Genomic DNA, 57671 nt, shown 5'->3' with positions numbered 1-57671 from the left:
TAATTTCAAATTGAGTATTTTATAGTTATCATTGGTATAAATCAAATGATAAGATTATTTTAATCCCATGTAATTAAATAGAAAATCCCATGCCTCGCCTTTAGGAATATTGACTATAATAAATTTATTATCTTTTGAAATAGTTCCAATTTTAACATAATCTGGAAGTGGATGATATTTGGAATTTACATAATATGAATAAATTAAACCACCAATGGGAAATATATAAAATATATGGCCCGCTTTCGTTCTTTTCCGCGTCGGTGTAAGAATAATATCTCTTGGCATTTTTTTGTCATTAAGATAGGTCATAGTGAAAATTGGGTATTCATGTTCAGTTCCCGGATCACCATCTAAAATCATTTTTCTTAATATATCTTCATGTGGACCTAAATTAATATATCCAAATGTTGCTCTTTTAGATATGCTTGCACGCCATAGAATTGACAATAAGAATAACTTGAATTTTCTATAGTCTACGTTGTTGAATATAGAAAATTGAGTGTTATCTCCTTTATCCGCATTGTTTTTTAATATAGGAGATTCTTCTGTATTTAGTTTTTCTCCAAATAATGCTTTAGCAGCATAGGTTTCATAAGAACCTATAATATTATTATCACAATTCTTGCAAAGTATTCCACCTTCGTATTCACCAGATGATGGGTTCTTTATTCTTTTTTCTCCGTTTACGTAATTTTGGGGATTGAATGAAATTAATTTATGATTTTCATCATATAATTCCTGGTACATAAAATCGGGAATTATATGAGATTTTTTTAAAAGGGGTTTATTTTGCAAGCATAGTTTACAAACTGTCATTTGTGAGTTGTTTAATAATTACTCAACGCCTGCTCCATATCTGTGATCAGATCATCTATATGCTCCAATCCAACTGATACCCGTAATAAATTAAACGGTGTTTTGGTATCCGGCCCTTCAACAGATGCACGGTGTTCTATCAAACTTTCAACACCACCAAGGCTGGTGGCTTGAGTAAATAATTCCAGGCTATTTATTACTCGCCTGGCTTCAACTTCGCCGCCTTTTATACAAACAGATAACATCCCACCAAAGCCCAGCATTTGCTCTTTAGCAATATCATGTTGCGGATGTTCAGGCAATCCCGGATACATTACCGCTTCAACTTTTGGGTGTTTTTGCAGGTATTCAGCTAATAACTGCGCGTTTTTTGCATGACCTGCCATACGGTAAGGCAAGGTTTTTATACTGCGTGCAAGGTAGTAGCAATCCATGGGAGAGGGTATGGCGCCGCCCATTTCCTGTACCTGTTTTATTTTTACCCACCAATCGTCTTTTACTGGGGTTATTAAAACGCCACCCATCAAATCACTATGGCCACCGAAATATTTGGTACTGCTGTGCATCACAAGGTCAGCACCCAATACAAGCGGCTGCTGGAATACAGGCGTAGCAAAAGTATTGTCACAAGCTACTTTAATGCCATTTTTATGCGCAATTCTGATCACCTTCTTTATATCAGTAAGTTTTAACAGAGGGTTCGATGGTGTTTCGATCCATATTAAACCTGTGTTTGGCTTAATATGTTGTTTTAAAACTTCAGTATTATTTATATCGATAAAATCAAACTCCAAAATACCAACGAAAAGCGCTTTCAACTGGTTGCGCAAACCGTGGTACATATCATCAGGCAATATGATATGAGTGCCCGGTTTTAATGATTGAAAAACAGCCATCCCAGCGGCATTGCCTGATGAAAAAGCGGCGGCATCAACACCATGTTCCAGTTTTGCCAACACATTTTCAAGCAGGGTACGGTTCGGGTTTGCCGACCTGCTATATATATAGCCGCTGGTATACGAACCATCCGCAGCACGTTCAAATGTAGTTGACATAACAATAGGCTGAATTACAGCGCCCGAAGTTTCATCTTTTTGATTGCCTGCATGTATGGCGATGGTCTCGATTTTCATGAAATAAAGTTTTGGCAAACATAAAAATTTTTGCAGTTTACCTGTGTATGATAATATTGACTTTAATGAACTATTAATTATATTTGTTTATAATATAGATATTATGAAAGTAGGAAAATTACCAGTTGCTTCAATTATTTTAGTGGTTATTATGCTGACAAGCCTATTGCTTAAGTTTTTTTATCCGGCGCAGGCCATGGTAAATTCCGCTTTTATTAATGGTGCTTTTGTAGGATCGTTATTTGTGCTGGGCTTATACTATGTAAATATTTACTATACAGCCTGGACTAACAACAGGAGAGAAGCAAAAGCTCACCAGGAGTAATTTCCCGTTTTGGTGCTTTATAAAATGCGCCTGAATCACTAATTTGCTGTTAAGTCAATTAACGGTAATTTTTAGGTAAAAAGCTTTTCAGGATACTTCAGCATTGATATTATGCCCTCATTTATGGTAACAATTGTTACTTTTGCACAAAGTTTTTTTAATGGAAGCTGAACGTAATTTAACTTTATTATTACAGGATACGGGTTTACCGACTGATTTAAAACACATTGCGGAAAAAGTGCTTCACGGCGAACGCATCACCTTTGATGAGGGTGTTTTACTGTTTGAAAAAGGCGAATTAGGATATCTGGGCATCCTTGCCAACTACATCCGCGAAAAACGCCACGGCAACAAAACTTATTTCAACCGTAATTTTCATATCGAGCCAACTAATCTTTGTGTTTATGATTGCAAATTTTGCTCATACTCAAGGTTGATAAAAGAACGCTCGCAAGGGTGGGAATATACCATGGAAGAAATGCTCGACATTGTAAAAAAATACGATGATGAGCCGGTTACCGAGGTGCATATAGTTGGTGGTGTATTGCCGCAATATGATGTCGCCTTTTACTCCGAACTATTCACCAAAATAAAACAACACCGCCCTGAGCTGCATGTTAAGGCATTAACCCCGGTTGAATACCATTACATTTTCAAGAAAGCCAAGATCGATTATGCTACAGGCATGCGCATGATGATGGATGCCGGTTTGGAATCAATACCTGGTGGTGGTGCAGAGATATTTCACCCCGAAGTTAGGGACCTGATATCAAAAGATAAATGTACCGGCGACCAGTGGCTGGCTATACATGAAGAATGGCATAAAATAGGTGGCAGGTCAAATGCTACTATGTTATACGGCCATATTGAGAAATTCTGGCACAGGATTGATCATATGGATCGCCTACGTACCTTGCAGGATAAAACAGGTGGGTTCCAGACTTTCATCCCATTGAAATTCCGTAATAAGGATAACCAAATGTCGAATGTGCCTGAATCAACTGTGGTTGAGGATTTGAGGAATTACGCTATCGCACGTATCTACTTGGATAATTTCGATCACATAAAGGCCTATTGGGCAATGATCAGTCGCACAACAGCGCAGTTATCATTAAACTTTGGGGTTGATGATATTGACGGTACGCTGGATGATACCACTAAAATTTACTCAATGGCAGGCTCAGAGGAGCAGCACCCGGGTATGAGCACCAAACAATTGGTTGAACTAATAAAACATGTAGGCAGGTACCCAATTGAGCGTGATACCTTGTATAATGTAGTGACTGATTATAACGATTACCAGTTCCCGGAAGAAGCGAAACCTTCTTTTTATAAACTGCCGGTTATTAATTAGTTCAATAGTTCATTGGTGCAGTGGCGGACTAACACACTTGAAGAGGTAATAGAATAGTTATATATACGATTGAAGGTTCATCGCTTTTTACTAATGAACGAGTGAACCAATGAACAAATGAACACCATAAAAAAGACACTATACATCGTTCGGCACGGGCAAACAGAGCTTAACAAACTGGGGATTGTACAAGGCCGGGGAATGAATACCGACCTTAACGACGAAGGCCGCAAACAAGCCGCTCAGTTTTTTGATTCCTATAAAGATGTTGCTTTCGATAAGATCTATATATCCGAACTAAAGCGCACGCAGCAAAGTATCCAAAAATTTATCGACCTGGGGATTCCTTATGAAAAGCTGGAAGGACTTGATGAAATGGCCTGGGGTGTTTTGGAAGGCACAGAAAGCACACCTGAAAACAGGGCATCTTTCTTACAGGTAATTCGCGAATGGGTTGCTGGTAACCTTGATGTTAGTCTGGATGGTGGCGAAAGTCCAAACCAGGTAAAAGCAAGACAGGAAAAAGCCATAGCAACCATCCTGAGCCATCCCGAAGAGGAAACAGTGCTGATCTGTATGCACGGGCGTGCAATGCGATTGCTGCTTTGCTGGATAACGGGCCAGCCACTTACCGAAATGGAAACATTCCCACATCAAAACCTGATACTTTACAAATTAACTTATGATGGTGATAAATTTGAGATCATAGATTTCAATAACGCCGAACACCTAAAGTAGTATCAAGTAGCAAGTATCAAGTATTTAGACAGGAGGATGTCCAGGTGCTTAGTACTTGCTACCTGATACTAGCTACTTGATACTAACAAAATGAAACTGAAAATATCCGCAGTTAGCTATACTAACACCAAGCCCTTTATATACGGTATACAACATGCTGATCTGTTAAATAAAATTGAACTTAGTTTAGATACACCAACAGATTGCGCTCAAAAGCTGATTGATGATAAAGTTGATATTGGCTTAATCCCCGTAGCGGCAACATTAAATATGCCTTATTGGGAAATTGTATCAGATTATTGTATTGGCGCAGTAGGCCCGGTGAACTCGGTTTTTATTTTTAGCAATTGCGATATTAAGGATGTAAAGCGGATTCAGCTCGATCCGGAATCACGCTCATCAAATAACCTGGCGAAAGTACTACTGAAAAACTTCTGGAAAATTCAACCGGAACTGATAGTTGATGCTGAGGACTATACTACATCCACCGACCCTAAAACGGCCTGTGTACTTATAGGCGACCGTACATTCGGCAAAAAAGATAAATATCCGTTTGTATATGATCTTGCCGAAGAATGGCAAAAATTTACCGGCTTACCTTTTTGTTTTGCCGCATGGATCGCTAATAAACCTATCCCACAGGAGTTTATCGATGAGTTTAACGTGGCCCTTAAATCAGGGCTCGACCATAGGTCAGAAGTATTAAAGGAACTAACCCCAAGAACCGATTTCGACCTGGAAGACTACCTGATGCACAAGCTTGATTTTGATCTGACAGAGAAAAAGAAAGAAGCTTTGCATTTGTTTTTGAAGTATATAAAGGATTTGTAATCCGGGATTAAACTAAATACCGCTGATTCAATCAAATAAATGTTAACGCATTCTATTTGTTGCAATTGGCATGAGAGATTTCTATTATACACTGGGTGCAGATACTACTGCTACAAAAGCTGAGATAAAAGAAGCTTACAGAAAACTATCAAAAAAATTCCATCCAGACCTTAACCCTGATGATGAATATTTCGAAAGCCGTTTCATGGAAATCCAGGAGGCTTACGAAGTATTAAGCGATCCAATCAAACGCAACCGTTACGATAAGGCTTTAAACCAATTCAAAGCCAGTTATCAGGAATATAAGCCTCTGTATCAAAATTATAAAGCTTCGCCACTCACCGGCAAGTCCAAAACCAGGGGATTGGATATCGTATTTACATTTGTATTATTTTTACTCATACTTATTTTTGGTACTTACATTATAAAAATACTTAATGGGTCAAAAACAACTGTGGCTAATAAAACAGCCCCGGTAATTGTAGTGCCTTTAGATAAAGCTAAACACCATAAAAAGAAGCATAATTCAATTACCAAAATCACAGCTACTGTCATACCATCGCCAATAAAACCGGATACTATAAATCAAGCTTCTTCTGTTCAATCTACATCAATAATAAATCAGCCAGCTGAGGCATCTACAGATATTTTATACACTACTTATTTAAGATCAAACTTAACAGGGGTAGTAAATATGCATGAATCTGATAACTTAAGTTCAAAAATTATCAGGGCAATTCCCACAAATTCAATCGTCTCTGTAATTGAAAAAGAGGGTAGTTATTATAAGGTTAGTTATAATGGAGATATCGGCTATGTGCCCAAATGGACGGTTAAAACAAAGTAACAATTGCTGATATCTTTTTCTTTTTCTAAAACTATATCCTCCCAAATACATTGCTTATCTTAACACGTAAAACAAGCAATCTATGAATCAGGTACAAACATTAAAGGGACAGGCCGCATTAGTCACGGGTGCTGATAGCGGTATAGGTAAAGGTGTAGCTTTGGCGTTGGCAATGGCTGGAGCTAAAGTAATTATAAACCATATTGATGCGCATGAGATTGCCCAGCAAACAGTTGACGAAATTACTGCTGCTGGCGGCGAGGCTTATGCAATACATGCCGATGTAAGTAACGAGGCTGATGTACAGGCTATGTTTGCCGAAATGTATAAGCAATATGGTACTGTTGATATATTAGTAAACAATGCAGGGCTGCAACGAGATTCTAAATTTGTGGATATGACCATCGAGCAGTGGAATACGGTTATCGGCATAAACCTTACCGGCCAGTTTTTATGCTCGCGCGAGGCTGCACGCGAGTTTATGCGCAGGGGAGTAGTTGAAGGCCGCAGCAAGGCTGCCGGTAAAATTATATGTATGAGTAGTGTACATGAAGTTATCCCATGGGGAGGCCATGTAAACTACGCCAGCAGCAAGGGCGGTGTTATGATGTTGATGAAAAGCATGGCACAGGAATTAGCCCCACATAAAATAAGAGTAGTATCAATTGGCCCTGGCGCTATACAAACACATATTAACCAGGCGGCATGGTCAACCCCCGAGGCATTGAATAGTCTTTTGACATTAATACCTTATAACAGGATAGGCGAACCAGATGATATTGGCAAACTAGCAGCCTGGCTGGCATCGGATGAAGCCGATTATATCACAGGTACTACCATTTTTATGGATGGTGGTATGACTTTATACCCTGGTTTTGCCGATAATGGTTAATTATTGGTTAAAACACCTGCTTAGATCGATTTAGCAAGTCTTTTTTATTTTCACTTATTGTAAAAAATACACTAAGTAAATTATAAATCTTTAAATTTTACATCCCAAAAGTATATACATTATTAAATATTTATAAAAATTCAAATTTATTGATGATTTTGATAATTATACCTTACTTTTGTTATGGATTTAAAATTTAACACAACATGAAAAAGATATTCATAACAACAGCAATGATCGCCCTTTTAGGTACAAGTGTATTTGCTAAGGACGGCGGAAAAAAGGTAGAAAAAGCGGTTACAGTTTCTTATACTGTTCAAAACCAATTTGATGCAGATTTTAGCGATGCTACCGATGTTAACTGGACTGTGACTTCAAACTGCCAAAAAGCAACTTTTACATTAAATAATGTAAAAATGACTGCATTTTACAATTTGCAAGGCGAGTACTTAGGTACTACACAAGATGTTGCTTATAGCACAATAGCATCAAAAGCTAAAAAACAAATTACTGATAAATACAAGGATTACACTGTAGCTGACGTAATTAAATACGAAACCAGTGATAATGTAACTGCAGATCAAACTGTATATTTTGTTGATCTTAAAAACACAACCAGCGAAATTTTGGTAAGGGTAACTCCAAACGCTGACGTTTACTTCTTCAAACAAGTAAAATAAACTACCTAACAATACAAATGTTCAAAAAGCCATCTGCATATGCGGATGGCTTTTTTGTTTTTGTAGCATGTTTTTAAAGGAAAAAATAGCCACCCGGCTAGTCGATAAGTGCCTTAATTTAATCCAATTGCCCTTTTTTAAAACAAATTGAGCTTACAGGCCTTTATTAATAAACTATATAAATAATGCCAAAGACAATCATTGTATCGAACAGGTTGCCTGTGAAAATATCCAACACAGATAATGAATACCAGTTATCACCAAGTGAAGGCGGTTTAGCTACGGGCTTAGGCTCTATATATAAACAAGATAACAACGTATGGATAGGGTGGCCCGGCCAGGAAGTTATTGAAGAGACCGATAGAGATACTATCACTAGTAAATTACAGGATCTGAGCTTATTGCCGGTGTTTTTATCACAGGAAGAGATAAGTCAATATTATGAAGGGTTTTCGAATACGGTGCTTTGGCCCGTATTTCACTATTATGCTTCAACCTATGCCACTTACGCGCAATCCAACTGGGATTATTATAAAATAGTAAACGAAAAATTTAAAGATGCTATTCTAAAAGTTGCCGAGCCGGGCGATACCATCTGGATACATGATTACCAGTTGTTACTGTTGCCGGCTTTGGTGAGAAACGAAATGCCGGATGTATCTATTGGTTTCTTCCTGCATATCCCGTTCCCATCGCATGAAATGTTCAGGCTGATACCGTGGCGATACGAATTGCTGGAAGGTATGCTGGGTGCCGATCTGATCGGCTTTCATACATTTGATGATGTAAGACACTTTATAAGTACTACAACACGAATTTTACCTGTAAATTCATCGTCAAATGTTATAACTGTTAATGACAGGCTTGTTGTGGCAGAAGCCTTTCCTATGGGGATAGATGAAAATAAATACTCGTCATTACCAAAAAGTAAAGAGGTTATTGAACAAGCTAAACAAATAAAAGAAACATTTAAAGGCAATAAGCTGATCCTTTCTATCGACAGGCTTGATTATAGCAAAGGCATACTGCAGCGTTTAGAAGCTTTTGAATTATTACTCCAGCTCCATCCAGAATATATCGGCAAAATAGCACTTTACATGATCGTAGTGCCATCAAGGGATACGGTGCCCCAGTATAAATACCTGCGCGATCTGATAGATAAAAAAGCCGGGAGTTTAAATTCGTTGTACCGCACAATGGATTGGAGCCCGATACATTATTACTACCGTTCATTCCCGATTGAAACACTTTCAGCTTTGTATTCATCAGCCGATGTGTGTTTGGTTACCCCAATGCGTGATGGCATGAACCTGGTTAGTAAGGAGTATGTGGCAAGCCGTATACATGATGATGGTGTGCTGATATTAAGTGAAATGGCTGGTGCATCTAAAGAATTAATTGATGCTATAATCGTAAATCCAAACAATATTGGAGAAGTATGCCGGGCTATTATACAAGCGTTGGAAATGCCGCTTGATGAACAAAAAGCCCGTATGCAGCAAATGCGGCAACTGATATCAAAATTCAATATTTCGCATTGGGTTAAGATATTTACAGATCGCCTAAGGGAGGTTAAACAGCAGCAGCGTTCAATGCAAACCAGGCATGTGAGCAATACTACAGAGCAGTCTATCGTCAATCGTTATGCAAAAACCAGGAACCGGATCATTTTCCTGGATTACGACGGTACACTGGTTAATTTCAGATCAAATATTGCTGATGCCAGTCCCGATAAGGAATTGTATGATCTTCTTCATCAATTAACCGAAGATCCGGCAAACCAGGTAGTACTCATCAGCGGCCGTAAACACGAAAATTTAAGTGAATGGTTTAATGATGAAAATATTTACCTGATTGCTGAACACGGTGCATGGTTTAAAGAGCAAAACACACGCTGGCATAAAATATCAGGATTATCTGATAGTTGGAAACAGGACATCTATCCTATATTGGAAACCTATGTAGACCGCACTCCGGGCTCATTTATTGAAGAAAAAACATATTCACTGGTTTGGCATTACCGCAAGGCGCAAAAAGGCCTGGGCGAGCTAAGGGCCAATGAATTGATGAATAACCTTAAATATATGACCACAGATAAGGGTTTACAGTTTTTGCCGGGTGATAAAGTGCTGGAAATAAAGAACGTAGAGATAAACAAAGGTAAAGCTGCTCTATCATTAGTGGAAAATAAGAATTATGATTTCATTATCGCCTTTGGTGATGATTACACAGATGAGGATATATTTAAAGCATTACCAGAGAGTGCGCTTACCGTGAAGGTTGGCAACAACATGTCGGCGGCAAAGTTTTATTTAAGAAATCCACTTGAAGTACGTAACCTGCTTACTAAGTTTACTGAAAGCACATTAGCAGCTCAGAAATAAGCTAGTTTATAGCAAATGGTTCATAGTTCATAGCAAAACACTATGAACTATGAACCATATCCCATGAACTACAAAAATATTGGCCGGTCTAATTTCATGGCTATACGGTAAGCCGCGTTCATTAAGCCCACATGACTGTATGCCTGTGGGAAGTTGCCCCATTGGCTGCCATCTTTTTCATCAACATCCTCACTGAAAAGCAGCAGGTGATTTGAAAACTGAAGCAAGTTCTCAAACTCTTTTATGGCATCATCAATACGGCCGACAGTAGCCAGGGCTTCTACATACCAGAATGCGCATATCAGGAAAGTGGTTTTGGGTTTACCAAAATCATCTTTATATAAATACCTGTAAAATAACCCATTAGACGCCTTTAACTCTTTCTCTAATGCAATTAGGTGATCCTTAGCACGGTCAGATGCCGGGTCAAGGTAGTTCATCATAATCAGTTGCAATGTACTGGCATCAAGGTTAGTACCTTTAGCTGCATTGGTATAAACTTTTCTAACCGGGTCATAACAGCTTTCAATATGTTTGGCAGCTCGTTTCTTTAAGGATATTGCCCGATGTACTAATTCTTTATTATCAATAGTCCGCGCCATTTTTTCAGCAGCCGAAGCACCTGCCCATTGAAACAGGTTGCTGTAGCAATGTATGTCGGCCATATTTCTGAATTCCCATATACCGGCGTCCTTTTCATCTATTGTAGCTTCTATCTTTCCCAGCAAAAACTCAATCCAGCGTACGGAGTCCTTTCTTTCCGAGAAAACAAAACGGTGGTCGGTATATAATGGGAGCAGGGAGATCAACACCTGCCCATAGATATCATTTTGGATATGCTCATAAGCCTGGTTACCAATACGAACAGGCTGATTGCCCTCATAGCCTTTAAGGTCGGTTAAAATTTCTTCTGTAAGTGTTTTTTTAGCGGTGATGCCATAAAGCGGCTGGTAGCGTTTGTCCTCTGCAAATGAAATATCGGTTACATAACTAAAGTACTTTTCCATTTCTTCAAAATGGCCAATGTGGTTCAGGGCTGTGATCACATAGTAAGTATCGCGCAGCCAGCAATAGCGGTAGTCCCAGTTACGCCCGCTGCCCGGCGACTCCGGCAAACTGGTGGTACTGGCGGCTATAATGGCGCCCGTATCCTCATATTGGTGTATTTTTAAGGCCAGTGCCGATCGTATTACGAATGGCTGGTAAAATGTGGCGATTGAGGAATGTTTTATCCATGTGCGCCAGTATTGTATAGTTTCACGTAAAAAACGTTCAGCTGTACTCTCTAACGGAGCCTCCAGTGGTTCACCATAAGTGAGTACCAGGTATTTAGGTTCATTTAAAACAAATAGCTGCTCATCAAACACATAACTAATGGCTATGTTGGTAGTTAAACGGATATTTTCATCACCACCCAGGTACTGTATGTGGTTGCTGCCGCGGTTTACATGCAGTCTAACTTTCCCGTATTCAGATACCGGCTCACATTTAACCCTGATACGCGGCGAGCCTTCAATAGCTTCAACTTTCCGTATTAGCATTAAGGGCTTATAATAGCGCTGACTTTGATGAAATCGCGGGGCAAAATCGCTTACACGGTAGCTGTTGCCGTTTTCTAAAGTAATTTCGGTAACTAGTACATTGGTGTTTTCCATATAATACTGGTGCGATGTAAATTTACCTTCGGGCAAAATGGAAAACTCTCCACCTTTTTCATTGTCGAGCAGGCCGCCAAAAATAAAGGTGCTATCAAACCTCGGCCAGCAAAGCCACTCAATATTCGTGTTTGTATTTACATGGGCCAGGAATGCGCAATTACCAATTATACCGGTACTATAAGTGTGTTTTTTCATTTTTAAACGAAGAAAAAGAGTGCTTTAAGCATTATTTAACAACGTTTACTGCATAATGTTGGGCAAAAAATTAGAGGAATTGTGATTTACCTATTGATTATTAGGAACATCAGGCGTAAATTAGTATCATAATTTGATGGTTTTGTTGGTGTTTCTAGCATTTTAACAAAATATTTCAAAGGTTACATAGGGTTAAAACCTTATTTACAATTAATACTCATACTAAATAAATAATTTTATTTGGTTATTAATTATTTTATATATTTGAAAAAGAGAGGTTTCAATTTTGCTTCTGATTATTAATACCATTTTATATTCAGTTTGGCTTTTTTATTAATCTTCTTTTAACACAACTTAATACTATTATATTATTATGAAAACTGGAAAAGTAAAATGGTTTAACACACAAAAAGGTTACGGCTTTATTGTTACAGATGACGGTAAAGATCTTTTTGTACACTTTAAAGATGTACAGGGTGGCGTAAACGCTATTAAAGATAATGATAGCGTGACCTATGATGTGGAAGAAGGCAGAAAAGGATTACAAGCAGTAAATGTGAAAAAAGTATAATCTACAATTCTGAATTATGAGAGGAACCCCTGCAACCAACAGGGGTTTTTTTTTGTGAAATTTTCAATCAGATTTATTTACTTTAGCCTCACCAATAATTGATTTATGACTACTGCAACCAATGCAAAAACCTCACGCAATATAATCTTCCTGGTAATAGTTGCCGCCCTGGGCTATTTTGTTGATATATATGATCTCCTGGTTTTTGCAATTGTAAGGATACCCAGCCTTAAAGCACTTGGCATTACCGACAAAGACGCAATTACTAATGATGGCCATTTTATAATGAACATGCAAATGTTTGGGCTGTTATTAGGTGGCATACTTTGGGGGGTAATGGGTGACAAGATCGGACGGATTAAAGTGCTGTTTGGGTCTATACTGCTATACTCAATTGCCAATTTTGCTAATGGTTTTATTGGTAGTATAAATTTATCTTTTTTAAATATTGATATAGTTCATACTTATGGCATAATAAGGTTTATAGCCGGTATTGGCCTTGCAGGTGAATTAGGCGCAGGCATTACACTGGTTACTGAAACTTTAAGTAAGGAAAAAAGGGGCTATGGTACCATGATAGTAGCTTTTATAGGGCTTTTTGGAGCCGCAGCTGCATATTTTGTTTCACAGTATGGCTGGCAGAAAGCATATATTATCGGTGGTATTTTGGGTGTTCTTTTGCTTTTGTTACGCTTGGGCACATTTGAATCAGGCATGTATAAAAACGTAGAAAAGACTAATGTATCAAAGGGTAACTTTTTTATGCTTTTTACTGATTTTGGCAGATTTAAAAAGTATTTATATTGTATTTTAATAGGTGCCCCTTTATGGTATGTAGTGGGTATATTGGTTACTAATTCACCTGAATTTGGGGTTGCTTTAGGCTCTAAGACTACTTTAAGCGCAGGTGAAGGCATATATTATACCTATCTTGGAATAGCAATAGGTGACATATTTGCCGGTGTGTTATCGCAGGTCATTAAATCAAGAAAGATAACAATGGTCATTTTTCTTTTGTTATCGCTTATAAGTGTTGCATGTTATTTAAACGCAAAGGGACTTGATAGTAAGCAATTTATATGGCTCTGTTTCTTTATGGGATGCTCTGTAGGTTACTGGGCAACATTTGTTACAATTGCCGCCGAACAATTTGGTACAAATATCAGGGCAACTGTGGCAACAACCGCTCCCAACTTTGTGCGGGGATCATTAATACCAATAACATTTGCATTTGATGCGTTTAAAGCACATTACGGCATGATTAACAGCGGTTACATCATGATGGCTATACTCACGGTTATAGCGCTATTCTCATTAAGCCAGTTAAAGGAAACCTTTGGCAAGGACCTGGATTATCTGGAAATTAGTTAGTGAATGGGTGATTGTGTTAATTAGTGAATTGTTGGTTTAGTTAATAAATCAATAGTTTGTTTAGTTTTGCGCTATAATAATTAATCACTCAATCGCTAATTCAGTCCGTCACTCCATGATCAACAAAGAACAAATAAGCGCCGATTACCAACAGATACAGGATGAAATATGTGCCGCGCTTGAACAGGTTGATGGCCAGGCAAAGTTTGAAGAAGAAAAGTGGGAGCGGGAAGGTGGCGGTGGTGGCCGTACACGCATTATACAAAACGGTAATATATTAGAAAAGGGTGGCGTAAACTTTTCAGCTGTGCATGGTAATTTGCCTGCATCAATAAAAAAATCATTGCAAATTGAGCAGGATGATTTTTTTGCTACTGGGATATCTATCGTTATCCACCCAAATCATCCGTTGGTTCCTATTATCCACATGAATATCCGCTATTTTGAGATGCCTTCATCATTTGTGGAGGGGCGACAGCCGGTAAGGTGGTTTGGTGGGGGGATTGATCTTACACCGCATTATGTGATTGATGACGATGCGCGTTTTTTTCATCAATACTTAAAATCGGTATGCGATGCTTATTATCATGATTTTTATCATCGCTTTAAACTTTGGGCCGATGATTATTTCTACATAAAACACCGCAATGAAACCCGTGGGATAGGGGGCATATTCTATGACCGCTTAACTGCTAATGATGAATTATCATGGGATAATATATTTGAGTTTTCAAAAGCTTTAGGCAGATCCTTTATTCCAATCTATACCGAACTGGTTAACCGCAACCGTACTAAAGAATTTACTGACGATCAGCAGCAATGGCAATACCAGCGCCGCAGCCGCTATACCGAGTTTAACCTGGTTTATGATGCAGGTACTAAATTCGGGCTGGAAACAAACGGGCGGATCGAGTCTATTTTAATGAGCTTGCCGCCAACCGCCAAATGGATATACAATTACCAGCCACAACCGGGCAGCGAAGAAGAAAAAACCTTATCGTTATTAAAAAAAGGGATTAACTGGGCTTAGTATGAATCTGATATTTAAGAAGAACCTTATTGTCCTTTTATCATACACAGTTATAATTGTTGGTTTTTCTTTTTTGTTTAATAGGAGTAGTAGATCAATAATCTTATTTGTATACGAGTTGATCGCAGGTTTTCATTTTATGGCGACCCTTATTCTTGCAGCAGTAAATCATTTTCAATTTAACAGAACAAAACGTAACGCTTACATGGCGTCATCAGGAGTAATATGGGCATTGATATTTTTAGTACATTTTTTTAATATATACTGGGGGGTATGAAAATAAATTCTGCAAGTAAGGCTATTATTCTAAGTTCATTATTACTGATACTTACATCATTTCAAACCGCAGATACACTAAAAGGTACCTGGGAATATGCCGGTGATATTTTTAATGATAAAAAAGAACCCGCCCCAACTGCTTACATATTACAAAGAAAATACACTGAGGCTCATTTTGAAGCTTATGTAATAGAAAAAGGATATGTGCCTGAAATGTATGAAACAGGAGATTACACACTAAATGCTGATAGCTGTATTGAAATTCAAACTTTCAGTACACAGGATTCAAAACTGCTGAATATCCCTGTTCACTACCATTATAAAATAAGTAATGATACGCTCATTTTAAAAGGGATCTTACCAAATGGCGAAAGGGTGGAAGAGTACTGGAAAAAGGTAAAATAAAATCTTAACAACAACCCGCCCCAATTAATAGTTAATTATACTTTTTAAAAGCATTTTTGCGCTTATAGCAGCTATAATGTTAGTAAAAATATAATGTAAAATGATATAATTTCTTAACTTCGCAGGTCGTTTAAAAATCATTTTTTTACGACCGATTATAGAGAAGATTTCCACAAATAAATTAAAATGGCTGAAGGAACAGAAAACGATAATCCACAAAAAGAAGACAGAATAATTTCGATAAATATTGACGAGCAAATGCGATCAGCTTACATTGATTATTCAATGTCGGTGATTGTTTCCAGGGCATTGCCTGATGTCCGCGATGGCCTAAAGCCGGTACACAGACGTGTACTTTTCGGTATGCTCGATCTGGGTTTAAATAATAACAAGCCTTATAAAAAATCAGCACGTATAGTAGGGGAAGTAATGGGTAAGTATCACCCGCATGGTGACTCATCTGTTTATGATACCATGGTACGTATGGCCCAGGATTGGAGCTTGCGCTATCCACTGGTTGAAGGCCAGGGTAACTACGGCTCAATTGATGGTGATAACCCTGCGGCAATGCGTTATACGGAGGCAAGATTGGAAAAGATTGCTGAAGAAATGTTGGCCGATATCAATAAAGATACCATTGATTACCAGTTAAACTTTGACGATTCGTTACAAGAGCCAACTGTTTTACCTGCAAAATTCCCTAATCTTTTAGTTAATGGTGCATCGGGTATTGCGGTGGGTATGGCTACTAACATGGCCCCACATAATTTATCGGAGGTGGTTGATGCTACTATAGCATTGATAGATAACCGCCAGATAGAGGTTAGTGAGCTGATGAAATATGTTAAAGGCCCCGATTTCCCGACAGGTGGTATCATCTATGGCTTTGAAGGCCCGCGTGAGGCATTGGAAACAGGCAGGGGCAGGGTAGTATTGCGTGCAAGGGCCGAAATTGAAACTTATAACAACGACCGCGAACGTATCATAGTTACCGAAATACCTTACCAGGTAAACAAGGGCTTAATGATTGAGCGTACTGCTGAGCTTGTTAATGAGAAAAAAATTGAAGGTATCAATGCCATCAGGGATGAATCAAACAGGGAAGGTATCCGTATAGTTTATGAAATAAAACGCGACGCCAATGCAGCCATTGTATTGAACAACCTGTTTAAATATACATCACTGCAAACATCGTTCAGTGTAAATAACATTGCACTGGTACACGGCCGCCCAATGATGCTTAATCTGAAAGATCTGATCCATCATTTTGTTGAGCACAGGCATGAAGTAGTAATACGTCGTACCAAATTTGAATTAGCTGAAGCGCAAAAACGTGCACATATATTAGAAGGTTTATTAATAGCACTTGATCACCTTGATGAAGTTATCAGGCTGATACGTAGTTCAAATACACCTGACGATGCGAGAGAGGGTTTAATAACCCAGTTTAATTTAAGTGACATACAAGCGCGCGCCATACTGGACATGACCCTAAGAAGGTTAACCGGACTGGAACGCGATAAAATAAAGGATGAGTATGATGCCTTAATGAAAACTATCGACTACTTAAACTCTATTTTGGCTGATGAAGGTTTGCGTATGCAGATTATTAAAGACGAACTTTTAGAGATCAAGGAAAAATATGGCGATGAGCGCAAAACCGAAATGGTTCACTCATCAGCAGAGATGAATACTGAAGACTTTATTGAGGATGAAGATGTTGTTATCACTATTTCTCATGAAGGTTATATTAAACGTACACCTTTAACAGAGTACCGCAGGCAGGGCAGAGGAGGCAAAGGTTCAATAGGTAGCAACAGCCGTGATGCCGATTTTATTGAGCATTTACTGGTGGCGTCAAACCACAACTACATGTTGTTCTTTACCGAATCCGGACAATGTTTCTGGCTCAGGGTATTTGAAATTCCGGAAGGAACACGTACCTCAAAAGGCCGTGCAATCCAGAATATCATTAATATTCCGAAAGAAGAGAATATCAAAGCTTATATCAAGATCATCAACCTTAAGGATAAAGAGTATCTTGAAAACAACTATATCATTATGTGTACCCGTAAAGGTACCATCAAGAAAACCTCGCTTGAGGCTTACTCACGTCCGCGTGCAAATGGTATAAACGCTATCAATATTAATGAAGGTGATTCATTGCTTGAGGCTAATTTAACCAGTGGCAGCAGCGAAATTGTTATGGCGCTTAAATCAGGTCGTGCTATACGCTTTAATGAGGCAACTGTTAGGCCAATGGGACGTACTGCTACCGGTGTGCGTGGTATATCACTTGATAATGATAATGATGAGGTTGTTGGTATGATCAGTATCGATAACCCTGAAACTACAGTGCTTGTGGTATCAGAAAAAGGTTACGGCAAACGTACTGATATTGATGACTACAGGGTAACCAACCGTGGTGGTAAAGGTGTTAAAACACTTAATATAACTGAAAAAACCGGAAACCTTGTGGCCATAAAAGGTGTTACTGATAAGGAAGATCTAATGATCATTAACAGATCAGGTGTGATAATACGTATTGCAGTAAGTGAGTTGAGGACAATGGGCAGGGCTACTCAAGGTGTTAGATTAATTACCTTAAAAGGAAATGATGAAATTGCGTCAGTTGCAAAAATTGAGCATGATGAGGATGAAGAAACTGAACTTGATGCTAATGCCGAAGGTGATGAAACTAATACCGAGTCATCAACAGATGATGTAACCGAATAAATTCATATATGCAGAGCCGTAAAATAATAATACCGGTTTTATTTTTGTTGTTTATTACACCTTATGCCTTCTGCCAGTCGGAAGTGTTTAAGCCTGTAATAAACAACTTAGCGCTTTATAAGAAAAAGAAAGATCTTAAATACTTAGGAGCTGCCAAAAAATCAATTGATAGTTTGTTTACCACCAAGGCTGATTCATCAGACCTGAAAAAAATTGTTTATAGGATAGTAGTAAACTCAAGTATATTGTATATCGATTCATTAAATACCCTTAAACAGCCTGATATTCTTCTTGATCAGACAGTAAAATGGATGGATAAAATATCTTTGAGCAAAAAGATAAACAGATTCCGCGATGAAATGGATTTTTCAAACGATTGCATCGCCAACGTTTATATCCGCAAGGGCTTTGCCTATATGTATACCTCCGATTTCTCTAATGCCGAAAAAGCATTTATAAAAGCTCAGGAATATGCGCCTTCATTTAAACAATTGAATTTTTACATTGCATATTCAAATAATAAACTGGGTAATTTAAAAGATGCGGCCAAATACTATGATAACCTGATAAGTACGGATAGTACTAAAGCGGAGTACATAGAAACAGTATCAAATATCTATAAATCAATAGGTGATACTGCTAAAGCACTTGAAGCACTTCAAAAGGGCAGAAGGCGTTTACCAGATGATAAATTGTTGCTGCTTGATCAGGCTAACATCTATAATAACCAAAAAAATTATGATGCACTGGCGCCGCTATTAGGCACATTGCTTGCTAATTATCCTAATAACGCTGATATTGCATTTGTTGCTGCTAATTGTTATGACCATTTAGGCCTGTATGATAAAGCAGAACCCCTTTATTTACGTGCCATAGATCTGAATAGTGCTGCATATGATCCGGTACTGAATTTGGGCGTACTTTATTTTAAGGAAAGCCTTATAAAAAAAGGAAATGATCAGCAAAAATATATTTCACAGGCTACTCAATTATTAGAAACAGCTAATGAAATATCACCAAATGATGCAAGAAGTTTAGAGGTATTACAACTGGTTTATGAAAAAACTCAAAACAAAAACCAGTTGTTGAATGTAACTAACAAATTAAAAGAATTAAATAACCAATAATTATATTATGAAAATCAAATTTTTGATAACTGGTCTCTTAGGCTTACTTTCAGTTGCAGCATTTGCACAAAAAGGCGAATTAAATAACGCAAAGGAGCAATACGAGAAATATGATGCATTAAGAGGCGGATCTTTAAAACTGGCTCTTACAAGTCTCACCGATGCTAAAACATCAATAGATAAAGCATCATTAAATGATAAAACATCAGCTCTTCCTTTAACGTTTGCATTAAAAGGAGCCATTTATGCAGCTTTAACTGTTCAGGATACTGTTCCTGCTACATCATTACCGAACTTTAAAATTGCTGATGATGCATTAGGGAAAGCCAAAACATTAGATTCAGCAAAACAGGAGAACAAAAAAATAATTGATAATGCTTATCTTAATCTAGCGCAATATCAATTTAATAAGGGTAGGGCTGAATTTCAGGATAAGAAATTTGAGATGGCTTACCATTCATTCGACTATTTCCGCCAGGTTTTGCCAAATGATACTACAGCTTTATATGCAACAGGGCTGGCAGCAGCAAATGTAGGTGCAACAAACCCTAAATATTATGCTATTGCTATAACTGATTATAATAAATTGCTAACTACAAATTATTCGCAGAACGCCACAATTTATTACGATCTATCCTCTATTTATTTATCAAATAAGGATACTGCAAGTGCTTTTAAAATATCAGGAGATGGTGTTGCAAAATATCCTGCAGATAATAACCTTCGTAGGAGAGAAATTGAAATAGGCTTGCAATCAGGTAAGCAAGATCAATTAATAGGTAAGATCCAAAGCGCTATAACCAGCGATCCTAAAAATAAAACCTTATATTATTACTTAGGGATAACTTATGCGCAGATAGCTGAATCTATTGGCGATAAGCAATCAAAAACAAAAGATGCTGCAGCTAAAGCCGCATTAGAGCAATCAAAAGTTGATAACTATAACAAAGCCGCCGAGGCCTATAAAAAAGCATTGGGTGTTGATCCAAGTTATGCTGATGCCAGCTTAAGCTTAGGATATGTTGCAGTTGAGCCAGCGCTTGATCTGTACAATGCCGCTAACCAGTTGCCAACAAACCAACAAAAGAAATATGATGCAGATATGGCCCAGGTTCAGGTATTAATTGAAGCTGCAAAACCATATTTACAAAAAGCTGTTGATTTGAATCCTAAATCGCCGGAGGCTTTACAAAACTTAAAATCATATTACCTGGTGAAAAGGGATATGACTAATGCTAATCTTATTCAAAAGAAGATAGAAGCATTAGGAGGTAAGTAATTTATTAGAGAGGGCTTTTTAAAACAGCCCTCTCTTTATTTTAATATTACTTAACATAATGTTAATTATGTGAATAATATTCAATAGGTAAATAGGAAGCTTAAGTCGATGATAAAACAGAAACCATTACATATAAAAAGCCCTGATATATCGCATACATATCAGGGCTTTTTATATGGAGTAAACTAAGAATCTACATTTTCTTTGTAGTATCTTTTTTAGTTGTGTCAACTTTTGTAGTATCCATTTTCTTAGTGGTATCTGTGGCCGGTGCGCTCATTGCAGAATCTTTGGCTGTGCTGTCAGAGCCACTTGCTTTTTTTTCAGAGCTACAGCCGGTTGCAATTGAACCTATCATTGTCGCTACAAGAGCGAAACCTAAAATGTGCTTTTTCATAGATAATCGTTTTAATATGTTTTATTAGTTGAATTAACGTTACAACCGTGATAATTTGATATTGTTTGTAAATAGCCTTGTTCAAATTGTAACAATTGTATGAAATGGTTAAACATCGTTATTGTACGTTAACGTATGTTAATATAATCACTAATAAGATGATGCTGTGCTACATTTGATAATCATCGATCGATATCGCCATGAAAAAGAAACTGAATATTTTATTTGTATTAATAAGCCTGTCGTTATTAGGCATAATTGTTTTCCAGATCTACTGGACGTTTAATGCCTATAAAGTAAACAAGGAGAAGTTTGACAATAATATCGACCTGGCCATGCAAAAGGCTATGGACGATTGTAAAAAGGATTATTTCGATTCAATCCGTTTAGTTTTAGTTAAGCGATTAAGTGATCCGGTTATAAAAATAAGGATAGATACCTTACATGAGGCAGACATTGTTCATAAACAATTATCAATTTACATAACAAGCAAGCACTCAGGTTTAGGCGAGCCTTTTCATATTACATCTCCCCAACTGGATTATTATCGGAATATGATCAAACATAAGGCAACATTGCCTGAGGTGCTTACAGAAGCTTCATTCTATATGCCAGACTTGATGAATGACTGGTCATTATTGCTCGGAATGGATGATATTACAGATCATCAGGATGAAATGCTTACTTATTTAAAAGCACACAGTGATATACCAAGTGATAGTATTATGGCGCACAAAAATTTAACGCCATACGGTATTTATGCATTACCTGAAAATTACAGGCAAAGCGATAGCATTAAATTGCGAAATTATTTTGAACAGGAACTGGAGAAAATGCACATCCATTCAAATTTCGACCTTCAATTTGCGATGCATCCCACATCCCCACAAAAACTCACTACCAATTATAGCGAAACAAATGAATATAGTTATAAGTATCATGGTTTTGTATTTCTGCATATTCGGGGTGATGAATTTTTTGTACGTGCAGCATTCGGTAAGGTTCAATATGTAGTATTAAAAAGCATGCTTACCCCTCTCCTGCTGTCTTTGTTGTTAATTCTATTTACCGTTTATTGTTTTAATTATATCATCCAGCTGGTTATTCATCAAAATAAACTTGCTGAGCTGAAAGATGATTTCATTAATAACATGACGCATGAATTAAAAACCCCGATTGCTACAATAACTGTTGCTATTGAAGGGCTCCAAAAGTTTAATGCTTTAAATGATGCTGAGAAAACGCAACGTTATTTGCAGATCTCAAAAGGCGAATTGTCTAAATTAAATAACCTGGTTTCAAAAGTTCTTAATATAGCAGCCTTTGAAAATAAGGATATTGATCTGGTTAAAGAGCCAATAAATGTGGACGAGCTTGTAAACAGCATCATAGCCTCAGAACAGCTGAAAGCTGATAAAAAAGTAAATTTCACGTATAGCAACATAGATAAAATAATTACGATTTATGCCGATAAGTTGCACCTTGGAAACGTGTTGAATAATATAATTGATAACGCGATTAAATACAGTAATGAGCCTGTAGAGATACTTATTGCCTGCTTTAAACAAAACAAGAACCTGATTTTTTCTGTAAAAGATAACGGTATAGGCATACCTGCAGATCATATCAATCAGATATTTGATAAATTCCATCGTGTACCTACAGGTAATGTTCATAATGTAAAAGGTACAGGTTTAGGGTTAAGCTATTCAAAATATATAATTGAAGCGCATGGAGGAACGATTGGTGTAAAAAGCGAAATTAATACAGGCAGTGAATTTATTGTTTCCATACCTTTAAGCAATGGATAATATAACGGTTTTATTAGCAGAAGATGAGATGGCATTGGCCCACATTGTACGTGAGAGCCTGGAAGAGCGCAATTTTAAGGTGATTTTATGTGCAAATGGCGAACAGGCTATTGAGCAATACAGGAAGCTTAAACCAGATGTATTAGCGCTTGATATTATGATGCCCAAAATTGATGGTTTTGAGGTGGCCCGGCAGATACGTGAAATTGATGTAAACACCCCAATAATATTTATAACCGCGCGTTCGCAGATTAAGGATGTAGTTAACGGCTTTGAAATTGGTGCCAATGATTACTTGAAAAAGCCATTCAGTGTTGAAGAATTGATAGTCAGGATAAAGGCTCTGCTAAGAACCAAGCGAACGCATGATAATATAACAAAGGCAATTAAAATAGATAATGAACCGCTTAAAATAGGCGATATTTTATTTAATCCTATAAAAAACACCATCCAGCATAATAATAGTGGAATCGTACATTTAACCGCCCGTGAAAGTGCTGTGCTATATCAGCTATGTCAGCCTAATATGGAATCCGTTCCCCGTAAAGTGCTGCTTCAAAAAATATGGGGTAATGACAATGTTTTTAATGCCCGCAGCCTTGATGTTTTTATTACCAAATTGCGCCGCCATCTTGAAGCCGACCCCAATATACAGCTCATTAACATACGCGGAATTGGGTATAAATTAGTCTGGTAGCTACTTTGTTTAAAACTATTTTAAGGAAATTCTAATCCTATACGCATCATTTTAATTCAAATTTCTGATATTTAAGCCATATGCCGGTCTCAGAGAATTCATTAAAATGGGTGATGCGTTTTTATCCCCCCTTATTTTTTCAGCGCATTTGGGTGGTTCAATTTGATGATGGGTTCCGGGGGGTTGAGGTAAAGATCACTAAAAGCATGTGGAACCGGAATTATAATGATTCCATTTTTGGCGGAACAATTTTTGCCGCTGCCGATCCGTTTTATCCTGTACTTTTTCACCAGATACTTAGTCATAAAGGTTATAATATTAAGGCCTGGGCAAAATCATCCGAAATAAAATTTTTAAAGCCCGGCCACAACAATCTATCTTTTAAAATACAACTGGATGAAGCGGAAATTATTGAAGCAGAAGAAATATTAAACGCTATAGGCAAATATACCAAGGTTTACCCTATCAATATTTACGATAAAAATGGCGTACTTGTAGCCTCTGTGCTGAATGAAATATACATGCGTAATTTGAATTTTACAGAAAATGCACACAGTGATAAATGATGAAGCTTTCCTGAAAAAAGGATTTAAGATCTCAACAGATAAAAGCCTGCTTGATTTTGATATGATCTATAATTATTTGAGCAAGGAATCATATTGGTCAAAAGGCATACCTGTTGAAAAGGTTAAAGAATCAATTGAAAGCTCTATGTGTTTTGGAATTTATAAAGATGATAAGCAAATAGGCTTCGCGCGCGTAATTACCGATAAAGCCATCTTTGCATACCTTTGTGATGTTTTTATACTGGAGGATTTCAGGCGTTTGGGATTATCAAAATGGCTAATGCAAACCATTTTATCACATCCGGATCTACAAGGGTTACGACGCTGGTTGCTCGCAACTGCCGATGCACATGGATTATATAACCAATTTGGCTTTACAACCATAAACAATCCTGAAAGATGGTTGGGGATTTATACACCTTTTAAAACCGACGGAGAGCATAAGTGAACATGAACATCAAAAAACTGATTTTTGAAGGAGAAGGTGTATCGCTCGACTTTAAAAAAACCATATCCAGTTGTGAAAAAATAGCCCGTACCATGGTATCATTCGCCAATAATAAAGGTGGCCGATTACTTATAGGCGTGGCCGATGACGGCGCTATTAAAGGTGTAAAATCTGAAGATGAAGAGCGTTATATGATTACACGCGCTTGCCATTTTTTTAGCCGCCCGGCATTGGAACCTGAGTTTGAAGAGGTTTATGTTGATGATAAATTAGTGCTGGTTGTTAATATACCCGAAAGCACCTTAAAGCCACACTACGCACTGGCCGAAGATGGCAAATGGTGGGTATATGTGCGGGTAAAGGATAAAAGCGTACTGGCCAGCAAAATTGTGGTTGATGTGTTGAAGCATTCGTCGAGTGATAAAGGAGTATTGATAGAGTATTCGGATAATGAAAGGAGCTTGTTAGCTTATCTTGAAAAAAGCAACCGTATAACTGTTAAGGAATTTTGCCAGCTGCTTAATTTAACCCGTAAGCGGGCTCAGCGCATTTTAGTCGACCTCGTATTATCAGGCATTATACGGATCCATACAACTGAAAAAGAGGAATATTATACAGCGATTTAAATTTATGAGTTGTGAACGATAAGTAGTGAATGGTTTCCAAATAGTGTATCTCATCACTCACTACTCACCCATTCAGCACTCCCTACCCAATTATGAAAAACCTCTATCTTAAATATAAGCCTCACTACCGTGATAACCTTAAACTGGCTATTCCGGTAGTGATATCGCAATTGGGGCACACATTGGTTCAAACATCTGATAGTATAATAGTCGGGCATTTTTCTGGTACTATTAGCTTAGCAGCCGTATCATTAGTAAACAGCATTTTTATTTTACCAATGGTAATTGGCCTGGGTATTTCATACGGCTTAACCCCGCTTATTGCCCAACGTAACGGGCGAAAAGAATTTGTGGCCTGCGGTAAATTACTTGCTAATAGTTTATTTATAAATATTATCAGCAGTATAATCCTTTTTTCAGGATTGTATTTTGGTTCGGTATATGTGTTGAATCATTTAGACCAAACACCGGCGGTTGTTATACAGGCTAAGCCCTATTTATTTTTGTTGGGATTGTCAATTATCCCTATGCTCATCTATAACACTTTTAAACAATTTACTGAAGGACTTGGGTTTACAAAACAGGCCATGGTAATATCAATAAGCGGTAATATACTTAACGTTATACTGGGTATTATTTTTGTAAAAGGTATGTTCGGCATTGCACCAATGGGTATAAAGGGTGTTGGTTATAGCACGCTGATCGATCGTTGTTTGATGGCTATTGTAATGGGCTTTTATGTATTCCGTGCTCAGAAATTCAAAATGTATTTAAAGGGATTTACTATTAACAGTATAAATTATATCCGGGGTTTAAAGATAATGCAGATAGGAACACCCGTTGCCCTGCAATATACTTTTGAACTGAGCGCCTTTAGCGGAGCAGCACTTTTAATAGGAACAATTGGCCCTGTACAGCAAGCGGCACACCAGGTGGCTATTAACCTGGCGGCTATTACTTATATGATATCAAGCGGTGTTGGCGCAGCGGCTACTATACGGGCAGGCAATTATTATGGAGTAAAGGATCATGACAAATTAAGATCATCAGCCATATCCAGTTACCATATTGTTATAGTTATTATGTGTAGTACGGCTTTGTTATTTAGCCTTGGGAATAACTTATTACCATATATTTATACTACAGATAAAAATGTAATAGCCTTTGCAGCACAGTTACTTATAATTGCTGCAGTATTTCAATTATTTGATGGCGCGCAGGTTGTTGGCCTTGGTATTTTGCGTGGTATGGGCGATGTTAATATTCCAACCTTTATTACATTTTTAGCTTATTGGGTTGTAGGCTTGCCCGTTGGTTATTACCTGGGCATGCACTTAAACTGGGGCGCACAAGGCATTTGGTGTGGGTTGGTATTGGGATTGCTGGTATCTGCAGTTTTGTTGTTTTTCCGTTTTCAGTTTATGAGCAAGCGGTATCGTTATCAAACAGTATGAGGTATCAGACTTAAAAGTAAAGCTGATTTGCAACCCGAAAGGTATTACAATGTGCTTCAACTATATCCCTGATTTGCGGTGAATAGCCCCCTCCCATGCTCACCTGTACAGGAATTTTATGCTTGATACATTGTTCAAACACAAATTGGTCGCGCTGTTTACATCCTTCACGACTTAAAGCCAGTTTACCCAACTTGTCTGATTGCAACACATCAACCCCGGATAAATAAAATATAAAATCAGGCTTTTGCTGGTTGATGATTTTAGGTAAGGCATCATATAATAATTCCAGATATTCGTTATCTGTAATACCATCAGTCAAAGAGATATCCAGATCAGACCGCTCCTTTCGGAATGGGAAATTATTAGCACCATGCATTGAAAAGGTAAATACTCGCGGCTCATTTTCAAATATCTGGGCTGTTCCATTGCCCTGATGCACATCTAAATCAATTATTAATATAGATGAGGCTAATTTGTTATTTAACAAATAATTAGCAGCCATAGCCTGGTCGTTCAGCAAACAAAATCCTTCGCCCCAATTAGTGCCTGCATGGTGTGTTCCACCGGCAACATTAAAAGCTACACCGTGGTCAAAAGTATAATAACAACCATCAATTGTGCCTTTGCCAATCCTTATTTCACGTTCAATTAGTTGTGCGGACAAAGGAAAACCAATGCGCCTTTGCTCCCTTGGCGGCAAGGTAAGATCGCGCAATTGCTGCCAGTAAGCGGTATCATGCGTCCACAAGATCACTTCTTCATCCAGTAATCCGGGCGAAAATAGATTCTCTTCTTTTATCAAACCTTCGTGTAGCAATTGCGCGGGTATCAGCTCATATTTAAGCATCGGAAAACGATGCCCCTCGGGTAAGGGATGAGCATATATGGGATCATAAGCTATTTTTAGCATGATTGGAGCGCTATAAGCCAATTTCCTTCACGGCGGATGTCAGAATACTTCCCGCAACAAAAACGTCTTTAAATGAATTATATAGCGGCACAGGGCTCAATCTGATAACGTTTGGTTCCCGCCAGTCGCCAATTACGCCGTTTACAGTCAGATAATCGAATATTTCACGGGCTTTTTCACTGCAAACTATTGAAAGCTGGCATCCGCGATCTTGTTTATTCTTCGGTGTGATGATCCTGAATATCGCCTTGCCAAAATTGTTATTTATTTCATTTAGCACAAACTCAAAATAGCCTGTCAGGAGCTCGCTTTTTACCCGCAGGACTTCTATCCCACCAGCTTGTTCAAAAATGTCAAGAGAGGCCTTATGCAGGGCCATCAGCATAATTGGCGGTGTGCTCACCTGCCATCCATCAGCGCCTTTTGCGGCCTGGAAGCCGGGAGCCATTAAAAAGCGCTTATCCTGCCTGTACCCCCACCAGCCTGCAAATCGGTTAAGGGTTTTATCATCAAAGTGCTTTTCATGTACAAAAATGCCGCTTATCCCACCGGGCCCTGAGTTCATATACTTGTATGAACACCAGCAGGCAAAATCTACATTCCAGTTGTGCAGTTTTACCGGAACATTCCCTGCAGCATGTGCCAAATCAAACCCTGCAATTGCTCCTGCCTGATGCGCTGCTTTGGTTATTGCCGCTATATCAAAAAACTGACCGGTATAATAATTTATACCGCTGAAGAGCACCAGCGCCAGTTCATCAGCATTGCTATTTATAATCTCCAGGATGTCTTCAGTTCTTAAAGTATCTTCGCTATTGCGTGGAAAGATCTCAATAATTGCATCTTTGGGATCATGACCATGGAACTTCACCTGGCTCTCCAATGCATATTGATCTGAGGGGAAAGCACCCCCTTCCATTATGATTTTATATCTTTTATCTTTTGATTTATAGAAACTTACCATCAGCAAATGAAGGTTTACTGTAAGTGAGTTCATTGCCGTTACTTCATCTTCCTTAGCACCAACAATAGCTGAAAGGGTACCGGAAAGTTGCTTGTGATAAGCTATCCATGGATCATCACCATTAAACCAGCCTTCAACGCCCAACTGCTGCCAGGCATTAAGCTGTGCTGTGATATATTGTTGTGCCGATGCGGGCTGCAGGCCTAGTGAGTTGCCACATAAATAAATTGCATCGTGACCATTATGCTGTGGAATTAAAAATTTATCACGAAAACCCTTTAGTGAATCCTGTTCATCGAGCTGGGTGGCAAAGGCCAAAGTATTTTGATAATCCATCGGTCAATATTACAAAAAAGAGCAATGAGATTTGCTATTTGTTAGGCTTGCTCACGTAAGGATTTCCTTTTACATAGAAGCGATAGGGTAGCAATGCATCATCTCCTGCATAATCAACACCAACACGTGGAACGGCCGCTATCTCATCATCTGTAAAGCTTAAACCCCTATCTTCGATCCACAAAACATCACTTTGAAGGCTGACAGCGTTGATATTACGTGAAATACCTAATGCTTTTGCTACTGAACCGGGTCCCGATGTAATGTTTGGTTTTAATTTGATCATATTGCGCCGGTATAACATTTCATCCAATCCATCTGTAGGCTGTATGGCGCGGATGAGTATAGCATGAGGTTGTCCTTCAACAGAGGTTACTACATTAAACATTTCGTGTATACCATAGCACAGATATACATAGGCTATGCCGCCCTGCATGAACATTGTTTTAGTACGCGGGGTTATCTTGTTGCCAAATGAGTGCGAGGCACGATCAATAATGCCATTATACGCTTCTGTTTCAACAATGTAGCCACCTGTAGTTACACCATCAATACAAGTAAACAAATACTTGCCGATCAGGCTTCTGCTTAGATGTACTACGTCGGAATTAAGATAGAAAGATTCGGGAAGCTTCACTTTTTGAGTATATTCTTTAATAGTTTGTTTACCTGTTTGGCCATATTGTAAACCATAATATGGGTTCCACCTTTAACCAGTTCGGCATTATTTATGTTTTTATATGGGAACATCAGGTCCTTATCGCCATGAATATGATATACATTAGGCGGGATTGTTTTATTGTCCCATTTTACAACAGCGCCCATCGCCCATTTTATAAACGCAGGTGGTGTATTGCTCAGCATATCGTTTAGTAGCCAGGCATCGCCATCGGTCATCTTACCAAATAAGGGTTTGATTATAAACCCCATTGAATTAAACATTTTACCGGGGAGAATTTTGAATACAGGCAGCTTTTTAAATACCTTAAAATACCCGGGTGCTTCATCAATAGTTTTAATGCTGGATATTAATATAGCTTTATTAAGAGGCACTAGCTTAGCTATTTCTATGGTCAGCATCCCTCCCAATGATGTGCCGATAACAATAGATCCCCTTGTTATATTATATTGATAAATAAGTTTTTGAGCGTAATCTTTTAAAGTATCAGTTTTATTTGGATCGATCCAATCAACAGGGATAACTTCATAGCCTGAGGGGATATCAATGTTATTATACAGCCTTGTATCGGCACCTAAACCCGCAATTAAAAATACAGTGCTCATTAAAATTTAAGCAGGTTTACAATTTGTGCCAGGTACAAAGCATCGGTTTCATCAAAGTGAGCTACTTGTTCGCTATCCACATCAAGCACACCAATAACTTCATCGTTATGAAACAGAGGTAATACTATCTCAGAACGTGATAATGAGCTACAGGCGATATGCCCGGGAAATTCATCAACATCAGGCACTATAAGCGTTTCAGCTTGCTGCCAGGCTGCACCACATACACCTTTACCCTTAGCAATACGCGTACAGGCTACCGGCCCCTGGAACGGACCTAAAACCAGTTCATTGTTCTTTACCATATAAAACCCAACCCAAAACCACTTGAATTGTTCTTTTAAAGCTGCGCTGATATTGGCCAGGTTAGCTACAAGGTCGTCCTCTCCTGTTATCAGTGCCTCGATTTGCGGAATTAATGATTGATATTGAGCTGTTTTATCAGCTGTATGTATGATGGTTAAATCTTCTGCCATAGCACAAAAATAAGGAGGAACTATTACAATTAAATAGGACAAATCTCATATTTAATCTTTTATTTCGCATCAATGATAGTAAGCCTTACCATCGTCCGCTATCGCAAAGCATATATACCTGTGGCGCTTTTCGCTATGGCCATACATAGATTACCTATGCTATTACAAAAAGGCTGTACTTTCTGGAAGCTATTGGGCAGCGGCCGTAATGGCACGTTCGACCTGCAACCCGATTGGCAGCAATGGGGATTGTTAGCTGTTTGGAATAGCCGTGAAGACTTTGACAGGTTTAATGAAAGATCATTCATAAAATACTGGTGGAACTTATTTACAAGTGAGCAATGGACAATATTATGTGAGCCATTACAAAGCCACGGTAAATGGGATGATAAAGAACCTTTCGGCAATGCAGATAGAAAGGATCATATAGGCCTCGTAGCAGTTTTAACACGGGCAACGATCAGGATAAGCAGGTTGAAGAACTTTTGGGCCAATGTTGACAATGTGACAAAGCTAATGAAAGATGCACCTGGCTTTATTACTTCATTCGGCATAGGCGAAGCGCCGGTTTACAGGCAGGCTACCTTTTCTGTTTGGCAAAGCATTGAGGATGTGAAAGCATTTGCCTACGCATCAAAAGAACATGCTGAGGTAATTAAAAAAACGCGCACTGAGAAATGGTATAGCGAAGAGCTTTTTGCGAGGTTTAAACCCATTGCAAGTTTTGGTGCAATAAATGGCAAAGATCCGCTGGAGGGATCGATCTAAATAAAATAAATTATGAGAATAATAGCTGAACTACCTCACCCCGATTTTAAAATATCAATCCTTAACATGAATCAAAAATTCATTATTAAGATAGAGCAAGGCAGTCTTGAGCAAAGTTACAAAGTGCCCGAAATGGACCTGACAGATGGTGTAAACAGTGTGTTTGAATTACTGGATGAGGCATTTTTGAAAACCGTAGCCAACAGATTTGCAGAAATGCGCAACGATTATAAGGAAACCTATTTCAGGTACAATTATTAGTCAAGTAATTAATATAATATGCTGTATATTAACTATTTAATAATAAGATAATAGCGTATCCAAATTTTATTTGGCCCTTATTTAACAATACATAAACATATTCCTATTTTGTTTTAATTCATTCATTTATATAAATTATGTAACTATTTGAAATAAACTACATTATACATATAAACAAAATTATATTTGGCTTGTAAAAAACATCTGATTAACTCGTAACCAAACATTTTTTATATGATTATGATTTAAAGGCTTAAATTTAGGTATGGCAAATAGCAAACGATTTTACAACATGCAAACAAACCAGGGCATGAAGTTGATAAACATAAACAATATAGCTTGCATTGAAGAGATTGACACCTACCCCCAGGTAACTATGAATGTTAAAAGGGCTGATGGTAATTTTATTGAATTTATAGCTAGTGATGTTTATGATAAGCTGGTTGAAAATATCCTGAAAATGGATACAGGATTTGATGAGCAGTAGTTAATTTCATTTGAGAAATAAGCTTTTCATTTTTAAATTACTATCCTCTATTTATCCTGTAAAGAATTAAAAAAATACAACCATACCCCAGGTTGTTATTCCGGTAATAAATCACAATACCAAAATCCCGAGCGTTTCTGATCATTCACTGCAACACAGCTATCGTTCGCGTCCTTGGGTGCATTGTATTCCTTAAATACCTTTTCTCCTGTTTTATATTTTATTTCTTTTGAAAAGATGGGACCTTTAAAGGCAAAAGTATGAAACTCGCCGTTTTCTCCGCAAACATCAACATCGGTTGGTAAGCCGGCAATAAGTTCATGGCTTATCTCCTTCCCTGCTATACATTCCAGCCGCTCCTGGGTGCAGGCTATTACGGTACCAAATCCCAAGTCCAGAAACTCATCTATCAGTTCGTGCGTATCACGTTTCCATAATGGATATATGCCCGTCATGCTAACTTCTGCCAGCCGCGCATCGCGATAATTTTTAAGATCTTCCAGAAAAATATCACCAAAAATAGAATGGGTAATACCTTCAGACTTGAACTTACTTAAATGCTGACCCATAATCTCGTCGTACTCTTTCATTCCCGGCATCTCGGGCAAGCGGATCTGATATAAGGGTATGCCAATGCTTTCTGCCTGCTTTATCAGCAGTTCAACGCGTACACCGTGCATGGAAATCCTGTCGACAGCATCATTAACTGTTGTAACCAGATATTTAATGCTTATTTGAGGATCGCGCAGGCAATGGTAAAGCGCAAGTGAACTGTCTTTGCCGCCGCTCCAATTGAAAATAGCTTGAACCATGATTTATGGGATTAAAAGATTTACCTGATTTTTGATATGATGATTTATAGACCTGTTGCATCCAGGTTCAAAAGTTGATTAACTAATTCAGGTACACCAACTGATGCTTTTTCCTGTACTTTAATCACGTTAGTTTGTCGCACATGTGGGATATTAGGATCGACGATATATTTTGGCACGTAATTAGGGACATAGTTAATTAGTCCGGCGGCAGGATATACAGCCAGCGAAGTACCGGTTAAGATAAATATATCGGCCTTAGCACAAATTTTGGCAGCTGTTTCAATCATGGGTACATCTTCTCCAAACCAAACTACATGTGCACGTAAAGGAGAACCTAACTCACAAACCTCATCCATACCTAATTCCCAGCCATTTATCGGATAGGTAAGCCCGGGATTAATACTCGACTGCGACCGGGTAATAATACCATGCAGATGTATAACATTGGTTGAACCTCCCCTTTCATGCAGGTCATCAATATTTTGGGTGATGATGGTTACTTCATATTTTTCTTCCAGAGCTGCTAATGCATAATGTGCTGCATTGGGTTTAGCTTCCAGCACTGATTTACGGCGTTCATTATAAAAGTGCTGCACTAATTGAGGATTACGCCGCAAGGCACCGGGCGTGGCTACATCTTCAATGTTATAACCTTCCCACAGTCCATCACTATCTCTGAATGTTTTTAAGCCGCTCTCAGCACTTATTCCCGCGCCAGTTAGTATAACTATCTTTTTCATGTATCTGCCGTAGAGACGCAATATTTTGCGGCTCTGATTGAAAATTATAAAAAAGACGCAAAGTGTTGCGTCTTTACCTTTTAAAAGAGACACAAGGTATTGTGTCTCTACAGGTTTTCCCTAAATATAGAGACGCAACACTTTGCGTCTTTATTTGTGGATTGTTAAATATTATCTTTCGCAATCACACTCCAATCACTGTTGCCATAACCTTTTTCAATCCAGCTATCCATTTCTGCTGCTATAGCAGGTATTACAGCCAGTTTAGTATTATTCTCTTTTGCTGCCTGTAACATCAGGCCTGCGTCTTTACGAGCCATACTTAATTCCCACGATGGGTTTGAAAAATTACCTTCGGTTATTTTTTTAAGTCGGGTGGGCATCATTGCTGCAGGATTCCATGAATCAAATAATGCTGAGACATCACTGGCAGGAATATTTAAACCTTTTGCAAAAGCTAATGTATCTGAAATACCAGCTGTAAGGGTTAATAAAAACAGGTTACCCATCAGCTTCATGCCTGCTGCTTTACCCTCTTCGGATCCGAAATTGATTACCTTGCCTGTCATTTTTGATAGCTCAGGCTCTACCCTGCTGATCACCCCCTGGTCGCCGGACACCAGCATATTACCGCTGCTTTCCAGCGCATTTATAGGGCCCATAAATACCGGCGCATGCAGGTAAGTATAGCCCTTTGCCTTCCATTCGGCTGTTCTTTCAATAGCACCTTTTGCCGATGTGGTGGTATGGTCAATAATAGTGACACCGGGACTAAACCCTTTGCATGCTGCTGCCAATACCTCATTTACGGTATCATCATCTTTTAAGGTGACGTGGATGGTATCTGCTCCTTTTACAGCTTCTGCAACATCATCAAATGCTTTAGCACCGAATTCTTGCAATGCTTTTGCTTTAGCGGCAGTGCGGTTCCAAACCTGCACCTCGTCGCCATGTTTGATCATCGCCTTAACAAAATTTGAACCTAAAAGGCCCGTTCCCAAAAAAGCTTTCATAGATATTTTATTTTAGATAAAGGTATAACTTTCCTTATAAAACGACTTAAACACATGATCGTTTAAACGTAAAAAAGCCGTTTCATACTATAATGAAACGGCTTTTTCTATTTCGATAATTTGGATTTAAACTGCCAATTGCTGGTTACTGCGTAATATAATGTATTTGCTTTGTGCAAACTCAAAACCTCCGAATAGCAAAGCGCAAAACAGAGCATCGCCTAGAATCATATTTTTTTCAAAAGGTATAGCTGCAACTAATGATTGCCCATAACCAGCAAATGTATGCGGGTATAATGTTCCGTATAACCAGGGCATGTCAATTATTAACCAGTGGATCACTACAGATACCAACGACGCCAGGGCTACATTTAAAACATTGGCCTTTTTTATTAAAGAGCCAATAAATACCATTATAGCAAATGTTAAATACACTAATGCAGACCCGCTATACCAAAACACCAGTTTTGATGTATATAGGTAGTTAATGCCAATATCACTTAAAAACAAGGCTACTAACACCACGGTATAAGCTTTCCATTTATCGGTAAAATAAGCACCACCAAATAAGGCTATTGCACCAACAGGTGTAAAGTTGCTTAAAAACTTGTACTCATAACTTACAAAACGAAAGGCGATGGCAGCCAGTATCATTAATATGAGTACAATATTGCGGGTGTTAATTTTTTGTAATGACATAGTTTAATTTATTCAGTAAAATTAGTCATTTATATTATTTAAATAAAATGCTATTAAAGGTTGCCTTATTTCTTTAATAAAGCAATCCTTCCGGGGTTTATGCCTACTGTAATCGCATATTCTTTTTTGCCGGTTTTATCAAACACAAACACCTGTCCGTTTGATACGTAATCTTTAGCATCCGTTACAAACACCTCACCTGTTGAAGCATCAGATGTGATAGCAAAAGGTGCTGTAATTGCAGTACCATCTGATATAAAAGCAGCATTGCTTATACTTTGAGTTTTAGTATTATAAACACCTACTTTACCTAATGATGTAATATAATAAGCATTGCTACCTATTACTGTAAATGCAGCCGCATCAAAATTAGTTTGTGATTTTACAACATCTGCATTATCATCAATAACTTCTAAACTTGATTGTATTGTACTATAATTTCCAGCCGAAAGCACATAAACATTACCATTAGCATCGGCGGTTACATTTTGCGGATTTACCACAACGGTAAGTGTTTTAGTAACGGTTGCTGAAACAGGGTCGATAACTGATACGGTATTGTCATAGTTAGGATAATCCAAACCGCCGGAGTTGGCTACATATATTTTACCATTAGCTACCGTTAATTGCTCCGGATTGCGGCCAACAGTTATGTATTTGGTTACAGCTAACGAAGCAGTATCAATTACAGCCACAGTACCATCATATGAAGTTACATAAGCATTTCCTTTATAAAATACTACATCACGTGGTTCACGGGCTACTGTGCCGTTAAACATTTTTATTTGTTTGATTGATTTCGCTGTATTAGGATCAACTACTTCAATTGTACTTGAAACGTTTACCACGATATACATTTTTGAACCATAAATCTCAATATCATTACCGGTATCGCCTAAACCGCGGCCATTTGCTGATAGAAATATATCAGCTACAACTTGTTTGCTTGCATAGCTATAGGCCGAAAGGCTGCTGTTATTGTCGTTAAAGCCACCCTGGTTTAATACATAAAAACCGTCGGTTACAGGTGTAGTAACCAGATTAACCTGTTTATCCTTATGGCAGGAAGCCAGTGTAAGGGATAATACCGTGGCTGTTAGTAAAGTGCTTAGTCTTAAATTTTTCATTGTTATGTAGTTAAATTGTTATTTGAAATGATAGCAAGAATGAGCGACCGGGCATAGGAAAACTGCGCACGATCATATAATTTTCGTTGAACAGGTTATCGGCATGTGCCGAGAATACTGTAGATTTATTTGCTATTGTTAGTTTGTAGATGAATGACAGATCGCCAGTACCATATCCATCAATATAGTTAGCCGAATTACTATTGCTTAAAAAATATCGTGAAGAAGATAATACCTGGTTATAATACAATCCCATTTGGTTATAATCAACCCCGGCATTTAAGGCAAGCGTGTTTTTAGGGGTATAAGGTATTTGCTGCTTATAATAACTATCATTAGGGTTGGTAACATCAATAGCATACTGATAAGTATAATTAACGGATAGCACTTCGCGCCAGCCATTACTTATTTTGGTTTGTGTTTTTAACGATACATCTGTACCCTCGATCCTAACTTTTCCAAGATTAATTATGGATGATATTACAGGATTTTGATTAGGTATAGCTATTATTTTATTGGTTACCGTATTGTAATAACCATCTACGGAAAAGGAAACATAATCCAGCCAATTATTAAATGCCTTTCTGTAAGTAATGCCCAGATCATATTGTCTGGCATATTCCGGCTTAATATTGCGGCTTATGTTGTTTATTGCAAAATAATACTGCTCATCAAACGTCGGCTCACGAAAACTATCTTTATAAAATGTCCTGAACTGTAAATTAGGACTAAATGGCTGAAAAGAAACCATTAATGTAGGCGAAAAAACTGTTTCAGATGGTGTAGGCTTGCCTGTTTTAACTTGTTCTGTAACATAGGTATTCAGCAAATTGCCCTGAAATAACCATCTGTTTAATGTTAGCTTACTCGCTAAAGCATTTAATAAGGTAAATCTTGTGGGATAAGCATAATTATACAAATTGGCATCCAGCTTACTGAAAGAGATATCAGCAGCATAGGATGTTTCCCAATTTGATGTAATATGATAAGCTAATGCTACAGATTGATAAGCCTCCCGTTGTGTATACTGATCATTAATGCCACCACTGTTGTTAAGATAGTTCTTATCGGTATAATGTGTATATTCCTGTGACAGCTTCGTATTTAAGAGTAAATGAAGACCATCATCCCAGGTATGCTCATATCCTGATTGCAAAAAAAAGTCCCTGTTCCAAAGCCGTTCGTCAGAATATGGGTTATAATATACCACCGCGCCGGGCAGCCCCCTATCTGAGTTATAATAATTAATATGCAGGTTAAACTTATTGCTATCGTTTTTTGCCCAGTATAATGCGCCGTCAACTTCCTGCTCGCTTACATCGGTATTGGTACGGGTCTGTGTGGTATCAGTACCATCACCTGCGGTTTTATATTTATAATGACCATTGGCATTTTCCAAATAACTATTAACAACAAATGACCATGTATTACTTAAACGTTGCTGCCACTGCAGATAAGGATTAAGTAACCCGAATGAACCACCATTAAGGCCCAGTAAAACCTGGTAAGGTTTATCTGCTGCTAAATTAGGCTGTATGGTTTTAATGGCTATTACACTTGCCGATGCAAATGACTTGGCAGGTGTAAGTATATTATCGGGCTGTGCATTGTAAAGCGTTATCTGCTGAACGCCATTTAAGTTAAGTTTACCAAGATCTATTTGACCGTTCTCGGCATCATTTATTTCAACACCATCATATAAAATGGCAGTATGATTGGCGCCAAATCCACGCACGGATACTGTTTTTATACCACCTATACCGCCATAATCTTTAACATTCACTCCGGCAAAATAGCGGATCGCATCGGCCACGGTCAAAGCACTATACCTGTCAAAATCATTTGAGGATATGGATTGTGAGGGTGTAACACCTTGCAATTTAGGGATTGATGAGGATACTTTAACTTCCTGGAGTTTTTTGGTGGTATCTTTTTGTGCAAATACCTGAACTGGTAATAATAAAATCAACAGCAAACACTTCGACTTTTGCCAAACATGCTTAAAAAAATGCTGTAGAATTATTGCCATTTGTTATGAGTTAAACTCACAGACAATGAAGAAGCAAACTTTGAAATGAAAACACACTGTGTAAGAGCATTCACAATTCAAGCTTCAATCCCCGAAAGCTGTGAATAATAGTATGGCTTTGGCAGGTCTTCTGACTTGCTCCCCTTCGTCCCGTCTTCCCGTCGCGCTTGGTTGGCGGACAGTGACTTAATTGATTAGACTATGGTTATGGAGCTTACAGCTGCGGGACAGTTATGGATTTACACCATATTCCCTTTTAATTTCCAGCGATATTGTTCGCAGGAAAACCTAAAGCATTGCAAAAGTACGAGAAGTATTTGTAATGACAAGTGGCTCTTATATTTATATTAAGTGGCAATTTATTACTGATAAATTGCAAACTTTGTTCACATTTAAGGGTTGTATGATTGTATAAATTTATATCATGACAAATAAAGTATTGGTACTTGTGCCTGAGGGTCAGGAAACCGAAAATAATTACATTAATTTGAAATGGCCTGAGCGCTACGTGTCTATTGCAGGGGGTATACAGCTGGGTATATCGGGATTAAAGAGCTTATTTTCAAGCCCTTTTGCAAGTATTGTAAAACTGGGCGCAGGGGGTTATCTGTTAAACAGGGGAATTACCGGACATTGTGAGCTGTATTCGCAAATTGATAAATACATGGCTACCCCGGTTAATATTAATATCCGTTCATCCTTCATCATTCATAAGCCACGTAAGGATGTTTATGATTTTTGGCGCAGATTTGATAACCTCCCCCTATTCATGACCCATCTTAAAAATGTGGAACTTTTGAATAATGATCATTCGCGCTGGGTACTGAGATTGCCTATTGGTGTTGCCAGCATTAGCTGGGAGGCCGAAGTTGTTAAAGACAAGCCTAATGAGATGATCGGCTGGCGTTCATTACCCGGTTCAATACTTGATAACTCAGGCAAAGTGCGTTTCAAGGATACAGAGGATGGTGAAAGTACCCGTGTAGATGTGGTTATTTCATACCAACCACCTGTAGGTACCGTTGGTGCAAGTATAGCACGTGTATTTAATCCTGTATTTAAGAAAATGGTTGAAAAGGACGTGCGAAATTTCAAGCACTATATGGATATTGATTATGCAACAGATAGCATAAATTATTTATAAATCAGGATACACTCGCCAGGTAATTATACAATGCCTGGCGAGTTGTTATGCCGGCAACTTCGTTTTTTGCTTTTATGAGGATATGGTCATGATCTTTTAATAACTGCAAACGACCTTTGAATAGCTTTTCTTCGGTACTATCTAAAAAACGCTTTATTTCCATCAAGGTTGTTTTGCGGCAAACCAATTCCAGATCTTTTTTATAAATAACCAGCCGGATCTTTTTATTATCAGGCTCCGCCCCCAAGCTAAAATCAGTACCGAAATTCAATAGCTGCTTCATATTACACTAATATACAAAATAGCTATAAAACAAAAAGGCCCACATTAATGCGGGCCTTTTTAAATATTGAGTCTGTAGCTTATTTTACAGCGTCAACAACTGCTTTGAAAGCATCCGGGTGGTTCATCGCTAAATCAGCTAATACCTTACGGTTTAAACCGATTTCCTTGGCAGTTAACTTACCCATTAATTGTGAGTAAGAAATTCCATGCTGACGGGCACCTGCGTTGATACGTTGTATCCATAAAGCCCTGAATTCTCTTTTCTTGGTTTTACGGTCACGATAAGCGTACTGTAAACCTTTTTCTACTGTGTTTTTTGCAACGGTATAAACCTTGCTTCTTGAACCCCAATAACCTTTGGCGAGGTTCATTACTTTTTTCCGGCGTCTTCTCGACGCGACTGCGTTAACTGAACGTGGCATTTTTTTGTCGTTTTGGTAGTGAGTGCCTCAATTTAATGAGAACTTAAGACTCTAATACCTGGTTTTAAAATTTGTTAATTACTTCCCGATACAAAGCATACGTTTTACGTTACCCATATCCGCATCAGAAACTAAACTGGTGTGGGTAAGGTTACGCTTACGTTTTGTCGACATCTTGGTTAAGATGTGGCTTTTGTATGCGTTCTTTCTTGCAATTTTACCTGTTCCAGTAAGCGTAAAACGCTTTTTTGCACTGGAATTGGTTTTCATTTTTGGCATAACCGTGTTTGTGTGTATATATATTATTTAATTAATTCTCTTTCAAAGAGTCAGGAGGCAAGATTCAGGAATCAGGATTTTGTTCTTCTTGATTCTTGGCTCTTACCTCTTGTATCTATTTCTTCGCTCCTTTTGAGGCTACGGTTAAAAACATCCGTTTCCCTTCAAGTTTTGGTAATTGCTCAACCTTACCTACTTCTTCTAATGCCTGTGCAAAACGCAGTAGCAATATTTCGCCCTGTTCCTTGTAAACAATGGCACGGCCTTTAAAGTGTACGTAAGCTCTTACTTTTTCGCCTGCTTCCAAAAACTTAATGGCATGCTTAAGTTTAAACTCAAAGTCATGGTCATCGGTATTCGGTCCAAACCTTATTTCTTTAATAACGGTTTGCTTGGCATTACTTTTAATTTCCTTAAGCTTTTTCTTCTGTTCGTATACAAACTTGTTATAGTCTGTTACCTTACAAACAGGCGGTACAGCATTAGGTGAAATTTCAACGAGGTCCAGTTCTTGTTCCTGGGCAATCGCTAATGCATCCCGTAAGGAAAATATACCTTGCTCCACGTTATCACCTACAAGGCGAACTTCAGGAGCTTTTATAAATTGATTAATGTTGTGTTCAGCTTCTTTTTTCTTAAAAGGAAGCCTTGGTCCTCTATTGAAGGGTTTGTTTAATGCCAAGTTATACTGTTATTTCTTTAATTATTTGTTTTTTAAAATCTTCTATGCTCATACTTCCCAAATCACCTTGCCCATGTTTACGAACTGAAACCAACCCTTCGGCAGTTTCTTTTTCACCCACAATCAGCATGTAAGGGATTTTTTTGACTTCAGCATCACGTATCTTTCTTCCGATCTTCTCGTCCCTGAAATCAATAAGCCCGCAAATATCAGAATCTTTTAACGATTCTGAAAGTTTTTTTGCATAATCTTCATATTTTTCAGATATCGGCAGTATCACAAACTGCTCAGGCGACAACCAAAGCGGGAAATTACCTGCACAATGCTCTATCAAAACAGCCACAAAACGCTCCAATGAACCAAACGGTGCACGATGAATCATTACCGGGCGGTGTTTTTGATTATCACTACCAGTGTATTCCAGTTCGAAACGCTCAGGCAGGTTATAATCAACCTGTATAGTTCCTAATTGCCATTTTCTGCCTAAGGCATCCTTTACCATAAAGTCGAGCTTAGGGCCATAGAAGGCAGCTTCGCCATATTCAACTACGGTCTTAAGACCTTTTTCGTCAGCAGCTTCAATTATCGCTGATTCGGCCAAAGCCCAGTTTTCATCAGTACCGATGTACTTAGCTTTATTTTCCGGATCACGTAATGATACTTGTGCAGTATAATCATCAAAGCCCAAAGCTTTAAATACATACAGTACAAGATCAATCACCTTCATAAACTCTTCCTTCACCTGGTCGGGGCGGCAAAATAAATGCGCGTCATCCTGAGTAAAGCCACGAACGCGTGTTAAGCCGTGTAGCTCGCCGCTTTGCTCGTAACGGTACACAGTACCAAACTCAGCCAAACGAACCGGAAGATCCTTATATGAACGTGGTTTTGTTTTATAGATCTCGCAATGGTGCGGGCAGTTCATCGGTTTTAAGAAGAACTCCTCTCCTTCCTGCGGAGTTTTTATAGGCTGAAATGAATCAGCGCCATATTTTTCGTAGTGACCTGAAGTTACATACAAGTTTTTATGCCCGATATGCGGAGTAATTACCTGCTCATAACCTGCCTTAACCTGTGCTTTTTGCAGAAAATTCACCAAACGCTCACGCAAAGCAGTGCCTTTAGGCAACCATAAAGGTAAACCCATACCCACTTTTTCAGAGAATGCGAACAGTTCCAGTTCCTTGCCTAATTTACGGTGATCGCGTTTTTTGGCTTCTTCAATCAGGTGCAGATAATCAGTAAGCTCACTTGCCTTAGGGAAGGTTACGCCATATATACGTGTAAGCTGTTTGCGGCTTTCATCACCACGCCAGTACGCACCGGCAACGCTCATCAGTTTAACAGCTTTTATAAAGCCTGTATTAGGGATATGCGGGCCACGACACAGATCAGTAAAAGCACCCTGTGAATAAAATGTAATTGAGCCATCAGGCAGATCTTTAATCAGATCAAGCTTATACTCATCACCTTTATCAGTAAAATATTCTATTGCGTCGGCTTTGCTAACCGGCTTGCGGATAAACTCCTCGCGGGTTTTAGCCAGCTCGATCATTTTATCTTCGATCTTTTTGAATTCATCCGAAGAGAATTCGCGGTCGCCAAAGTCAACGTCGTAATAAAAACCAGTTTCAATAGCCGGCCCTATACCAAATTTAGTACCCGGATAAAGCGCTTCTAAAGCCTCGGCCATTAAGTGAGCCGATGAATGCCAGAAAGTAGCTTTTGCCTGGGTATCGTTCCAGGTTAACAATTTTACCTTGGCATCTTGCTCAATTGGGCGACTTGCGTCCCAGACCTGGCCATCAACTTCGGCTGCTAATACATTGCGTGCTAAACCTTCGGAGATAGACTGCGCTATCTGCATGGAAGAAATTCCTTTATCGTATTCACGAACGGAACCATCAGGAAGTGTAATATTAATCATCTACAACTATGATTTATGTTTTATAAAATTACTTTAATTCAATCACCTACTAAGTGATCATTTATTTGAGGTGCAAATTTACGATTATTTTTGGATGATTTCATCCTATCTTTATGAAATGAAAGTAATTAAGTACGTTTTTTTCATTATCCTTTTCTCTTATTCCTACGGTTATTCTCAAACCAACAAAATCACTATACAAGTTAATAATGCGATAAAAAACATATCGCCATTAATGACTGGCGCCTGTATTGAGGATGTGAATCATGAGATCTACGGCGGCATATATAGCCAGATGATCTTTGGCGAAAGCTTCCAGGAAATACCGATGCATATTGATGCGGCTGTTAACCCTGAATTTGCAGGCTTATCGGGCTGGTTGAGTTGTAAAGCGCCAAGGGATCAGCATAAGGATGAGTCAGAAATACGGTCATGGCAACCTGTTAAAACGGGGACTGCAACCGGGAGCTTTAGCATTGATAGTATCCAGCCTTACATTGGCAAGCAAAGTCAGAATATACGCTTTATAGGCGGGGCTGGCACAATCGGCATTGAAAACCGCGGACTTAACCGCCAGGGATTGAGTTTGAGCGGCAAGCAACCATATGAGGGTACTATTTGCGCGAAAACTAATAATCCGGTACAAGTTTACATATCATTACAAAGCGAAGATGGTTCGGTAACTTATGCTGAAACGGCTGTTATTATTACTGATGCGGCTTGGGCGAAGTATAATTTCACATTGACACCAACTAGATCGGCTGTACATGCACGATTGGCTATTACACTTCATCAAAAAGGCAAGGTTAGCCTTAGTTACGTATTTATGCAGCCGGGCAGCTGGGAACGGTTTAAAGATCTTCCCGTAAGAAAAGATGTTGTTGACGGGCTACTTAAGGAAAATATAACGGTATTACGCTATGGCGGCAGTATGACGCTGGCCAATAACTACCGGTGGAAGAATATGATAGGTGCCCGGGAAAAAAGACCGCCTTATAAAGGGATATGGTACCCGTTTTCGAGCAATGGCTGGGGAATTATTGATTTCCTGGATCTTTGCGATGCAACAGGCATTACCGGCATACCTGATTTCAGTACAGGAGAAACGCCACAGGATATGGCTAATTTTGTTGATTATGTAAATGGCAATAACAACACCCACTGGGGCAGAAAGCGGATCACAGATGGCCATAAACAGCCGTATCATCTAAAATATATTGAGCTGGGTAACGAGCAATTCAATAATCAAAAGCTAACCGACAAATTTAAATTACTGGCTGATGCTATATGGAGCAGGGATCCATCCATTCAAATTATTTTTTGCTTTAGCGATAATACCCGAGAGGATGTAAGCGGCGACCTTGCTTATATAAAACAAACTATAGACCATTGCCAAAAAACTGGCCACCAGGCTTGGTTTGATGTGCACATTTTTAATGATACCGAAAAGCAACCTGATCTGAAAGATTTTGAATTTGCTGAAACCCAACTCAAATCAGTAGCACCCGATAGCAGTTTCAGATTATGTGTATTTGAAGAAAATGCCGCTAATGCCCGAATGAAACGGGCTTTAGCACACGCCAATGCCATAAACCGCTTACAGCGGATAAAATATGATGTACCCATAGTTTGCGCTGCCAATGGTATGCAGGTAGATCATCAGAATGATAATGACTGGGATCAGGGATTGTTGTTCTTTAACCCTAAATATGTTTGGGGGCAGCCCTCCTATTATGTATCTAAAATGATAGCGGAAAACTATTTGCCACAGGTTGTAGAATCAGACTTTGCAAGTAAAAGTGATACCCTTGATATTACCTCATGCCGAAGCGCCGATGGAAAAACAGTTACCATACAGGTGGTGAACTCAAAATCAACAGCTATTAATACCGACGTGCAGTTGAATTATTATGATGGCACGGCAACCAAAGTGACTGTTACAGAACTAAAAGCCAACAGTCTTGAAGATTGGAATACAGTTGATGAGCCTAATAAAATTGTTCCGGTAAAAAGCGAGATCTCGAATAGTAACAATGGATGTAACTACACATTCGCACCGTATTCGTTTACGATTTTGAGGTTTGAGCAATGATTTTCATTCCCCTTTAGGGGGTTAGGGGGGCGAACTATACATTCCCCCACCCTTGTGCCAGTACATCAGCAATGTGCATGGTTTTAATGGGCAAGTTGTTTTTATCAATATAGCCTTGCAGGTGCAATAAGCAGGAAGCATCGGTGCTTATGATGTAATCTGCTTCAGCGGCTAAGGCATTATCAACCTTTTGCTGGGCCATGGCCGTTGAGATAGCATCAAACTTAACAGCAAAAGTACCACCAAAGCCACAGCAGGTTTCATTATCCTTCAGGTCGACCATCTCCAGGCCTAAAACTTTTGACAGTAATTGGCGGGGCTCATTTTTGATCTTACACTCGCGTAAAGCAGCGCAGCTGTCATGGTAAACGGCACGACCTTCCAGCTCAGCGCCGAAGTAATCGAATTGGAGAATGTTTACCAGGAAATCAGATAGTTCATAAATATTACCCTGTATAGCACGGCATTTATTATGTAACGTGGTGTTGGTAAACAGATCGTTATAATAGTTTTTCACCATGCCTGTACATGAGGCTGATGGGGTTACTATAATGCTGTCGTCCGAAAAATCATTCAGGAATTTGCTGCCTATTGTTTTTGCATCATCCCAAAAACCTGCATTAAATGCAGGCTGACCGCAGCAGGTCTGTAAAGGGTTATAGTTTACAGTACAACCTGCTTTTTCTAACAATTTTACAGTACTAAAGGCAGTATCCGGGTATAACTGATCAACAAAACAGGGAATAAACAATTCTATCTTCATCGGCTGCTAATTTGAGAAAAAGTTTGGAGTAATAAGTAACAAGTCCGTCTTTTCTCAACTTACAATAATCGAAAATAGAAATTATATTATTCTTTGCACGTAATAAATCACTGATGCATTGCTAATTAGCCATAAAACTATAATCTAAATTTATAATGGCTCTACACCTTTCGCGCCCTCTGTAACATTATGGGTCAACAAATCAATGAGTATGGAATCAAAGGCAGGTCCATAAGCCGGATTTATACTATTAAAGATTATAGCCAGCTTATCCTTGGTTACCTTTATTTTAAGATAACCAAATGTTTCTACATAAGCCCTTAATGCGGTATTACTTGCCATTGACGGTGGCACCTTTACTGTAGGACTGCTGGTTTGGTAAGAAGAAATATTATAACCACCGCAACCGGCAATAATGTAAGGCATTTTTATACCGTTTATATCGCGTTCAAGCCGCTCGTACAAGTGCGCATGGCCTGAAAGAACAACATCAGGCCATAAGCCACCTTTTGTGAAAGCATCATCAAGATCGTCGCCCAGTGGGTTGTCCGCTGTGCCACCATAAAAAGGAGGATGATGCAGAGCTACAATTACCGCGGTTTGATTGGCTTCGCGCAATGGCTTTAATCTTTGCAGTTCGGCAATCAGGAAATCTTTCTGGAAATCAGTAAGGTTATTCTTGCCCCCTTCTGATGAAATGGAGCCAGGCCCTTTATCGGTTACATTACTGTAAAGGCCAATAATATTTACAAATGGTGCTGCAAGTGTAAAATAAACTCCGGGTTGGTTCATGGTTGAACGGATCAACCCTCCCGCATTTGCAGCCGGCCCTGGGGCCGGTGTACAAAAATTATTGAGAAACGCCTGAAGTGAAGTCATGGAAGGATCCCATATCATACCATCATGATTACCCGGAATGGCAAAGATTGGAGCATTGTATGCGCAAAATGGTTCGTAAAACTCCGAATAATAATCCGCTGCCTGGCCAAACTCATATACAACATCTCCGAGATGATAAAAAAAAGATGGCACTGGTTGGATTGCAAGGTCTTTTACCATATACGCAGACACATCAGCTTCATCAGCTACCCGGTTTCTTTTATCTGCTCCTGTATCACCAACGGAATGGAATACCAGCATCCCCGCGGTATTGATATCATCTACAGCTGATTGCCCCAGAACATCCGAAAGCTGCATGATTAAGGATGCACCCTCCCTTGGTGCCGGGATAGGTTGCAATACACTTGCATAAACATCATATTTGCTGGCCTCGCCATCTGTTATCTGGCCTGGCAACAGTGGAATAAACTTAGGTTCAGCATACAATCTTGTACCAGGTGCAGGAGTAGGTCCTGTTCCCACCGGAGGGATAGGGGTATTTGCCATTGTAATATTTATTTAAGTTAAGATTTAAATAAAGTTACAAAACAAATATTACCTAAAAATTAAATTCGTAACAAATTACTCATATTGAAGAGTTTAACTATCAACATGAGCAATAACAGGCACTAAACAGCAACAACTTCCGCAAGCGGTGCGGTAGGTAGATTCTTATTTTTTTTTTCAGCATAAAATAATGAAATTAATAAGCCAAAACCTATCAGGAAAAACAGATCAAGTGTAAGTGCAGCTATACGCATTTCATGGCTGATGGCTTCAACTAAGGAAAAACAAAGCAGACCTACCACTATAGCGCTTTTTTCTGTAACATCATAAAAGCTAAAGTATGATGCTGTGTCGGGAATATTTTGTGGCAGGTATTTTGAGTAAGTTGATCTGGATATAGCTTGCACGCCGCCCATTACTGCACCTACTATTACCGCCGCAACAAAAAACTCAGGAATGCTGGTAATAAAATAAACGGAAAGGCATAGTATCGTCCAAATGCCAACTACCCAAACCAGCGTGCGCACATTACCATATTTTTCCGATAGTTTGGAAATACCAGCAGCCCCTGCAACGCCTACCACATAAATAATAAGAATAATGATGATTAGCGTGTCATCCGGCATTTTCAACTCTTTTGATGCAAATTGTGCGGCTACCAGCATAATAGTTTGCACACCGACAGAGTAAAAAAAGAATGATGATAGAAAACGGCGAAGTAATGGCATAGTTTTCACCTTTTGAAATACTTTTATTAATTCTTTAAAACCGCCTGTTAATACGTTATAATTATGTTTACCGGGATTTGGCTCACCTTTAGGTAATAACCTGAATGGAATAATAGAAAAACCCATCCACCAAACAAATACGATAATAAAAGTGATACGCGCGGGTAAAGAATCATTTTTAGGGTCGATCCCAAACCATTCAGGTTTCTCTACAATAGCTAAACAGCACATTTGAACAACAAGACTCCCCACATAGCCGTATATAAATCCCTTTGCACTCACACTATCTTGTTTAGCTTCTGAAGCAATTTGCGGCAAATAAGAATTATAAAAAACAAAACCGCCGCAATAACCTATACATGCAAGTGCAAAAAATATTAGCGGCATTTCAAGTGCCGGTATCCCATGTTCAACGGGTTTAAAAAAGAATAATCCTGCACACGACAATGCACCAAGCCAGGTAAAAAATTGCAAATAGCTCTTTTTATTCCCTTTGTAATCGGCAATTGATGTAAGTATCGGCAACATTAACACAATAATTAAATAAGCAATCCCCAATACAAAATTTGATAATACAGTATTTACAAATTTAAAACCAAAAAAAGTTACTTTATCACCATTAGGGTTATGCCATGTAGTATAGTACACGTAATAAAAAGGGAATATGGTTGTTGTGATCACCATATTATAGGATTGGTTGGCCCAATCGAACATACACCAGGCCCAGATAGTTTTCTTGTTGTCTTTAACGATTTCCATTATGGGTTAAAAATATATAAATTATGGTAGTTACAAAGCATTGGCAGATAATTTAATCGGGCTGCTGTACAATGGCTTTTCTTTAAGTTTATACTTTATTGTGATTGTACTTAAAAATAATCGCAATTTAGGAGCGGCAATTATGATAGATGATACCCAACTTGAACTCAGAACGGTAAATGTTACCCGGTATGTAACGCCCCTGCGCGAGGGTGGCTCTTTGCCTGCAATTGCCGAGGCCGATGATGGATTTTTGTATGTATTGAAATTCCGTGGTGCAGGCCAGGGTGTGAAAGCTTTAATAGCTGAAATAATTGGAGGCGAGATTGCACGGTCACTAGGTTTTAAAGTCCCGGAAATTGTATTTGCTAATCTGGATGAAGCCTTTGGTCGTACCGAACCTGATGAAGAGATCCAGGACCTGTTAAAAGCAAGTGTTGGCCTTAATCTGGCGCTGCATTATCTTTCTGGTGCTATTACTTTTGATCCTACGGTTACCAAACCTGGCCCCTTACTATCCTCACAGATTGTTTGGCTGGACTGCCTGTTGATGAATGTTGACCGCACAGCCCGCAACACCAATATGCTGATATGGAATAAGGAATTGTGGCTGATAGATCATGGCGCTGCACTGTATTTCCACCATTCATGGCATAACTGGGAAGAACAGGCTAAAAAACCGTTTTTATTGATAAAAGACCATGTTCTGCTTTCGCAGGCTACGGAACTGGATGAGGTTGATGCCGCATTTAAGACAATCCTTACCGAAGAACGCATTCGTGCCATTGTTGACATTGTGCCTGATGAATGGCTTACCGGGGAGTTCGACACATCGGAAGAACACAGGGAAGCTTATATCCAATTTCTGTTAACACGCATAGCAAACTCAAATATTTTTGTAAAAGAAGCCCAACATGCAAGAGAGAACTTTATTTGAATATGCTGTTATACGCGTTGTGCCGAGGGTTGACCGGGAAGAATTCCTGAACATCGGTATCATACTGTATTGTGCAAAACAGAAGTATCTGAAAATGCTGTATGCACTTGATGCGCATCGCTTACAGGCATTTAACGGCTACTTGGATATGGATGAGTTAAAGGAACACCTCTGCTCTTTTGAACGCATTTGTTCTGCCGATAAACAAGGCGGCCCTATTGCCAAGCTGGATATGCCATCACGCTTTCGCTGGCTTACGGCTACACGCAGTACTGTGCTGCAAACATCAAAGGTTCATCCCGGCTTATGTATTGATGCTGTTGAAACTACGGTTAAGTTATTTAACCAATTAGTAGCTTAGCTTATCCTAAAGCAAACTCTACGGCTGCTTTAGCATGTATGCTCGCTGTATCAAACAAGGGGATATCTACATCAGTACTATTAATTAACAGTGGTATTTCTGTACAACCTAAAATAATACCCTCCGCGCCGCGGGCTATTAATTTGTTGATCACATTGATATAGTATCGCTTAGTATCAGGGTTAATAATCCCCCGGCCTAATTCCTCGAATATGGTGTAATGTAAAAAATCGCGCTCGTCATCATCCGGGATAATGGCTTCAATGCCTTTTTCATTTAGCTTGCTCGTAAAGAAATCACGCTCCATAGTAAACTTGGTACCTAATAGCCCTACCTTTTTTATTCCTTTTGAAGTAATGGCATTTGCAGTAGCGCTGGCTATATGAATTACTGGGATTTGAATATTTTCTTCTAGACGATCAGCGATGAGATGCATGGTATTGGCGCAAAGCACTATCGCCTCTGCTCCACCGTTTTTCATACTAAGACTTGCTTTAGTGATCATTTCAAGGGTTTTATCCCAGTCGTTGGCATCGTTATTACGCTTAATATCAGCATAATTAAAAGAATAGATCATACACTCGGCAAAATTAAGATCGCCAAGTTTTTCATTTATGCCTTCGTTAATCAGTTTGTAATAATCAAGTGTTGATACCCAACTGATGCCCCCAATGAGCCCTAAAATTTTCATGTGACAAATATATTGTTTTGCCGGGAATGCCTGAGCTTTATACCAAAGTAAAATTGAGCTTTACACCAAACCTCTCCCCTCCTTTTATCCCGACCTTTGATTTATAATTAAAAGATAAAAATGAAAAACGTAATATTAGTTACCGGCGCATCAGCCGGGATGGGTAAAGAGTTTGCCAGGGAACTGTTAAAGGATGGCAACATTGTTTATGGCGCTGCCCGCAGGGTTGATAAAATGGACGACATTAAACAACTCGGTGTAAAGGTTTTGGAAATGGACGTAACCGACGAAGCATCAATGGCTAAGGGCATCGAAACCATTGTTAAAGCCGAAGGCCGGATAGATGTATTGATAAATAATGCTGGGTTTGGCTCATATGGAGCAGTTGAGGATGTTTCAATTGATGACGCGCGTTACCAGTTAGAAGTAAATGTATTTGGTGCAGCGCGACTTATACAATTGGTTTTGCCTTATATGCGCAAACATAAATATGGTAAGATCATTAACATCTCATCAATTGGCGGTAAAATAGCTTTGCCCTTAGGCGCGTGGTACCATGCCAGCAAATTTGCTTTAGAGGCTTTGAGCGATGCCTTGCGCAACGAGGTTAAACAATTTGGCATTGATGTAATAGTAATTGAACCGGGTGGCGTAAAATCTGAATGGGGCGGTATAGCTATGGATAACCTGATTAAAAAATCAAGTAATGGTGTATATGCCCCGCTAGCTAAAAAGTTTGCTGACGCTATTACTAATACAGAGGCTAAAGGCGCCGACCCTATGGTAATAGTAGAACTGGTAAGAAAAGCTATATATAATAAAAAGCCAAAAACCAGGTATAGTGGCGGTTATATGGCGGCAATGGTATTGTTTATGCGCAAAATATTATCCGACCGTATGTTTGATAAGGTGGCAATGAGTCAGATAAAATAATTAATTGAATATATTAGCAATTGATTAATGAAGGAAGATAAAAGCCATATTGTACTTGATAATATACTGTACTCCTGTGTAGATCAGAAACAGCGGGGTAGCGAACAGTTTGTGCATGAGCATGCTTTGGGCTATGTAATTTCGGGCGAAACCCATTTGATAACTAATGATGGAGTGAAGATATTTAAAGCTGGTTCCATAGGGTTAGTCCGCCGGAACCAGCTTTTGAAATCAATAAAAGTACCACCGCCAGGTGGTGAGTTTAAATCGCTTAATATATTTCTTAACCAGAATTTTTTACGCAGGTATAGTACCGAACACAAGATCGATCCTGTTGGCAAGTATACAGGTGAATATATGCGAATATTATCTCCCGATCCGTTCCTGAAAGGTTATTTCGATTCATTAATACCTTATTTTGATCATCATGAACAATTGAAATCATCTTTAGGCGAATTAAAAACTAACGAAGCTATTGAGCTTTTGCTCCGACATGATAAAAATTTAAAGGATTTTCTTTTTGATTTTAGCGAACCGTATAAAATTAACCTGGAAGCTTACATGAATCAAAATTACATGTATAATGTGCCTGCCGCACAATTTGCGAGACTTACCGGCCGTAGCCTGGCAAGTTTTAAGCGCGATTTTGAAAAGATCTTCAATGCTTCACCCGGTCAATGGCTGCAGCAGAAACGACTTTCAGAAGCATATTACCAGATAAGTGAGAAAGGCCGCAAACCATCAGATGTTTATCTTGATGTTGGATTTGAGAACCTTTCCCACTTCTCCTATACTTTTAAAAAGGTATTTGGCGTTGCACCGTCAATGCTGTAAACGCTACTTACATTCCGCCGCCGCCTTTGGATACGTCATCATTATTAATACTTTTTCTGCTCTTTTTAATATCGCTGTTTAACCTGCCGAAGTTGTAATTGATGCTGAAATTTACTGATCTGAAATATACCAGGTTATTGCCGGTTTGTATAAAATCAGGTCCTGTTGTTTCCACTCTCTTGGTACGATACTTTGTAAAAGGGTTATTTACACCTGCCGAAAAGAACAATTTGTTTTTTACCAGTTCCTTATTTACAGTTAATGATGTTGAAGCAAAACCATTATTTGTGCCTTGTAACGAACTTGGGTTCGGTGAGTAATAATCGAAGTTAGCGTTCATGCTCCAGCCTTTATCAAACTTAAAGCCATTAGATAATGATGCATGCGAAAGCGTGGTGTTTAGCTTTTCTGCCGAAGCCACGCCCGTACCATTAATAAACAGGTGTAATGCGCTCGCGTTGATACCCAGGTTGTAAAATTTAACCGGCGAATAAGTAACATTCAAATTACCCTCTACCCCGCCGCCCTTACCTACGTTGCCATAAGTGGTAGTGGTTATTTTAGTTAAGGGGTCATAACTGGTAACCTGCAGATCGAGGTTGTTAACAAAAGTATAATCGGTACCTATATAAACTGATACTTTTTTGCCGCCTCCATTACTATAACCCAATTGTACAATATTCATTATTACTGGGCGCAGGTTGGGATTGCCTGTAGTGATGAAATCCGGATTCGATCTATCTACAAAAGGATTTAAACGATAAATGCTTGGTCTGCGCAGGCGTTGGGTAAAGCCAAAGTTGATACTGCTATTATCCGTAAATGATTTATTGATTGATAAAGACGGGATCACATTAAAATAATTTTGTTTGGTGTTTGATGCGGAAGATGCAAAATTGGCATTAACATCGGTATATTCAGCGCGTAACCCTGCATTAAAACTCCATTTTTTAAGGCTGAACTGATAGGAGTTATAAGCCCCATAAACATCCTGTGTATAGTTAAACATATCGCTTAGGGCTGAGTCTGGTTCAAACAAGCCATTGGTTGCATCCAGCGAATTGTACTCAGCATTGCTTTTACTATTACGCAGTATGGCTTTTAAACCAGCCTCCATATTTACCTTATTTATGGGATGTGCATAATCTACCTGTATGGTTTGCTCTTTTGAATCCTGGTAATTGAGCTGATTGTAATCAGGTGTGGGATAATCAACAGGATTGCTGATATCTACATTTGTATAAGCATTGCTGCTATAAGTGGAGTACTGATATGAAAATGTAAGCAGTGTATTTTTGCTTGATTTAAAGCCTAACTGGTAGTTTACAGCGGCATCAAAGCCACCGCGATGACCATGGTTGGTATTATCCAGATCATAACTCTGTAATAAACCTGTACTTCCGTTAAGTGCCGAAGTTTGATTATCCAACCCATGATAATTATTGCTGTTGATATCAAAATCACCAGATAATAAGTTAAGTGAATCTATCTCATAACTTAAGTCAGCACCAAAATAACCATTTTTACTATCAGACTTATTATATCCATTTTGCTGTAAAGTAGTTGGGTCAACGCCAGTTGTATTACGGCTCATGGTATAAGTTGTTTGAGGCTCATGGTACATACTGGCACCACCGTAACTGTTTATGCCAAACTTGCCCTGTTGCGCTGTAAATGACGCTCCTACACCCGGGCCACCCTGCGGCAAACCTTCACTGGCATTTAATGTCCCTTTATAACCATCGCTCACTTTTTTATTGGTGATGATATTTATAATGCCTGCCATGCCCTCAGCATCGTACTTTGATGGTGGTATAGTTATTACCTCAATACGTACAACAGTTGATGCCGGCATGCTGCGTAATACCTCTTTCAGGTTATTGGTTAACATACCAGATGGTTTACCATTTATCAATACCTTATAGCTTGAACTGCCCTTCATGAGCACATTATTATCCGCGTCAACCGAGAGGTACGGGATCTTGTGGATCATGCTTAAAACATTGTTTACCTTACTTTCCGGGTCGGCTGCCATATCATATATAATGCGGTCAGCTTTTTGCTGAATAATGGGCCTGTCGCCTTTTATTTCAACTTCCTTTAAGTTGTTTACGCGCTTGCTTAAATATATAGTGCCAAAATCACTATTAATCTTGTTATCAGTCAGGGTAACCGGAATGATTTTCTTTTCATAGCCTGCAAACAGGATCACCAGGTTATATTTTTTAAAGTGCAGATTTTCAATTTCGAATTTACCGCCAGCTTTGCTTACCCTTGTTTTTATCAGGCTGTCTTTTTCTGTTTTCAGCATAACGGTTACCAGTTCAAGCGGCTGTTTGGACAGTGAGTCGGCAATAATGCCGGACACTTTTCCGGCTGGTATATCCTTTTGCGCTATCGCATTGTTATCAACAATAAATAAAATAGCAAGGATGATTATTATATATGTAAATATATTTTTCATGATGATAATGGCTAATTTTTAGGTAATAGAATTCCATCAAGCGAAAGCCCGCTTTTAAAAATCTATCAATAAATTGTTATGGAGCCGGCTTATAAGATCAGGAAATAAGCCGGCGTGTTGACTGAATTATTGCTTTGGCTTTCTGTTTACCAAATAGTAATAGGTTAAAAAACCTGCGGCAATAAACATGGCTTCGAGGCCGTAAGGTAAAGCGGAGTATTCGGCGTAAGGAATAAATTGAAGTATAACTAAACCAAGTCCCCCTGCGAAAATTATACAACCCCATTTAAGTGATTCGGTATTTGATGTTGGTGATAGATTTTTAAGAAATCCCAGGGCTTCTTCATTTACCGGGCCTGATTCGATAATCCGTTTCTTTAATCTGAAATTATACCAGGATATGATAACCCAGGCAATAGTAATTACAATTATTGCGACTACTAAGAAAACTGCTACGTGCTGATCCATAATGTTTTTATATTTGAGTGAATATTTACCCTAGTAGTCAACCGCAATGTTTATGAGGTTGCAATTATTTTAGTATTTTTTTACAGGGATCAAGGTAAAAGTTTTTTTAATATTTTTTGCAACCTTTAAGCCACGGCTATTGACTAATGTTATATGTTTAATGAAAAAGAGGTTGTAACCAGGATTTTAAAGGGCGATATGCGCGCCTTTGAGCTGTTGGTAAAACAATATGAACGACTTGTTTTTCATGTCACCAGCCGCATTATAAAGGATGAGGATGACATTGCGGATATTTGCCAGGAGGTTTTTATAAAAATACATAAGGGGCTGTTCAGGTTTAATTTCCAGTCTAAATTATCAACCTGGGTAGCGCAGGTCACTTACTTTACTGCTATAAACTATCTAAAAAAGTATAAGAACAAGCAGGTGGATAGTTACCCGGATGATATTGAGAATTATCATTTTACCAATGATAACCCTGAGCAATTATTAACAAAGAAAGAAGTTGCAAATTATGTGGAACAGCTAATTTTGCAATTGCCCGAAACATATAGAACGGTAATAACATTATATCATTTAAATGAGTTCTCGCTCGAAGAGATTGGTGAAATTACCGGAATGCCTGAGGGAACAATAAAAAGTTACCTGTTTAGGGCAAGAAAATTGCTGAAAGAAAAAGTAGAAGTTTACCTTAAAAAAGATATGGTATGAAAAAGATGGATGATGAGGAACTGCAAAAGTGGGTAGAGGAAAATAAGCTATCAAACAAAGAAACTGACGACATAATAAGCGATGATGCTAAAGCATATCAGTTTTTATTTGATGTACTTGAACAGGAACCATTACAAAGCCTGCCCTATGATTTTTCGGCAAAGGTGACGCGTAAGGTACAGGCGGAAGCAAAACGTACAAGTGAACTACGCTCCTATTTAACATTGCTTGTGGTTTTTGTTGTTGCTGTTGGCATAATATATACATTATTGTCAGTAATAAATTTCGGCAAGGATCAGGCGTACTTTAATACGCTGTTAGCTTACAAATGGGTGTTTGTTTTAACCATATTTGGTTTGTTAACTATTCAATATTTGGATCAGATATTGGTTAAGGCGAATATATTCAGGCGATAATAGGAAAGCCGTTAACTTATTCTGTTAACGGCTCTCTAATATTCATACTATTAATACCTATCCCAAAAAGCAGGTGGCTGAATCCCTAAAGCCCGTAGGTATACATAGCCCTGCGCCCGGTGGTGAATTTCATTATCGATCCAATAAAGGATTATATCTGAGGTTACACCTTCATATTCACCAAACGCCTTGATCACTTCATAAAAGCTTTCCTGAGGTATTTGCGGCCAAAGTGCGTTTATAATAACAGTTACCTTATCCCAGCTATCTAAAATCTCCTCTTTTGTAGCTAGCGGGAGTTTATCCCTGTGATATTGAAGATCATTTAATGATGTAGGATCATCTTTAAACAGATCCTGCAAGCCTATAGTAGCTATACTCACTAATTCGTTTATCATAGCCGAAAAGGGGCGCATCCCTCCTATTGAATAAGTAAATAACTTATCTTCCGGAAAAGCTTCTATAACTTTTCTGGTTAATCTGCGATGCCCTTGCCAATGAATTAACATAGCATCAGTTGTAGTGAATCCTTCAGCTACAATGTTTGTTTCTTGATTGAGGTTGTTTTCCATTGTGTGTTTTGTTTTTTAATTATTATAACACAAAGAAAAGGTGGGGTAATGACAACCCTATGTCAGCAGGAATATGCGGCGATAAAATAATTACTACGCGATGTAGTTAATCAGCTTTTTCAGACTCCAGTATATTGGTTGTACTCCATAAAGCTAATGACTTCATAATATCTGTGAGCGTTTTACCTTTTTCGCTTAAAGCGTATTCTACCCTTGGCGGAACTTCGGGGTAAGCTGTCCTGATAATTATAC

General features: G+C 38.6%; 60 protein-coding genes and 1 riboswitch (1 of these 61 running past the window's edge). Of the genes, 32 read left to right on the top strand and 28 right to left on the bottom strand.

Annotated elements, in window-relative coordinates; translation table 11 throughout:
* Positions 1–54 precede the first annotated feature (54 nt).
* Both BLU33_RS10740 and BLU33_RS10735 read right to left on the bottom strand, forming a co-directional pair.
* Positions 55–750 carry a hypothetical protein gene (locus BLU33_RS10740; protein WP_091372245.1) on the bottom strand — a complete coding sequence of 232 codons (696 nt, stop codon included), beginning with the start codon at positions 748–750 and terminating at the stop codon, positions 55–57.
* Positions 751–830: 80 nt separating this feature from the next.
* On the bottom strand, positions 831–1952 hold the full coding sequence (locus tag BLU33_RS10735; RefSeq protein ID WP_091372243.1) for a trans-sulfuration enzyme family protein: 1122 nt from the start codon (positions 1950–1952) through the stop codon (positions 831–833).
* Between the two features lie 103 nt (positions 1953–2055).
* Between BLU33_RS10735 and BLU33_RS10730 the strand changes: the two genes are divergently transcribed.
* From BLU33_RS10730 to BLU33_RS10695, 8 genes are all read left to right on the top strand, one after another.
* Complete coding sequence (locus BLU33_RS10730; RefSeq protein ID WP_157682116.1) at positions 2056–2277, top strand: hypothetical protein; 222 nt, start codon at positions 2056–2058, stop codon at positions 2275–2277.
* 160 nt (positions 2278–2437) lie between these two features.
* The gene (gene mqnE / locus BLU33_RS10725; RefSeq protein ID WP_091372239.1) at positions 2438–3631 is read left to right on the top strand and encodes an aminofutalosine synthase MqnE; all 1194 of its coding nucleotides are present in this window, start codon (positions 2438–2440) and stop codon (positions 3629–3631) included.
* A gap of 117 nt (positions 3632–3748) precedes the next feature.
* Entirely contained in the window at positions 3749–4369 is a 621-nt protein-coding gene (locus tag BLU33_RS10720; protein WP_232009430.1) for a histidine phosphatase family protein, read from the top strand.
* Between the two features lie 90 nt (positions 4370–4459).
* Positions 4460–5200, top strand: a complete 741-nt coding sequence (locus BLU33_RS10715) for a menaquinone biosynthetic enzyme MqnA/MqnD family protein (protein WP_091372236.1) — start codon at positions 4460–4462, stop codon at positions 5198–5200.
* 70 nt (positions 5201–5270) lie between these two features.
* Entirely contained in the window at positions 5271–6047 is a 777-nt protein-coding gene (locus BLU33_RS10710) for an SH3 domain-containing protein (protein WP_091372233.1), read from the top strand.
* 82 nt (positions 6048–6129) lie between these two features.
* The gene (locus tag BLU33_RS10705) at positions 6130–6939 is read left to right on the top strand and encodes an SDR family oxidoreductase (RefSeq protein ID WP_091372231.1); all 810 of its coding nucleotides are present in this window, start codon (positions 6130–6132) and stop codon (positions 6937–6939) included.
* A 206-nt stretch (positions 6940–7145) separates the two neighbouring features.
* Entirely contained in the window at positions 7146–7619 is a 474-nt protein-coding gene (locus BLU33_RS10700) for a hypothetical protein (protein WP_091372228.1), read from the top strand.
* 185 nt (positions 7620–7804) lie between these two features.
* Positions 7805–10003: a bifunctional alpha,alpha-trehalose-phosphate synthase (UDP-forming)/trehalose-phosphatase gene (locus BLU33_RS10695; protein WP_091372225.1), complete on the top strand. Its 2199-nt coding sequence runs from the start codon at positions 7805–7807 to the stop codon at positions 10001–10003.
* 68 nt (positions 10004–10071) lie between these two features.
* Here the strand turns inward: BLU33_RS10695 and BLU33_RS10690 are convergent, their stop codons facing one another.
* Positions 10072–11856, bottom strand: coding sequence for a glycoside hydrolase family 15 protein (locus BLU33_RS10690; RefSeq protein WP_091372222.1), 1785 nt, complete (start codon positions 11854–11856; stop codon positions 10072–10074).
* Positions 11857–12229: 373 nt separating this feature from the next.
* Between BLU33_RS10690 and BLU33_RS10685 the strand changes: the two genes are divergently transcribed.
* The 7 genes from BLU33_RS10685 (at position 12230) to BLU33_RS10650 (ending at position 20654) form a co-directional block, all read left to right on the top strand.
* Positions 12230–12427, top strand: coding sequence for a cold-shock protein (locus tag BLU33_RS10685; RefSeq protein ID WP_091372220.1), 198 nt, complete (start codon positions 12230–12232; stop codon positions 12425–12427).
* A gap of 105 nt (positions 12428–12532) precedes the next feature.
* Complete coding sequence (locus tag BLU33_RS10680; RefSeq protein WP_091372217.1) at positions 12533–13798, top strand: MFS transporter; 1266 nt, start codon at positions 12533–12535, stop codon at positions 13796–13798.
* 115 nt (positions 13799–13913) lie between these two features.
* Positions 13914–14828, top strand: a complete 915-nt coding sequence (gene hemF, locus BLU33_RS10675) for an oxygen-dependent coproporphyrinogen oxidase (protein ID WP_091372214.1) — start codon at positions 13914–13916, stop codon at positions 14826–14828.
* 273 nt (positions 14829–15101) lie between these two features.
* On the top strand, positions 15102–15512 hold the full coding sequence (locus BLU33_RS10665; protein ID WP_091372208.1) for a hypothetical protein: 411 nt from the start codon (positions 15102–15104) through the stop codon (positions 15510–15512).
* A 186-nt stretch (positions 15513–15698) separates the two neighbouring features.
* A complete protein-coding gene (gyrA, locus tag BLU33_RS10660) occupies positions 15699–18248 on the top strand; it encodes a DNA gyrase subunit A (RefSeq protein WP_091372205.1) in 2550 nt (849 codons plus the stop codon).
* Positions 18249–18256: 8 nt separating this feature from the next.
* Positions 18257–19375 carry a tetratricopeptide repeat protein gene (locus BLU33_RS10655; RefSeq protein ID WP_091372202.1) on the top strand — a complete coding sequence of 373 codons (1119 nt, stop codon included), beginning with the start codon at positions 18257–18259 and terminating at the stop codon, positions 19373–19375.
* Positions 19376–19382: 7 nt separating this feature from the next.
* Positions 19383–20654 carry a tetratricopeptide repeat protein gene (locus BLU33_RS10650; protein WP_091372199.1) on the top strand — a complete coding sequence of 424 codons (1272 nt, stop codon included), beginning with the start codon at positions 19383–19385 and terminating at the stop codon, positions 20652–20654.
* Between the two features lie 193 nt (positions 20655–20847).
* On the opposite strand, the gene BLU33_RS25080 is transcribed toward BLU33_RS10650, so the two are convergent.
* Complete coding sequence (locus BLU33_RS25080; protein ID WP_157682115.1) at positions 20848–21051, bottom strand: hypothetical protein; 204 nt, start codon at positions 21049–21051, stop codon at positions 20848–20850.
* 200 nt (positions 21052–21251) lie between these two features.
* Here BLU33_RS25080 and BLU33_RS10645 point away from each other — a divergent pair, with 200 nt between their 5' ends.
* The 6 genes from BLU33_RS10645 (at position 21252) to BLU33_RS10620 (ending at position 26653) form a co-directional block, all read left to right on the top strand.
* Entirely contained in the window at positions 21252–22862 is a 1611-nt protein-coding gene (locus tag BLU33_RS10645; protein ID WP_091372196.1) for a sensor histidine kinase, read from the top strand.
* Positions 22855–23559 (top strand): response regulator transcription factor, encoded by a 705-nt coding sequence (locus BLU33_RS10640; protein WP_091372193.1) that lies wholly within the window; start codon positions 22855–22857, stop codon positions 23557–23559. Before BLU33_RS10645 ends, BLU33_RS10640 begins: the two co-directional genes overlap by 8 nt.
* Positions 23560–23639: 80 nt before the next feature.
* The gene (locus BLU33_RS10635) at positions 23640–24125 is read left to right on the top strand and encodes a DUF4442 domain-containing protein (RefSeq protein ID WP_091372189.1); all 486 of its coding nucleotides are present in this window, start codon (positions 23640–23642) and stop codon (positions 24123–24125) included.
* On the top strand, positions 24106–24573 hold the full coding sequence (locus BLU33_RS10630; protein WP_091372186.1) for a GNAT family N-acetyltransferase: 468 nt from the start codon (positions 24106–24108) through the stop codon (positions 24571–24573). The genes BLU33_RS10635 and BLU33_RS10630 overlap by 20 nt, the downstream gene beginning before the upstream one ends.
* A 2-nt stretch (positions 24574–24575) precedes the next feature.
* On the top strand, positions 24576–25199 hold the full coding sequence (locus tag BLU33_RS10625) for an RNA-binding domain-containing protein (protein WP_091372183.1): 624 nt from the start codon (positions 24576–24578) through the stop codon (positions 25197–25199).
* A gap of 92 nt (positions 25200–25291) precedes the next feature.
* Positions 25292–26653, top strand: coding sequence for an MATE family efflux transporter (locus BLU33_RS10620; protein WP_091372180.1), 1362 nt, complete (start codon positions 25292–25294; stop codon positions 26651–26653).
* 10 nt (positions 26654–26663) lie between these two features.
* On the opposite strand, the gene BLU33_RS10615 is transcribed toward BLU33_RS10620, so the two are convergent.
* The 5 genes from BLU33_RS10615 to BLU33_RS10595 are packed head-to-tail and all read right to left on the bottom strand — an operon-like array spanning position 26664 to position 30626.
* Positions 26664–27566, bottom strand: coding sequence for a histone deacetylase family protein (locus tag BLU33_RS10615; RefSeq protein WP_091372177.1), 903 nt, complete (start codon positions 27564–27566; stop codon positions 26664–26666).
* 10 nt (positions 27567–27576) lie between these two features.
* A complete protein-coding gene (gene kynU, locus BLU33_RS10610) occupies positions 27577–28866 on the bottom strand; it encodes a kynureninase (protein ID WP_091372175.1) in 1290 nt (429 codons plus the stop codon).
* A 34-nt stretch (positions 28867–28900) separates the two neighbouring features.
* Positions 28901–29503: a DNA-3-methyladenine glycosylase gene (locus tag BLU33_RS10605; RefSeq protein ID WP_091372172.1), complete on the bottom strand. Its 603-nt coding sequence runs from the start codon at positions 29501–29503 to the stop codon at positions 28901–28903.
* Entirely contained in the window at positions 29500–30150 is a 651-nt protein-coding gene (locus tag BLU33_RS10600) for an alpha/beta fold hydrolase (RefSeq protein WP_091372169.1), read from the bottom strand. Before BLU33_RS10600 ends, BLU33_RS10605 begins: the two co-directional genes overlap by 4 nt.
* On the bottom strand, positions 30150–30626 hold the full coding sequence (locus BLU33_RS10595; RefSeq protein ID WP_091372167.1) for a GAF domain-containing protein: 477 nt from the start codon (positions 30624–30626) through the stop codon (positions 30150–30152). The genes BLU33_RS10600 and BLU33_RS10595 overlap by 1 nt, the downstream gene beginning before the upstream one ends.
* A gap of 72 nt (positions 30627–30698) precedes the next feature.
* Here BLU33_RS10595 and BLU33_RS10590 point away from each other — a divergent pair, with 72 nt between their 5' ends.
* The 3 genes from BLU33_RS10590 (at position 30699) to BLU33_RS10580 (ending at position 32142) form a co-directional block, all read left to right on the top strand.
* Positions 30699–31394, top strand: a complete 696-nt coding sequence (locus tag BLU33_RS10590; protein WP_091372163.1) for a DUF3291 domain-containing protein — start codon at positions 30699–30701, stop codon at positions 31392–31394.
* Positions 31395–31406: 12 nt separating this feature from the next.
* Positions 31407–31655, top strand: a complete 249-nt coding sequence (locus tag BLU33_RS10585; RefSeq protein ID WP_091372159.1) for a hypothetical protein — start codon at positions 31407–31409, stop codon at positions 31653–31655.
* Positions 31656–31965: 310 nt separating this feature from the next.
* Complete coding sequence (locus BLU33_RS10580) at positions 31966–32142, top strand: hypothetical protein (RefSeq protein WP_157682114.1); 177 nt, start codon at positions 31966–31968, stop codon at positions 32140–32142.
* Positions 32143–32237: 95 nt separating this feature from the next.
* Here the strand turns inward: BLU33_RS10580 and BLU33_RS10575 are convergent, their stop codons facing one another.
* The 6 genes from BLU33_RS10575 to BLU33_RS10550 all read right to left on the bottom strand — a co-directional run bounded on the left by BLU33_RS10575 (position 32238) and on the right by BLU33_RS10550 (position 38565).
* Complete coding sequence (locus tag BLU33_RS10575; RefSeq protein WP_091372153.1) at positions 32238–32954, bottom strand: Dph6-related ATP pyrophosphatase; 717 nt, start codon at positions 32952–32954, stop codon at positions 32238–32240.
* Positions 32955–32998: 44 nt separating this feature from the next.
* Positions 32999–33697, bottom strand: a complete 699-nt coding sequence (locus tag BLU33_RS10570; RefSeq protein WP_091372151.1) for an SIR2 family NAD-dependent protein deacylase — start codon at positions 33695–33697, stop codon at positions 32999–33001.
* 164 nt (positions 33698–33861) lie between these two features.
* The gene (locus tag BLU33_RS10565; protein ID WP_091372148.1) at positions 33862–34710 is read right to left on the bottom strand and encodes an NAD(P)-dependent oxidoreductase; all 849 of its coding nucleotides are present in this window, start codon (positions 34708–34710) and stop codon (positions 33862–33864) included.
* Between the two features lie 126 nt (positions 34711–34836).
* Positions 34837–35409 (bottom strand): DUF6580 family putative transport protein, encoded by a 573-nt coding sequence (locus BLU33_RS10560; protein WP_091372145.1) that lies wholly within the window; start codon positions 35407–35409, stop codon positions 34837–34839.
* A 65-nt stretch (positions 35410–35474) separates the two neighbouring features.
* Positions 35475–36536 carry a DUF5074 domain-containing protein gene (locus BLU33_RS10555; protein WP_091372142.1) on the bottom strand — a complete coding sequence of 354 codons (1062 nt, stop codon included), beginning with the start codon at positions 36534–36536 and terminating at the stop codon, positions 35475–35477.
* A gap of 10 nt (positions 36537–36546) precedes the next feature.
* The gene (locus tag BLU33_RS10550; protein WP_091372139.1) at positions 36547–38565 is read right to left on the bottom strand and encodes a TonB-dependent receptor; all 2019 of its coding nucleotides are present in this window, start codon (positions 38563–38565) and stop codon (positions 36547–36549) included.
* 103 nt (positions 38566–38668) lie between these two features.
* Positions 38669–38872: riboswitch (cobalamin riboswitch) on the bottom strand.
* Positions 38873–38989: 117 nt separating this feature from the next.
* Between BLU33_RS10550 and BLU33_RS10545 the strand changes: the two genes are divergently transcribed.
* A complete protein-coding gene (locus tag BLU33_RS10545) occupies positions 38990–39709 on the top strand; it encodes an SRPBCC family protein (protein WP_091372138.1) in 720 nt (239 codons plus the stop codon).
* Position 39710: 1 nt separating this feature from the next.
* On the opposite strand, the gene BLU33_RS10540 is transcribed toward BLU33_RS10545, so the two are convergent.
* The 5 genes from BLU33_RS10540 to thrS all read right to left on the bottom strand — a co-directional run bounded on the left by BLU33_RS10540 (position 39711) and on the right by thrS (position 43304).
* Complete coding sequence (locus BLU33_RS10540; RefSeq protein ID WP_091372135.1) at positions 39711–39992, bottom strand: hypothetical protein; 282 nt, start codon at positions 39990–39992, stop codon at positions 39711–39713.
* Between the two features lie 79 nt (positions 39993–40071).
* Positions 40072–40416 carry a 50S ribosomal protein L20 gene (gene rplT, locus BLU33_RS10535; RefSeq protein ID WP_091372132.1) on the bottom strand — a complete coding sequence of 115 codons (345 nt, stop codon included), beginning with the start codon at positions 40414–40416 and terminating at the stop codon, positions 40072–40074.
* Between the two features lie 78 nt (positions 40417–40494).
* The gene (gene rpmI, locus BLU33_RS10530) at positions 40495–40695 is read right to left on the bottom strand and encodes a 50S ribosomal protein L35 (protein WP_091372129.1); all 201 of its coding nucleotides are present in this window, start codon (positions 40693–40695) and stop codon (positions 40495–40497) included.
* 115 nt (positions 40696–40810) lie between these two features.
* Positions 40811–41377, bottom strand: coding sequence for a translation initiation factor IF-3 (infC, locus tag BLU33_RS10525; RefSeq protein ID WP_091372128.1), 567 nt, complete (start codon positions 41375–41377; stop codon positions 40811–40813).
* Between the two features lies 1 nt (position 41378).
* Complete coding sequence (gene thrS, locus BLU33_RS10520; protein WP_091372125.1) at positions 41379–43304, bottom strand: threonine--tRNA ligase; 1926 nt, start codon at positions 43302–43304, stop codon at positions 41379–41381.
* A 118-nt stretch (positions 43305–43422) separates the two neighbouring features.
* Here thrS and BLU33_RS10515 point away from each other — a divergent pair, with 118 nt between their 5' ends.
* Positions 43423–45396, top strand: a complete 1974-nt coding sequence (locus BLU33_RS10515) for an alpha-L-arabinofuranosidase C-terminal domain-containing protein (protein WP_157682113.1) — start codon at positions 43423–43425, stop codon at positions 45394–45396.
* Positions 45397–45430: 34 nt separating this feature from the next.
* Here BLU33_RS10515 and BLU33_RS10510 read toward each other — a convergent pair whose 3' ends face one another.
* The 3 genes from BLU33_RS10510 to BLU33_RS10500 form a co-directional block, all read right to left on the bottom strand.
* Positions 45431–46159, bottom strand: a complete 729-nt coding sequence (locus tag BLU33_RS10510; protein WP_091372119.1) for a (Fe-S)-binding protein — start codon at positions 46157–46159, stop codon at positions 45431–45433.
* Between the two features lie 150 nt (positions 46160–46309).
* Complete coding sequence (locus tag BLU33_RS10505) at positions 46310–47545, bottom strand: metallophosphoesterase family protein (protein ID WP_091372115.1); 1236 nt, start codon at positions 47543–47545, stop codon at positions 46310–46312.
* Between the two features lie 122 nt (positions 47546–47667).
* Positions 47668–49032, bottom strand: coding sequence for an MFS transporter (locus BLU33_RS10500; protein WP_172829241.1), 1365 nt, complete (start codon positions 49030–49032; stop codon positions 47668–47670).
* Between the two features lie 142 nt (positions 49033–49174).
* Between BLU33_RS10500 and BLU33_RS10495 the strand changes: the two genes are divergently transcribed.
* A complete protein-coding gene (locus tag BLU33_RS10495) occupies positions 49175–49969 on the top strand; it encodes a HipA family kinase (protein WP_394331797.1) in 795 nt (264 codons plus the stop codon).
* Positions 49947–50330: a DUF3037 domain-containing protein gene (locus BLU33_RS10490; protein WP_091372109.1), complete on the top strand. Its 384-nt coding sequence runs from the start codon at positions 49947–49949 to the stop codon at positions 50328–50330. The genes BLU33_RS10495 and BLU33_RS10490 overlap by 23 nt, the downstream gene beginning before the upstream one ends.
* Before the next feature lies 1 nt (position 50331).
* On the opposite strand, the gene BLU33_RS10485 is transcribed toward BLU33_RS10490, so the two are convergent.
* Entirely contained in the window at positions 50332–51021 is a 690-nt protein-coding gene (locus tag BLU33_RS10485; protein WP_091372106.1) for an aspartate/glutamate racemase family protein, read from the bottom strand.
* Positions 51022–51141: 120 nt separating this feature from the next.
* On the opposite strand from BLU33_RS10485, the gene BLU33_RS10480 reads away from it, so the two are divergent.
* A complete protein-coding gene (locus BLU33_RS10480) occupies positions 51142–51954 on the top strand; it encodes an oxidoreductase (RefSeq protein ID WP_091372104.1) in 813 nt (270 codons plus the stop codon).
* A gap of 27 nt (positions 51955–51981) precedes the next feature.
* Positions 51982–52788 (top strand): helix-turn-helix domain-containing protein, encoded by an 807-nt coding sequence (locus BLU33_RS10475; RefSeq protein ID WP_091372100.1) that lies wholly within the window; start codon positions 51982–51984, stop codon positions 52786–52788.
* A gap of 7 nt (positions 52789–52795) precedes the next feature.
* On the opposite strand, the gene BLU33_RS10470 is transcribed toward BLU33_RS10475, so the two are convergent.
* Complete coding sequence (locus BLU33_RS10470; RefSeq protein WP_091372097.1) at positions 52796–55252, bottom strand: outer membrane beta-barrel family protein; 2457 nt, start codon at positions 55250–55252, stop codon at positions 52796–52798.
* A gap of 126 nt (positions 55253–55378) precedes the next feature.
* Positions 55379–55720 carry a DUF6249 domain-containing protein gene (locus BLU33_RS10465; RefSeq protein WP_091372094.1) on the bottom strand — a complete coding sequence of 114 codons (342 nt, stop codon included), beginning with the start codon at positions 55718–55720 and terminating at the stop codon, positions 55379–55381.
* A gap of 153 nt (positions 55721–55873) precedes the next feature.
* Here BLU33_RS10465 and BLU33_RS10460 point away from each other — a divergent pair, with 153 nt between their 5' ends.
* On the top strand, positions 55874–56431 hold the full coding sequence (locus BLU33_RS10460) for an RNA polymerase sigma factor (RefSeq protein ID WP_091372091.1): 558 nt from the start codon (positions 55874–55876) through the stop codon (positions 56429–56431).
* Positions 56428–56847: a hypothetical protein gene (locus tag BLU33_RS10455; RefSeq protein WP_091372088.1), complete on the top strand. Its 420-nt coding sequence runs from the start codon at positions 56428–56430 to the stop codon at positions 56845–56847. Before BLU33_RS10460 ends, BLU33_RS10455 begins: the two co-directional genes overlap by 4 nt.
* Positions 56848–56897: 50 nt before the next feature.
* Here the strand turns inward: BLU33_RS10455 and BLU33_RS10450 are convergent, their stop codons facing one another.
* Positions 56898–57419 (bottom strand): DinB family protein, encoded by a 522-nt coding sequence (locus BLU33_RS10450; RefSeq protein ID WP_172829240.1) that lies wholly within the window; start codon positions 57417–57419, stop codon positions 56898–56900.
* Positions 57420–57525: 106 nt separating this feature from the next.
* Positions 57526–57671, bottom strand: the 3' end of a protein-coding gene (locus BLU33_RS10445) for a winged helix-turn-helix transcriptional regulator (protein WP_091380414.1). Its footprint extends 208 nt past the window's final position; only the last 146 of its 354 coding nucleotides appear in the window; its start codon lies off the right edge, out of view; the stop codon is at positions 57526–57528.

The sequence above is a fragment of the Mucilaginibacter mallensis genome (assembly GCF_900105165.1).
Classification (GTDB): domain Bacteria; phylum Bacteroidota; class Bacteroidia; order Sphingobacteriales; family Sphingobacteriaceae; genus Mucilaginibacter; species Mucilaginibacter mallensis.
The sequence above is the reverse complement of the archived record's forward strand: the minus strand, read 5'-3'. Positions and strand labels throughout refer to the sequence as shown.

Coding starts and splice junctions, on each gene's coding strand:
- BLU33_RS10740 (WP_091372245.1), bottom strand. CDS start 750: ATGTACCAGGAATTATATGATGAAAATCATAAATTAATTTCATTCAAT.
- BLU33_RS10735 (WP_091372243.1), bottom strand. CDS start 1,952: ATGAAAATCGAGACCATCGCCATACATGCAGGCAATCAAAAAGATGAA.
- BLU33_RS10730 (WP_157682116.1), top strand. CDS start 2,056: ATGAAAGTAGGAAAATTACCAGTTGCTTCAATTATTTTAGTGGTTATT.
- mqnE (WP_091372239.1), top strand. CDS start 2,438: ATGGAAGCTGAACGTAATTTAACTTTATTATTACAGGATACGGGTTTA.
- BLU33_RS10720 (WP_232009430.1), top strand. CDS start 3,749: ATGAACACCATAAAAAAGACACTATACATCGTTCGGCACGGGCAAACA.
- BLU33_RS10715 (WP_091372236.1), top strand. CDS start 4,460: ATGAAACTGAAAATATCCGCAGTTAGCTATACTAACACCAAGCCCTTT.
- BLU33_RS10710 (WP_091372233.1), top strand. CDS start 5,271: ATGAGAGATTTCTATTATACACTGGGTGCAGATACTACTGCTACAAAA.
- BLU33_RS10705 (WP_091372231.1), top strand. CDS start 6,130: ATGAATCAGGTACAAACATTAAAGGGACAGGCCGCATTAGTCACGGGT.
- BLU33_RS10700 (WP_091372228.1), top strand. CDS start 7,146: ATGAAAAAGATATTCATAACAACAGCAATGATCGCCCTTTTAGGTACA.
- BLU33_RS10695 (WP_091372225.1), top strand. CDS start 7,805: ATGCCAAAGACAATCATTGTATCGAACAGGTTGCCTGTGAAAATATCC.
- BLU33_RS10690 (WP_091372222.1), bottom strand. CDS start 11,856: ATGAAAAAACACACTTATAGTACCGGTATAATTGGTAATTGCGCATTC.
- BLU33_RS10685 (WP_091372220.1), top strand. CDS start 12,230: ATGAAAACTGGAAAAGTAAAATGGTTTAACACACAAAAAGGTTACGGC.
- BLU33_RS10680 (WP_091372217.1), top strand. CDS start 12,533: ATGACTACTGCAACCAATGCAAAAACCTCACGCAATATAATCTTCCTG.
- hemF (WP_091372214.1), top strand. CDS start 13,914: ATGATCAACAAAGAACAAATAAGCGCCGATTACCAACAGATACAGGAT.
- BLU33_RS10665 (WP_091372208.1), top strand. CDS start 15,102: ATGAAAATAAATTCTGCAAGTAAGGCTATTATTCTAAGTTCATTATTA.
- gyrA (WP_091372205.1), top strand. CDS start 15,699: ATGGCTGAAGGAACAGAAAACGATAATCCACAAAAAGAAGACAGAATA.
- BLU33_RS10655 (WP_091372202.1), top strand. CDS start 18,257: ATGCAGAGCCGTAAAATAATAATACCGGTTTTATTTTTGTTGTTTATT.
- BLU33_RS10650 (WP_091372199.1), top strand. CDS start 19,383: ATGAAAATCAAATTTTTGATAACTGGTCTCTTAGGCTTACTTTCAGTT.
- BLU33_RS25080 (WP_157682115.1), bottom strand. CDS start 21,051: ATGAAAAAGCACATTTTAGGTTTCGCTCTTGTAGCGACAATGATAGGT.
- BLU33_RS10645 (WP_091372196.1), top strand. CDS start 21,252: ATGAAAAAGAAACTGAATATTTTATTTGTATTAATAAGCCTGTCGTTA.
- BLU33_RS10640 (WP_091372193.1), top strand. CDS start 22,855: ATGGATAATATAACGGTTTTATTAGCAGAAGATGAGATGGCATTGGCC.
- BLU33_RS10635 (WP_091372189.1), top strand. CDS start 23,640: ATGCCGGTCTCAGAGAATTCATTAAAATGGGTGATGCGTTTTTATCCC.
- BLU33_RS10630 (WP_091372186.1), top strand. CDS start 24,106: ATGCACACAGTGATAAATGATGAAGCTTTCCTGAAAAAAGGATTTAAG.
- BLU33_RS10625 (WP_091372183.1), top strand. CDS start 24,576: ATGAACATCAAAAAACTGATTTTTGAAGGAGAAGGTGTATCGCTCGAC.
- BLU33_RS10620 (WP_091372180.1), top strand. CDS start 25,292: ATGAAAAACCTCTATCTTAAATATAAGCCTCACTACCGTGATAACCTT.
- BLU33_RS10615 (WP_091372177.1), bottom strand. CDS start 27,566: ATGCTAAAAATAGCTTATGATCCCATATATGCTCATCCCTTACCCGAG.
- kynU (WP_091372175.1), bottom strand. CDS start 28,866: ATGGATTATCAAAATACTTTGGCCTTTGCCACCCAGCTCGATGAACAG.
- BLU33_RS10600 (WP_091372169.1), bottom strand. CDS start 30,150: ATGAGCACTGTATTTTTAATTGCGGGTTTAGGTGCCGATACAAGGCTG.
- BLU33_RS10595 (WP_091372167.1), bottom strand. CDS start 30,626: ATGGCAGAAGATTTAACCATCATACATACAGCTGATAAAACAGCTCAA.
- BLU33_RS10590 (WP_091372163.1), top strand. CDS start 30,699: ATGATAGTAAGCCTTACCATCGTCCGCTATCGCAAAGCATATATACCT.
- BLU33_RS10585 (WP_091372159.1), top strand. CDS start 31,407: ATGAGAATAATAGCTGAACTACCTCACCCCGATTTTAAAATATCAATC.
- BLU33_RS10580 (WP_157682114.1), top strand. CDS start 31,966: ATGAAGTTGATAAACATAAACAATATAGCTTGCATTGAAGAGATTGAC.
- BLU33_RS10575 (WP_091372153.1), bottom strand. CDS start 32,954: ATGGTTCAAGCTATTTTCAATTGGAGCGGCGGCAAAGACAGTTCACTT.
- BLU33_RS10570 (WP_091372151.1), bottom strand. CDS start 33,697: ATGAAAAAGATAGTTATACTAACTGGCGCGGGAATAAGTGCTGAGAGC.
- BLU33_RS10565 (WP_091372148.1), bottom strand. CDS start 34,710: ATGAAAGCTTTTTTGGGAACGGGCCTTTTAGGTTCAAATTTTGTTAAG.
- BLU33_RS10560 (WP_091372145.1), bottom strand. CDS start 35,409: ATGTCATTACAAAAAATTAACACCCGCAATATTGTACTCATATTAATG.
- BLU33_RS10555 (WP_091372142.1), bottom strand. CDS start 36,536: ATGAAAAATTTAAGACTAAGCACTTTACTAACAGCCACGGTATTATCC.
- BLU33_RS10550 (WP_091372139.1), bottom strand. CDS start 38,565: ATGGCAATAATTCTACAGCATTTTTTTAAGCATGTTTGGCAAAAGTCG.
- BLU33_RS10545 (WP_091372138.1), top strand. CDS start 38,990: ATGACAAATAAAGTATTGGTACTTGTGCCTGAGGGTCAGGAAACCGAA.
- BLU33_RS10540 (WP_091372135.1), bottom strand. CDS start 39,992: ATGAAGCAGCTATTGAATTTCGGTACTGATTTTAGCTTGGGGGCGGAG.
- rplT (WP_091372132.1), bottom strand. CDS start 40,416: ATGCCACGTTCAGTTAACGCAGTCGCGTCGAGAAGACGCCGGAAAAAA.
- rpmI (WP_091372129.1), bottom strand. CDS start 40,695: ATGCCAAAAATGAAAACCAATTCCAGTGCAAAAAAGCGTTTTACGCTT.
- thrS (WP_091372125.1), bottom strand. CDS start 43,304: ATGATTAATATTACACTTCCTGATGGTTCCGTTCGTGAATACGATAAA.
- BLU33_RS10515 (WP_157682113.1), top strand. CDS start 43,423: ATGAAAGTAATTAAGTACGTTTTTTTCATTATCCTTTTCTCTTATTCC.
- BLU33_RS10510 (WP_091372119.1), bottom strand. CDS start 46,159: ATGAAGATAGAATTGTTTATTCCCTGTTTTGTTGATCAGTTATACCCG.
- BLU33_RS10505 (WP_091372115.1), bottom strand. CDS start 47,545: ATGGCAAATACCCCTATCCCTCCGGTGGGAACAGGACCTACTCCTGCA.
- BLU33_RS10500 (WP_172829241.1), bottom strand. CDS start 49,032: ATGGAAATCGTTAAAGACAACAAGAAAACTATCTGGGCCTGGTGTATG.
- BLU33_RS10495 (WP_394331797.1), top strand. CDS start 49,175: ATGATAGATGATACCCAACTTGAACTCAGAACGGTAAATGTTACCCGG.
- BLU33_RS10490 (WP_091372109.1), top strand. CDS start 49,947: ATGCAAGAGAGAACTTTATTTGAATATGCTGTTATACGCGTTGTGCCG.
- BLU33_RS10485 (WP_091372106.1), bottom strand. CDS start 51,021: ATGAAAATTTTAGGGCTCATTGGGGGCATCAGTTGGGTATCAACACTT.
- BLU33_RS10480 (WP_091372104.1), top strand. CDS start 51,142: ATGAAAAACGTAATATTAGTTACCGGCGCATCAGCCGGGATGGGTAAA.
- BLU33_RS10475 (WP_091372100.1), top strand. CDS start 51,982: ATGAAGGAAGATAAAAGCCATATTGTACTTGATAATATACTGTACTCC.
- BLU33_RS10470 (WP_091372097.1), bottom strand. CDS start 55,252: ATGAAAAATATATTTACATATATAATAATCATCCTTGCTATTTTATTT.
- BLU33_RS10465 (WP_091372094.1), bottom strand. CDS start 55,720: ATGGATCAGCACGTAGCAGTTTTCTTAGTAGTCGCAATAATTGTAATT.
- BLU33_RS10460 (WP_091372091.1), top strand. CDS start 55,874: ATGTTTAATGAAAAAGAGGTTGTAACCAGGATTTTAAAGGGCGATATG.
- BLU33_RS10455 (WP_091372088.1), top strand. CDS start 56,428: ATGAAAAAGATGGATGATGAGGAACTGCAAAAGTGGGTAGAGGAAAAT.
- BLU33_RS10450 (WP_172829240.1), bottom strand. CDS start 57,419: ATGGAAAACAACCTCAATCAAGAAACAAACATTGTAGCTGAAGGATTC.